This is a genomic window from Streptomyces sp. NPDC048523 (genome assembly GCF_043199815.1).
GTDB lineage: Bacteria > Actinomycetota > Actinomycetes > Streptomycetales > Streptomycetaceae > Streptomyces.
Genome location: NZ_JBICWQ010000018.1, coordinates 1 through 57671, shown reverse-complemented (window position 1 = coordinate 57671; position 57671 = coordinate 1). Strand labels below are relative to the sequence as shown.

Below are 57671 nucleotides of genomic sequence, written 5' to 3'. Positions count from 1 at the left end.
GCGCCCGGCACCGCGCCCGGCCCCGCGTTCCTGCTCGGGTCGGCGACCGACGTCGCCGACGAACTGGAGGAGTGGTTCACCCAGGGCGCCGCCGACGGCTTCGTGTTCCTGGCGGGCCATCTGCCCGCGGGGCTGGCCGCGCTGGCCGACCTCGTGGTCCCCGAGCTGCGCCGCCGCGGCCTGGCCCGGACCCGCTACGACGGCTACACCCTGCGCGACCACCTGGGGCTGGCGCGCCCCAAGGCGGTGGCCCGGAGCGGTTCTGGGCCCCTTCTCAAGCGCCTCTCCAAGCACCTTTGAGCGGCTCCTGTGACCGTGGGCGGGTCCGACACTACGTATCGGAAAAAAGAGGAGGACGGTCCATGCCGCTGCACACGACCAGGTCCTCGGTGACGGGGGAGACGTGGACGCCTGGTCGATAACCGCCTCATTTTTGCGGGCCGTCGGCCGGTCGCTGGCCGCGGCCGGTGCCATCTGGGTCTACATCCCCGTCCCGGACGAACCGGCCCGGGAGCGGACCCTGCTCACGCCCCCGCCGGGGCACCCCGAGCGGCTTCGCCCCGACGTCCCGCTCAGTGCGGTCGAACGGCACCTGGCACGCTCGCTGTCGCACCCGGAGGACACCGCATGACCATCGCTAACGAGGCCGTGGTACGGGACCGCCTGACCGAACTCGCCGAGCTCAAGGCGCTGGCGGTCGACGGCCCTGAGGGCCCTGACGGCAAAGCCACCGCACGCCAGCACGCCAAAGGCAAGCTGACCGCCCGCGAGCGCATCGCCCTGCTGCTGGACGAGGGATCGTTCCAGGAGATCGAGGCCCTGCGCCGGCACCGCGCGACCGGCTTCGGACTGGAGGACAAACGACCCCACACCGACGGTGTGGTCACCGGATGGGGAACCGTTCACGGCCGTACCGTCTTCGTCTACGCACACGACTTCCGCATCTTCGGCGGCGCACTCGGCGAGGCCCACGCAGCGAAGATCCACAAGGTGATGGACCTGGCGCTGGCCGCCGGCGCCCCGCTGGTCTCGCTCAACGACGGCGCCGGCGCCCGCATCCAGGAGGGCGTCACCGCGCTCGCCGGCTACGGCGGCATCTTCCAGCGCAACACCAAGGCCTCCGGTGTCATCCCGCAGATCAGCGTCATGCTGGGCCCGTGCGCCGGGGGAGCGGCGTACTCGCCGGCCCTGACCGACTTCGTGTTCATGGTGCGCGAGACCTCGCAGATGTTCATCACCGGACCGGACGTCGTCAAGGCCGTCACCGGCGAGGAGATCACCCAGAACGGGCTCGGCGGGGCCGACGTCCACGCGACCGTGTCCGGCGTGGCGGCCTTCGCCCACGACGACGAGGGCGCCTGTCTGGAGGACGTACGGTTCCTGCTGTCGCTGCTGCCGTCCAACAACCGCGAGACGGCACCGCGCCGGCCGTCCGGCGACCCGGCCGGCCGGCTCACCGAGGCGCTGCGTGAGATCGTCCCGGCCAACGCCCAGCAGGCCTACGACATCCGCGCGGTCATCGAGGAGATCGTCGACGACGCGGAGTACTTCGAGATCCAGCCCCACTGGGCGGCCAACGTGGTCTGCGCGCTGGTCCGCCTCGACGGCCACGTCACCGGCATCGTCGCCAACCAGCCCGCCGCCTTCGCCGGCGTCCTGGACATCCACGCCAGCGAAAAGGCGGCGCGGTTCGTGCAGTTCTGCGACTCCTTCTCCATCCCGCTGGTGACGCTGGTCGACGTGCCGGGCTTCCTGCCGGGCGTGGACCAGGAGCACGGCGGCATCATCCGGCACGGCGCCAAGCTGCTGTACGCCTACTGCAACGCGACCGTCCCGCGGGTACAGCTGATCCTGCGCAAGGCCTACGGCGGCGCCTACATCGTCATGGACTCGCGCTCCATCGGCGCGGACGTCTCCCTGGCGTGGCCCACCAACGAAATCGCCGTCATGGGCGCCGAGGGCGCCGCGAACGTCATCTTCCGCCGGGAGATCGCGGCCGCCGACGACCCCGACGCCCTGCGGGCCCAGAAGATCAAGGAGTACCAGTCGGAGCTGATGCACCCCTACTACGCCGCCGAACGCGGCCTGGTGGACGACGTCATCGACCCCGCCGACACCCGTTGCGCACTGATCGGCGCGCTGGCCATGCTGCGGTCGAAGCACACCGAGCTGCCGTCCCGCAAGCACGGCAACCCGCCGCTGTGAGGGGCGGGGAGGACACCGTGCCCCTGTGGCGGATCACGGGCGGCACCCCCACGGCGCAGGAGACGGCCGCCCTCACCGCGGTGCTCACCGTGCTGCTGTCCCGGCACGCCGCCGCGGGCCGGGACACGGGGGCGGGCCAGGAGACGGCGGCCACCGTCTGGCACCGCCCGCACCACAACCCGCACCCGGCCGCCGGGACGTGGCAGTCCGGTTGAGCTGCCCGCACGCCCCCGCTGCAGAGCCGTTCAAGCACCGCTCCAGGCGGGGGCGGGAGCGTAGCGGCGGACATCCACACGTAACGAACCCTGTCAGGAGAGATGCGCCATGACCGATGCGCGGCTGGTCGGAACCTGGACCACGGAGCTCGAGGACGACGGCAAGTCCGTGTTCGGACTGGCGTCCTTCACCGGTGACGGCGGCGTCACCTGCTACCAGGTGAACGCCAAGAACATCGGACTGGGCAACTGGGAGTCCACCGGCAAGGACTCCTTCCACTACAACTTCCACATCCTCGCCGTCAGCCCCGAGGGCCTGCACGTCGGTGAGGCGCACGTCTTCGTCGAGGGCGAGTTCGTCTCCGACGGCTGCTGGGAGGGCACCGGCGGCGCCAACTTCTACTCGCCCACCGGTGAACTGCTGCGCGGCCACGAGGGCTCCAAGGTCGTCGCCCGCAAGTTCGGCATCGACAAGTAGTCCGCCCGGCACGCCGGCCCAATGCACCGCCGTCGTCACCCCCGCCGGCACGTCACGCAGGAAGGACCCGCCATGCTGCGCGATCGCCTCGAAGGTGAGCTCGTTCTCCCGTCGGATCCGGGGTACGGGCTTGCCACGCAGCTGCAGAACACCGAGTACGACAGCGTCACCCCCGCTGCCGTCGCCTACTGCCACACGGCCAAGGACGTGCTGGCCTGCGTCCGGCACGCCCAAGACGCCGGCGTCCGCGTCCATGTGCGCAGCGGCGGCCACAGCTTCAACGGCTGGTCCACCGGTGAGGGCCTGGTGATCGACCTGTCGCGGATGAACCAGGTCGCCGTCGACGCCGGCACCGTGCGCCTCGGCGCCGGCGTCCAGTCCCTGGACGCCCTGGACCGGCTCAGGCCGCTGGGCCGCCAGATCATCACCGGCACCTTCCCGACGGTCGGCCAGGGCGGCTTCCTCACCGGCGGTGGACTGGGCTGGCAGACCCGCCGGTTCGGGGTGGGAAGCGACCGGATCGTCTCCGCCCGCGTCGTGCTGGCCGACGGCAGCATCGTGCGTGTCTCGGCCGGGCAGCACCCGGACCTGTACTGGGCGCTGCGCGGGGGAGGCGGCGGTACGTTCGGCATCGTCACCGACTTCGAACTGCTGCCCGTCGACGCGCCCCGGCTGACCTCCTTCGAGACGCTGTGGTCGTACGAGGACGCCGCCGACGTGCTGGCGGCCTGGCAGGCATGGGCGGCGCAGGGCAGCGACGACCTCGGCACCTCCCTGGTCGTGCTGCCCGGCATGTTCGGGCCCGGGGGGCGGCCGGTGGTGAAGGCGTGGGGCGTGCACCTGGGCGCACCCGAGGACCTCGAGCGGGCCCTGGACGAGCTCACCGAGCGCACCGGCACCAAGCCCGTGCACCGCGAGAGCGGCGCCCAAGGCCCGTACGCCGACGTCATGCACGAGGCGCTGTGCGGGTCGAAGACCGTGCAGCAGTGCCACCGCACCGGCACCCATCCCGAGGCGGTCGGCCACCGCCACCCCTACACCCGGCAGGCCTACCGGCTCACCGGCCGGGCCGTCACCCGCGCCGAGGCGCAGACCCTGCTCAAGGCATGGGACCCGGACCTGGACGGCGAGCACTATCTGCTGTGCATCGCCCTGGGCGGGGCCGCCAACCGGGTCGGCCGCACCGAGACGGCGTACGTGCACCGCGACGCGGCGTTCCTGATGGGCTATCAGATAGCCACGCGTGACGCGGAGGAAGCCGCACGCGGGCCCGCCGCCCTGCAGGAATGGGCCGACCGGTGCGATGCCGCGCTCGCCCCGCTGGCCACCGGCTCCTACATCAATTTCCCCGCCTCCCGCATCGGCGACGACTGGGAGAGCGACCACTTCGCCGAGAACGCCCCCCGGCTGCGCGCGGTCAAGCACCACTACGACCCCGACGACTTCTTCCGGCACGCGCAGAGCATCCGCCCTGAGCCCGGCCGGACAGCGGAGCCAGGACGATGACGACGGAATTTCGGCCGGGCGGGCAAAGCCCTGCTCTCCGTCGGTGGCCGGGTGCGGCGGTGCGGCGCCGTACCCGGGCTGCCTGCCTTGCGTCGCCCGCGCTCCGGTAGCCCCCGCACCCCCTGAAGCCCACAGAAGGAAGCCATGGACATCCGTAACCTCGACGGCGACGACCCGGCGACGATCTCGCTGCTCCTGCCCGGGTTCCAGGAGACGATGAGCCTGGAACTGCCCGGCGATCCGCCGGTCACGGCCGCCCTGCTGGCCCGGTTGTTCCAGCGCCGGCACGGCGCCGACCGGATCGTCCTGGCCGCCTTCGACGGCGGCCGGCCGGCCGGGTGCGTCAAGCTGGGCCTTGACGAGGGCGAGCCCGGCGGCTCGGGCCACGGGTCGCTGTGGGTCTTCCCCTCCTTCCGGCGCCGCGGTGTGGGCGCGGCCCTGGTGGATGCCGCCCGCGCCGAGCTCCGCCGCCGCGGCCGCGGCCGGCTCCTGATCGACGCCCCGCACACGCCGGCCGCCGAGGCGTTCGCCGCCGCCCACGGGGCCGAGCACTGCGGCACCCATCTGCGCAACCGTCTCCTGGTGCGCGGCCCGGCCCGGGCCGGCCTGACCGACCTGGCCGACCGGGCGGTCACCGGCTACCGCATGGTGCACTGGCGGGATGGCTGCCCGCAGGAGCTGGTCGACTCCTACGCCCGCGCCTGGCAGACCCTGGACGCACCCGTCAACGGCCGGGCGGGGGTGCGCCGGGCCACCGCCGAGGACGTGCGCTCCCGCGAGGCCGAGGCCGCCCGGGCCGGTCACCGGCAGTACGTGAGCGCCGCCGTCGCCGAGGACAGCGGCGAGGTCTGCGGGTACGCCACGCTTCTGGTGCGGGACAGCCCGATGGCGGACACGGGGGAGACGCTCGTCCTCGCCGGCCGGCGCCGCCGCGGCCTCGGCACCTGGCTCAAGGCCGACGTGCTGTCCCGGGCCGCCCGCGAAAACGAGCACCTGGCGCTGGTGCAGGCCTTCAACGACGTGCACAACACCCCGATCGTCGCCCTCAACCGCCGCCTCGGTTTTCGCGCGGACAGTTCCTGGTCGACGTATTGCGTCCCCTGCTGACAGCGCGAGTCCCGTTCGAGCCGGGATCCAGTGGCCGCTGCCACGATCCGGCACAGACCGGCATCCGCGAGAGGGGTTCCTTGTGAGTACCAGCAGCACACGTGTACTGATCGCCGGCGGGAGTCTCGTCGGCCTGTCGACGGCGCTGTTCCTCGCGCATCACAACGTGCCCTGCGTCATGGTCGAACGCCACCCCGCCACCTCCGTCCACCCGCGCGCCGTCGGCTACTACCCGCGCACCGCCGAGCTGCTGCGCACGGTGGGTGTGGAGGAGGCGGCCAAGAGCGCCGCGTCCGGTTTCGAGAAGCACAAGACGCGCGCCGGGGTGGTCTCGCTGGCCGGTGAGGTGCTCTTCAGCAAGGAGGAACTCCAGGGCGGCGACGACCTCGCCGACCTGACCCCCTCCAGGCTGCTGCTGCTTCCGCAGGACCGGCTGGAGCCCCTGCTGCGGGCGCGGGCCGAAAAACTGGGCGCCGACCTGCGGTTCGGCACCGAGCTGGTCTCCTTCACGCAGGACGACGACGGCGTCAGTGCCGTCCTGAAGGGCCCCAACGGCGACCAGAGCACGGTGCGCGCCGACTACCTGGTGGCCGCGGACGGCCCGCGCAGCACGGTGCGCGAGGCGCTCGGCATCCCGCGCCAGGGCCGCGGGGTGCTCTCACGGCACGTCAGCATCGCCTTCGGCGCGGACTTCGCAGCGGTCCTGGGCGAGCGCCGCTACAGCGTCGTCCACGTCAAGAACGACACGGTCACCGGCATCCTGGTGCACGACGACACCCTCACCGAGGGCACGCTGATCGTCGGCTACGACCCGGACCGGGGCGAGAGCCTTCAGGACTTCACCGACGCCCGGTGCGCCGAACTCGTCCGCGCGGCCATCGGCTGGGACACGGTCGAGGTCACCGTGCGCTCCCGTTTCCCGTGGGACATGGCCGAGCTGGTGGCCGAGCGCTTCGCCGAGGGCCGGGTGCTGCTCGCGGGCGACGCCGCGCACCAGATCCCGCCCACCGGCGGCTACGGGGCCAACACCGGCATCGCCGACGCCTTCAACCTGGCCTGGAAGCTGGCCCTGGTACTCGAGGGAACCGCGGGCGCCGGCCTGCTGAACACCTATCAGGAAGAGCGCCGGCCGGTCGGCCTGTACACCGCTCAGCAGGGCTCGCTGCAGCTGGCCGTGCGCTCGGGCACCGCGACCGAGGAACAGCGGGCCGCCACCGACGACGCGATGACCGTGACCATGGGCCAGGCCTACCGCTCCGGCGCGTTCGTCCCCGAGACGGGGGCGGCGCGGCTGCCGCTGACCTCCGACCCGCGCACCCTGCGGGGCGAGCCCGGCACCCGCGCCCCGTACGTGGTGCTGCAGCGGGGCGGTGCCCCGCTGCCCACACTCGACCTGTTCGGTACCGGTTTCGTGCTGATGGCCGGTCAGGACGGCGGTTCCTGGGCCCGGGCGGCCGAGGCGGCGGCCGCCGAGGTCGGCGCGGACCTCACCTTCCACCGCATCGCCGCGACCGTCCGGGACGGCGGGGCACTGGCCGATCCGGAGGGCCGCTGGAACGCCGCCTACGGCGTACCCGCCGACGGGGCCGTCCTGGTGCGCCCGGACGGGATCGTCGCCTGGCGCTGCCCGGGCGGTGTGCCGGCCGGCGAGCAGGGCGCGGCGCTCATCGCGGCGCTGCGCCGGATTCTGGCGCGCTGAGGGATGAGGGGCGGGCGCTCACCCGCCGGCCGGCGCGTCGCGCGCTGCGGCCACCGAGTCGACGTACTTGATCAGCAGCCGGGCGAACTGCAGGCGTTCGTCCTTGGGCCAGTCCCGGGTGATGAACTCGAACGCCGCCCGCTGGTGACGCCGGAAGGCCGCCAGCATCTGCAGCCCCTCGCCGGTCAGCTGCAGGATCGTGCGCCGGCCGTCCTGCTGGGACGCGGCGCGGATCAGATAGCCCGCGGAGATGCAGTCGGTGACCATGCGGCTGGCCACGGAAGGGTCCACGGCCAGCCGCTCTGCGACGACTCCGACGGTGATCTCCTGGCCGTCCTGCTCCGGTCCCTCTTCCACGATGTTGAGCACCAGGGTCCGGCTCATGTCCTTGCGGGACACCGGTTTCGCCACGTTCAGCGCAGCGGCGCGGCGCAGCCGGGAGAACGCCGGGCCCACCGCATCCAGCGGATCGGCGGCGGCGAGCGGACCGTGCGCAGCCGAGCGCTGCCCGCCCCTGCGCCTGGTGGTCGAAGGTTCCATGGCAGACATCCTAGGCGCGGCAATCGTAGACATCCGGCATGTGCGCGCCAGCATTTTATTGCATGATGACACGCACATAATTACCCGTCGATCCACTCTCATCCCCTGGAAGGACTGCAATGCCGAACACCAAGGACTTCGATTTCGACGTCCTCATCGTCGGCGGAGGCCCGGTGGGCATGCTGCTCGCCTCCGAACTGCGCATCTCCCGCGCCGAGCCGGTCGTCCTGGAGCGCCTCGCCGAGCGGACCCCCCACTCCAAGGCCTTCGGTCTGCACGCCCGTTCGCTGGAGTCGCTCGACCGCCGCGGCCTGGTGGAGCGCTTCCGTGACGGCGCCCGCTCGTGGAACAACGGCCACTTCGCCGGACTCGACGTCTGGGTCGACTTCTCCCTGCTCGACAGCGCCCACAACTACGCGCTGCTGTCCGAGCAGACCCGCACCGAGCGCCTGCTCGAGGAGCGGGCGCAGGAACTCGGTGTTCCGGTCCGCCGCGGCCACGAGGTGAGCGCCGTCCGCCAGGATGCGGACGGCGCCGAGGTCGACGTCACCGGCCCCGAGGGCTCCTACACGCTGCGCGGCCGCTATGTCGTCGGCACCGACGGCGGCCGCAGCCTGGTCCGCAGGTCCGCGGGCATCGGCTTCCCCGGCACCGGCGGCCGCGTCACCGCGCGCCTGGCCGATGTCGTCCTCGCCGACCGCGAGAAGGCGCCGATGGGCATGGAGCGCACCGAGCGCGGCCTGCTCTTCTGCGTCCCGCTCGACGATAAGTACCACCGCGTCGCCACCTTCGACTTCCAGAAGGGCAAGGAGGCGGGCACCGAGCTGACGCTGGAGGAGTTCACCGACAGCCTGCGTGAGATCTGGGGCGACGACCTCGGCGCCGGCGAGCCGCGCTGGCTGTCGTGGTTCACCGACTCCGCCTGCCAGGCCGAGCGCTATCGCGAGGGGCGCATCTTCCTGGCCGGTGACGCCGCGCACACGCACTTCCCCGTCGGCGGCCAGGGTGTCAACCTCGGCCTGCAGGACGTCCTCAACCTCGGCTGGAAGCTGGCTGCGGAGATCAACGGCTGGGCGCCGCAGGGCCTGCTCGACACGTACGACACGGAGCGCCAGGCGCCGGCCCGCAACGTGCTGGCCAACACCCGCGCGCAGATCGCGCTGATGAACCCCGACCCGTACGTCACGCAGCTGCGCGAACTCTTCCAGGAGCTGATGACCAAGGATCAGGTCAACCGCCACATCGCCGAGATGCTCAGCGGTGTCGGGGTCCGCTACGACCTGCAGGGCCCCGGGCACCGGCTGCTCGGCGACTTCGCCCGCGACCTGACGCTGGAGACCGCGGACGCCACCCTCACCCTGCCCAAGCTCCTGCACCGCGCCACCTTCGCCCTGCTGGACCTGGGCGGCCGCCCGGAGATCTCCGAGGTCTACGAGGAGTGGGGAGCGGGGCAGGCCTGGGCCGGCCGCGTGCGGCACGTCGTGGCCGAGTGCGCGCAGGAGCCCGAGCTCGCCGGTGTGCTCGTCCGCCCCGACGGCTATGTCGCCTGGGCCGCCGACAAGGACGCCTCGCCCGCCGAGGTCGCAAAGGGCCTGCGTTCGGCCCTGGCCGCCTGGGCCGGCACCGGGGACCCCGCCCGGCCCGTCCTCACGTAACGGGCGAAGGGGCGGCGGCCCCTATTAGGTGTGGCCGTACACCCAATTGCTTGATAACATGCATGTAATTGGGGAGAGGGCGTGGCGTCCTGCCGAAATCCCGGGCATCACCGCCCGGTCCGGCACGCTCGCCCTGTGCGGCCCGGCCACCCGCCCGGCCGGGTCCGGCCGCACCTTCCCCCACAGACCACACGTGACCATCCCCTAAGCCCCTTTCGGGGCCCGGTAGCCAAGACAGCACCGCCCGCCACCCAGGCGGCCGGTGCAAAGGGGGGATCCCGACCGACCCCGAAAGGCGGTCCCGCCTTGTCCGCTCCCGCTGCCCAGGTGACCCCAGGATCCGGCCCCTGCGGCACCAGAACCACACCGGTCCTCTTCGCGTGCATGCTCTCCGCGTTCCTGGCCGTCCTGGACACACAGATCGTCACCACCGCCCTGCCCCGCATCGCGGGCGACCTCCACGGCATCGGGCTCTTCGCGTGGGTGACCATCGCCTACGTCCTCGCCAGCAGTGCGACCACGCCGATCTACGGCAAGCTCGGCGACCTCTTCGGCCGCAAGGCCACCCTCCTGTCCGCGCTGACCCTGTTCCTGGCCGGCTCCGCCCTCTCGGCCGCGGCCGGCTCAATGGAGCAGCTGATCGTCTTCCGCGCCCTGCAGGGCGCGGGCGCCGGAGGCATCTTCGTCTCCGTCCTGGCCACCATCGGCGAACTGCTCACCCCGCGTGAAGCCGCCACCTACTACGGCATGTTCGGCATGGTCTTCGCCGGTGCCTCGCTGGCCGGCCCCGCCGTCGGCGGCGTCCTCACCGACGTGCTCAGCTGGCACTGGGTCTTCCTGGTCAACCTGCCCCTCGGCACGGCCGCGGTCACCCTGTTCACCAAGTACCTGCACCTGCCGCGCAAGATCCGCGCCTCCCGGCTCGACTACGCCGGCATCATCACCCTCTGCGCCGGCATCGTCGCGCTGACGCTCCTCACCTCATGGGGCGGCGTCGAGTACTCCTGGGCCTCCCCGCAGATCCTCGGCCTCGGCCTCGCCACGCTGCTGTGCCTGGGCCTGTTCGTCAGGGCCGAGACCACCGCCGCCGAACCGATCGTGCCCCTGCGCCTGTTCAAGGACTCCACCTTCACCCTCTCGCTGCTCGCCGCCATCGTCTGCGGCGCCGTCTTCACCGGCTCCGTCAACTTCCTGGCCCTGTACGTCCAGGTCGTCACCGGAGCCGACCCCACCACCTCCGGTTTCGTCCTGGTGCCGATGATGCTCGGCCTCGTGCTCGCCTCCGCCGTCGCCGGCAAGGTCATCGCCAGGACCGGCACGTACAAGACCTTCCCCGTCCTGAGCATGGCCCTCGGCATCGTCGGCGCCCTGCTGCTGTCCACCCTGGACGCCGACACCCCGCGCACCGTGGCCGTCCTCTACATGGTGGTCTTCGGCCTCGCCTCGGGCCTGTCCGCCCAGGTCTTCACGCAGGCCGCCCAGAACACCGCGCCTGCCCGGGACCTGGGCGCCGCTTCCGCCACCGTGACCTTCGGACGCTCCTTCGGCACCTCGATCGGCATCTCGCTCTTCGCCGCGGTCTTCTCCCACCGGCTCACCGGCGAGCTCGCCGCGCGCGTCCCCGCCGGCGCCCTCACGGGCGTCGACCACGACTCGCTCTCCTCGCAGCCGGTCCTGAACTCCCTCGCCCAACCGGTGCGCAGCGCCGTCGAGGAGTCCTACGCCGCCGCGCTCACCCCCGTCTTCCGCACGGCGGTGCCCCTCCTCGTGCTCGGCCTCCTCCTCACCCTGTCCATGAAGAACCTCAAGCTCCGCTCCCGCCGCCACCACGACGACGGCACGCAGACCGATCCCGTCGCCGACATCGCCCCGGCCGGCGAGTAGCCCCCGAGCGGCCTGATCGCACGAATCCCCCGCGTGTGATCCATGGCCGAAGGGCTGCCCTCCCACCCCGTGTTCCCCGGCGGGAGGGCAGCCCTCCCCGTGTCCGTGGCGCCGTCAGATCCGCTTCAGGCCGGTTCGAGCGGGACTCCATGCCCCCGGGCCATTGTCGGGGCGGGACCGTAGCGGTCCCCATGGCTTGCTAGGAGGCTCGCGTGACAACGACCGATGACCGTACGACGGCCGCGGCGGTCGACCCCGGTCCGCTGATCAAGCTGACCATCGCGGACTGCGCGGCCAAGGTGCTGCACAGCGCGGTGACGCTCGGGGTGTTCGGCGCACTCGCCGAAGGGCCGCAGGGAGCGGACCACATCGTTGCCGCGACCGGCCTGCACCCGCGCATGGCCCCCGACTTCCTCGACGCGCTCGCGGGCCTCGGGCTGCTGGAGCGCAGCGGGGACCAGTACGCCAACGCGCCGCTGGCCCGGGCCTACCTCGTGCCCGGCACCCCCACCTACCTCGGCGGTTTCGTCGAACTGACCAACGAGACCCTGTACAGCACCTGGGGACGGCTCACCGAGGCACTGACCACCGGTACCCCCCAGCACCTCGACCCCGACAAGGGCGGCTTCGTGGGCGACAAGCACCAGGACCCGCAGAAGATGAAGCGCTTCTTCGCCGGCCTTGACGCCTACAGCGACCGGATGGGCATCGAGATCGCCGGCCGGATCGACTGGAGCCGCCACTCCTCCTTCGTCGACCTCGGCGGCGCCCGCGGCAATCTCGCGTCGGTCCTGGTCAAGGAGCACCCGCACCTGAAGGCCGGGGTGTTCGACCTCGAACGCACCCGCCCCCTGTTCACCGAGCACACCGCCCGTCTCGGCCTGGACGGCCGCATCGAGTTCACCGGCGGCGACTTCTTCACGGACGACATCCCCAACGCCGACGTCATCGTGCTCGGCCACATCCTGCACGGCTTCGACACCGACCGGCGCCAGGAACTGCTGCGCCGCGTCCACGCGTCCCTCAACCCCGGCGGGCAGATCCTCGTCTACGACCGGATGATCGACGACGAGCGCCGCAACGCCGAGCGCCTGCTGTCCAGCCTCCACATGCGCCTGGTCAGCCCCGACGGCTCCGAATACCGGACCGGCGACGTCAGCGCCTGGCTGCGCCGGGCCGCATTCACCGCCATCACCACAGAGCCGCTGCTCGGCACGCACACGCTGGTGACCGCGACCCGATGACCGGCCACACGGAGCCGCCCGTCCCGACCACCCAAGGAATCACCATGAGCCAGGAGAAGGTGCCCGTTCTCATCGTCGGCGGCGGCCTCACGGGCCTGTCCGCCGCCGTGTTCCTCGCCCACCACGGGGTGAAGGCGACGCTGGTGGAGCGCCACCCCGCCACCTCCACCCACCCCAAGGCCCGCGCCATCAACCCGCGCACGATGGAGCTCTACCGCGCCGTCGGCATGGAGGAACGCGTCCGGGCCGGACGTTCGCCGATCTCCGGCAACACCGACCTCGTGCACGTGGAGACCCTCGCCGGCGACGAGCGGGTCCGCATGCCCAACGCCTCCATCGAGGACATCAGCCGGATCAGCCCCGCGCAGTGGACCCTCATCGACCAGAACCAGCTCGAGCCCATTCTGCGCAAGCGGGCCGAGGAGGCCGGCGTCGACCTGCGCTTCCACACCCGCCTCGACGCCGTCACCGAGGACGCCGACGGCGTGAGGGCCACCCTCACCAACGCCGGCACCGGCGAGAGCTCCCAGCTGCGCGCCGAGTACGTGATCGGCGCCGACGGCAGCCGCAGCCCGCTCCGCGAGCTGCTGGGCATCGGCGCCCACGGCCGCGGCACCATCACCAACCTGGTCAGCTTCTTCTTCGACGCGGACCTGACCGAGCCGCTGCGCGGCCGCAAGATCATCGCCGCCTACGTCAACAACCCCGACGTGCGCGGCACGATCATCCCGATCGACAACGACCGCAAGTGGGTCATCAACGTCTCCTTCTTCCCGGACAAGGGGCAGAGCGCCGAGGACTTCACCCCCGAGCGCTGCGTCGAACTGGTCCGCGCCGCGGTCGGCGTCCCCGACCTGCCGCTGACGATCGAGTCGGTCGACATGCCGGCCTGGGACATCTCTGCGCGCGTCGCCGACACGTTCGTCCGCGGCCGCTTCCTCGTCGCCGGCGACGCCGCGCACGTCATGCCGCCCACCGGAGCCTTCGGCGCCAGTACCGGTATCCAGGACGCCTACAACCTGGCCTGGAAGCTCGCCCTGGTGCTGAGCGGCAAGGCCGGGCAGGACCTGCTGGCCACGTACGACTGTGAGCGCCGCCCGGTTGCCGAGGAGACGGTGCGTCAGGCGATGCTGCGCTTCGCCGTCCGCGAGGGCAAGCAGTTCCAGGACGTCGCCAAGGACCTGGTCGACGAGACCACGATGACCTTCGGATACGCCTACCCGGCGGGCGCGTTCGCCGGGGAGGACCCGCAGCTGTGGACCGTCACCGAGAACCCGGACAAGCCCAGCGGCCGGCCCGGCTCGCGCGCCCCGCACGTCGTCGTCACCGGTGACCACGGCCCGTTCTCCACTGTCGACCTCTTCCCGGTCGGCTTCACCCTGCTGACCGCCGGACCCGCCGCGCGCTGGGCCGCCGCCACCCAGGCCGGCCGCGACCTCGACCTGGTGGTGACCGTCCGCGGCATCGGCGAGGGCGGCGACTACGCCGACACCGAGGACACCTTCAAGGAGCGCTACGGCATCGGCGAGGGCGGCGCGGTCCTCGTCCGCCCCGACGGCTTCGTCGCCTGGCGTTGCCGCACCGGCCCCCAGGGGGACGTCGCCCAGACCGTGACCGGCCTGCTGCGCGGGATCCTCGCCCTGGACTGACCGGCTCAAAGGCTCACCACGACTCGGCGCGCCCTACCCGACCGGGTAGGGCGCGCCGAGTCGTGGTGGCGGCGCTCTCAGAGCGTGCGCGACAGCAACCGGTGCACCACCGCCGACAGCTCGACCGCCGGATCCGCGGGCTGCTCGGCGGCGCGCCACGCCAGGAACCCGTCCGGGCGGACCAGCGCGGCGCCCGAGGCGGTGATCCCGTACTTCTTGAGGAACTCCTCGACCACCCCGGCCGGCTCTTCACCGCCGACCCGGTGGAAGGCGATGTCCAGGCCGGTGAGCCGGGACACGCCGCCCACGGCCCGCTCCCACAGGCCGCTGTCCGGTCCGGCCAGCAACCGCCAGCCGCCCGTCAGCAGGTCGTGCAGCGGGCTGTTGGTGCCGCCGGAGCACAGCTCGACGTGCGGGGCCCGGGTGCCCGGACGGCCCGAGGGCTGCGTAGGGTCCTCCACCGGGGCGCCGTCGTCCCCACCCGGCTCCGACAGCACCGCGCCCGAACGGTAGACGTGGCCGAACAGCACGGTGGTCTCCGGCCGGTGCCGGGCCGCGACCTCCTCGTCCAGGCCGCTGCGCTGCAGGTAGCGGATCACCCCCTGCTCGACGGTGAACTCGGCGACCGGGACCCGCTCCTCCTCGTAGGTGTCCAGCAGGCGGGAACCGGCCTGCCCGCGCAGCACCAGCGCCAGCTTCCACGCCAGGTTGTGCGCGTCCTGCACACCCATGTTGCCGCCGAAACCGCCGGTGGGCGGCATGACATGGGCTGCGTCACCGGCCAGCAGCACCCGGCCCGAGCGGAAGCGGTCGGCGATCCGCGCCGCGATCTCCCAGCTGCTGCTCGACTCCACCGCCACGTCCAGGTCCGGCACGCCGACCGCGGCCCGCACCATCTCGATGCAGTCCTCCTCGCCGTACTCGGCGTGGGTCTCCTGGGGCGGCAGGCTCGGCGCCAGCACCCAGCGGTCCGCGTCGTCGAGGCGCCCCAGCACACCCTTGACCTTGTCGTTGCTGACGAAGCAGAGGAAGAACTCGCGGTCGGCGACGTATTCGTCGAGCGCCGCATGGAAGATGACGTTCATCTGGCGTCCGAAGACGCCCTGGCCGTGCGTGCCGATGCCCAGCCCCTCACGGACCGGGCTGCGGAACCCGTCCGCCGCGACGAGGTACTTCGCGCGGACCGTGGTCTCGGTGCCGTGCCGCAGGTCCCGCAGCACCGCGGTGACCCCCTCGGCGTCCTGCTCGTAGCCCACCAGCTCGGTGGCGAAACGGATGTCCGCGCCCAGTTCCTCGGCCCTCGCGCGCAGGACCGGCTCGAAGCGGTCCTGGCCGATCAGGGTCCAGCCGGTGGTGCTGACCTCGTTCGGGTCGTGCCGGAAGGGCCCGTCGAAGCGGCCCAGTTCGGCCCCCGTGAGCGATTCCACCTGCAGGATGTCGCCGTACTGCGCGTGCGGATTCTCCTGCCTGCGCACCTTCTGCTCCAGGCCCAGCGCACGCATCAGCTCCATGGTGCGGGGGCTGGCTGCCTGGGCTCGCGGGTGCGCAGAGATGTGCGCGTGCCGCTCGACGAGCACCGGCCGGATGCCCTGCTGGGCGAGGAACAGCGCCTGGGCCAGGCCCACCATGCTGCCGCCCACGATCAGTACGTCGGTTTGCTCCGCCACCGGATGTGCTCCCTTGTCTCGATGCCGTTTTCCGTCCCGATGCGGTTCCGGACACTCCCGGCCAGCGAACAGGGCCCGGCTAGAGGGCCGCTCGGGCTGCGCACGCGCCCCCCGCCGCGGCGGCCCGGACGTGCCCCGCCAAGACCGTTCGAGCGGGACGCGAGGCCTCACTGGCACCGTCGCCGTACCGCTGTTGACGATCCGTGTGGAACGGGAGGCCTCGGGCCGTGGTGCAAACCCTGAGTGTGCTGGTGCTGCTGGGCACCGGACTGGTGGCGGGAGTGCTGTTCGCCGTGGCGATCAGCGTCATGCCCGCCCTGATCGCGATGACCCCCGACCGCTATGTCGACACGCACAAGCTGCTCGGCAAACGCTACGACCGGATCATGCCGTTCATCGTGTCCGGCTCCGTCGTCGTCGACGCGGCGTTCGCCGTGCGCGCCGCCGAGACCGCGCCGCGCGTGCTGTTCATCGCCGCGGCGCTCGCCATGACCGGCGTCGCCATCGTCTCCCAGACCCGCAACGTCCCCATCAACAACCGGGTCAAGAAGACACAGCCGCAGGACATCGGCCCCGACTGGGACGACCCGCGGACCCAGTGGCGCGACTGGCACCTGCTGCGCACCTGCTTCGCCGTCGCCGGCTGCGTCCTGACCGCCGCGGCGGTGGTGCTGTCATGACCGCCATCGGGCAGATGACGGCGCCCGGTGCACGCATCACCCGCACGCTGCCCGGCGAGGAGGACCGCGCCGCCGCCAACGCCCGCATGATCGCGATCCTCTCCAGGCCCGACCCCGGCCCGGTCGCGGCCCACCTCGCCCTGCTGCATTTCACCGGCCGCCGCACCGGCCGCGCCTACACCGTGCCCGCGGGCGTCCACCGCCTCGGCGGCGCCCTCCACCTCGCCACCGGCAGCTCCTGGCGCCACAACTTCCAGGCACCGGCCGACGGCGAGCTCACCTGGAACGGAAAGCGCACCGCAGCCCGCTTCGAACTGGTCACCGATTCCGAGACGACCGCCCGCGGATACCTGGAGCTGTACGAGCACTACGGCGCCGAAGCCGCCCAGCGCCGCCTCGGCATCGTCGTGGCCGACGGGCCCACGCCCACCTTGGACGACTTCCGCGCCGCCGTCACCGGCATCCCGCTCGCCCTCGTCGCCGTCACGCACGCCACCGCCACCGACACCGGCGACACCACCGAACTCGCCGTGAATGAGAGGACCTCCCGATGAGCGCAATCGCCGGCTGGGTCGACTTCGAGCGGGACCTGTCCCCGCAGGCCAGCGTCGTCGAGGCCATGGCGGCCACCCTCGCCCACCGCGGCCCGGACGGCCAGGGAACCTGGGCCGAGGGCCACGCCGCTCTCGCCCACCGGCGCCTGGCCCTCCTGGACGTGACGGAGTCCGGCAAACAGCCTGTCGCCCACACCACCGAAGGCGGCACCACCGTCGCGGTCCTCACCCTCGACGGGGCCATCACCAACCACACCGAACTGCGCACCGAACTGGCCGCCAGGGGCCACCGGTTCACCGGCGGCGGCGACGGCGAGACCGCCCTGCACGCCTACCTGGAGTGGGGCACCGACTTCCTCACCCACCTGGAGGGCCTCTTCGCGATCGCCCTGTGGGACGTGCGCGGCCAGGAACTCCTGCTGGCCCGCGACCGTCTCGGCGTCAAGCCGCTCAGCTACTACCCGACCCCCACCGGCGTCATCTTCGGCTCCGAGGCCAAGGCGATCCTCGCCCACCCCGACGTGGAACCGGTCGTGGACGCCGACGGCCTGCGCGAGCTGTTCGCGCACAGCCGCAAGCCCGGCACGGCCGTCTACCGCGGCATGCGCGAGGTCATCCCCGGCCACGTCCTGGTCGTACGCCGCCCGGGCAGCCACGACAGGCGCTACTGGTCGCTGCCCGCGCGGCAGCACACCGACAGCCTCGAAGACACCGTCACCACCGTCCGAGGCCTGCTCGCCGACGCGGTCGCCTCCCACCTGCACGCCGACGTGCCGGTGGGCGCGATGCTCTCCGGCGGCATCGACTCCAGCGCCCTGACGGCGCTCGCCCACCGGACGCTCGCGGCCGACCGCGCCGGCCCGCTGCGCAGCTTCTCGGTGAACTTCACCGGCTACACCGAGAACTTCCAGCCGCACCCCACGATGCGCTCCACGCCGGACGCACCCTTCGCGGCGCTCGCCTCGCAGCACATCGGCTCACGGCACACCGAGATCCTCCTCGACACGGCCGCGCTCACGGACCCCCAGGTGCACGCCGCCTCCCTGCGCGTGCAGGACGCCCCGTCCCCGCTCGGCGACATGGACGTCTCCCTCATCCAGTTCTTCGCCGCCCTGCGCGCGCAGGGCATGGCGGCCGTACTCTCCGGCGAGACCGCCGACGAGGTCTTCAACGGCTACTTCTGGGCCTACGACCCGCAGCACAGCAACTCGCAGACGTTCCCGTGGGTCTCCTTCGAGCGCGGCCACGACGCCGCCGCGGGCGGCCTGGGCACCTCCATGGTCGACCGCGGGCTGCGCAAGGAGCTCGACTTCATCGGCTACGCCGACCAGCACTACCGCGACGCCCTCACCGAGGTCCCGCACATCGACGGCGACACCCCCGCCGAGCGCCGGGCCCGCGAGGTCACCTACCTCGCCCTCACCCGCTGGGCACCCACCCACCTCGACCGCGCGGACCGCATGAGCATGGCCCACGGCGTGCAGCTGCGGCCGCCGTTCTGCGACCGGGCGCTGGTCGAGTACGTCTACAACGTGCCGGCCGCCCTGAAGCGCGTCGACGGCGTCGAGAAGAGCCTGCTGCGCTCCGCGGTCGCCGACCTGCTCCCCGATGCCGTGCTGCAGCGCAAGAAGAGCGCGTACCCCACCACCCAGGAAGCGGCCTACGGGGACTTCGTGCGGTGCCGGTTCACCGAACTGGCCACCGACCGCAACGCCGCCGTCGCTGCGCTGCTCGACACCTCGGCGACGGCCGAGGCACTGACCGCCGGCAGCTCCCCGCAGGGCGCCTTCGCCTGGGTCGAGCGGGCCAGCATGGAGATGGTGCTGCAGCTCGAGACCTGGCTGACCGAGTACCGGATCGACCTGCGGCTGTGACCGCGCAGGCCGCCGGTCCAGAGCGCTTCAAGACAGCTTCGAGAGCCCCCCGCCAGGGTGGGGTCACGACCGAAGAAGCCAGGAGGGCAACGTGCACCGCACACTGATCGTGGCGCGGATGAACCTCGCCGACGCCGAGGGCGTCGCCAAGGTCTTCGCGGACTCGGACAGCACCGACCTGCCGCACATGGTGGGCGTCTCCAGGCGGACCCTGTTCGCCTTCCACGACCTGTACTTCCACCTCGTCGAGGCCGAACAGGACATCGGCCCCAACCTGTACAAGGCGCGCAGCCACCCGCTGTACAACGACATCAACACCCGCCTGCAGGAGTTCATCTCCCCCTACGACCCGAACTGGCGTGAGCCGCGCGACGCGATGGCCGTGCCGTTCTACACCTATACCCCCCAGGACGGTCCCGTCACCACCCGGCCGTCCGGTCCGACCCTGGGCGGTACCCGATGACCACAGCGGCGAACACCACCAAGGTCAACCTCGAGGACGTCGCCTCCAACCGCAAACGCGGCGGCGACATCCGCATCACCCTCAGCCCGCGCACCGTCGGCTGCACGTCCGGCTTCGGCGGGACGCTGCGCCTGTCACCGGGGGAGTACGTCACCGAGCACCTGCACCCCTACTCCGAGGAGTTCCTGCACGTCGTTTCCGGCGATCTGGAGATCAGCCTCGACGGGGAGCCGGTACGCATCGGTCCGGGCGACTCCCTGCTCGTCCCGATCGGCGTCCGCCACCGCCTGGCCAACGCCGGCCAGGAACCGGCACAGGTGGTGTTCCACCTGTCCCCGCTGGCGCCGCGCCCCGAGCTCGGCCACGTCGACACCGAGACCCCGCTCGTCGAGGGCGGCGCCAACCCGGACGTAGGAGGGGCCCGATGAGCCGTCGTGCCGTCATCACCGGGGTCGGCGCAGTCGCCCCCGGCGGCATCGGCCGGGACGCCTACTGGGACCTGCTGTCCAACGGCCGCACGGCCACCCGGGAGATCACCCTGTTCGACGCGTCCACCTTCCGCTCCCGGGTCGCCGCCGAGTGCGACTTCGACCCGGTGGCCGCGGGCCTGAGCAACCAGGAAATCCGGCGGATGGACCGGGCCGCCCAGTTCGCGGTCGTCGCCGCCCGCGAGGCCATCGAGGACAGCGGCATCGACCTCGCAGCCGGGGACCCGGGCCGCATCGGCGTCAGCATCGGCAGCGCCGTCGGCTGCACCACCGGTCTGGAGGACGAGTACGCGGTCCTGTCGGACGGCGGCAAGAACTGGCTCGTCGACCACAGCTACGGCGTCCCGCACCTGTACGGCTACATGGTCCCCAGCACCCTGGCGGCCGAGGTCGCCTGGCAGGCAGGGGCGCAGGGCCCGGTCGCACTGATCTCCACCGGCTGCACGTCCGGCCTGGACGCGGTCGCCCACGGCGTCCAGCTCATCGAGGAAGGCACCGCCGACAGCGTCATCGCGGGCGCCACCGACGCCCCGCTGTCGCCGATCACCGCCGCCTGCTTCGACGCCATCAAGGCGACGACGCCCCACACCCACGGCGACCCCGCCGCGGCTTCCCGGCCCTTCGACGGCCGCCGCGACGGCTTCGTCCTCGGCGAGGGCGCCGCGGTCATGGTGATCGAGGACGCCGAGTCGGCCCGCCGCCGGGGCGCCACCGTCTACGCAGAGGTGGTCGGCTTCGCCAACCGCTCCAACGCGTTCCACATGACGGGACTCAAGCCCGAGGGCCGCGAGATGGCCGAAGCCATCCGCGTCGCCCTGAACCGCGCACACCTCGACCCGCAGGACATCGACTACATCAACGCGCACGGCTCGGGCACCAAGCAGAACGACCGGCACGAGACGGCCGCGTTCAAGCGGAGCCTGGGACAACGCGCCTACGACGTTCCGGTCAGCTCCATCAAGTCGATGATCGGCCACTCGCTGGGTGCGATCGGCTCGCTGGAGGTGGCCGCGTGCGCCTTGGCACTGCGTCACCAGGTGGTGCCGCCGACGGCGAACCTGTCGGTCCCCGACCCCCAGTGCGACCTCGACTACGTGCCGGTGACCGCCCGGGAGCACCGCATGGACCACGTGCTCAGCGTCGGCAGCGGGTTCGGCGGCTTCCAGAGCGCCATGATTCTCGGCCGCCCCGGCGCCGGGACCGCAAGGGAGGCGGCATGAGCGCGCTCGGCATACCCGAGGGGCGACGGCGCCCCGCGGTCGTCACCGGCCTCGGCGTGGTCGCCCCCACCGGCATCGGAGTCCGCCGGCACTGGGAGTCCGTGCTGGCCGGCAAGAGCGGCCTGGGCCGCATCACCCGCTTCGACCCGACCTCGTACCCGGTCAAGGTGGCGGGGGAGGTGCCGGGCTTCGACGCCGCTGACCACGTTCCCAGCCGCCTCATCATGCAGACCGACCGCTACACGCACGTCGCTCTCGCAGCCGCGGAGGCCGCGCTCGCCGACGCGGGCGCCGACCCGGCACAGCTGCCCGAGTACGAGATGGCCGTCGTCACCGCGAGCTCGTCCGGCGGCACCGAGTTCGGCCAGCACGAGATGGAGAGCCTGTACCAGCGGGGACCGGCCTGGGTCGGCGCCTACCAGTCGATCGCCTGGTTCTACGCGGCGACCACCGGCCAGGTCTCCATCCGTCACGGCATGCGCGGCCCCTGCGGGGTCATCTGCACCGAGCAGGCCGGCGCTCTGGACGCGCTGGGCCAGTCCCGGCGGCTGCTGGACACCGGCTCCCGGCTGGTCCTGTCCGGTGGTTCGGACGCCTCGCTGTGCCCGTACGGCCTGACCGCCCAGCTGTCCACCGGCGCGCTGTCCACCGAGGACGACCCGACCCGCGCCTACCTGCCCTTCGACGAGGCCGCCCGCGGCTACGTACCCGGCGAAGGCGGCGCCATCCTGGTCGTGGAGACGGAAGAGGGTGCCCGCCGGCGAGGCGCTTCGCCCTACGGCCGGATCCTCGGCTACGCCGCCGGGTTCGACCCACCCGCCGGTTCCCAGCGGCCGCCCGTGCTCGCCGCGGTGACCCGGCGGGCCCTCGCGGACGCCGGGATCACGGCCGACGCCGTGGACGTCGTCTTCGCCGACGCCGCCGGCGTCGCGGACCTCGACCGCGCCGAAGCCGCCGCGATCAACGAGGTGTTCGGTGCCGGCCGGGTACCGGTGACCGCACCCAAGACCCTCACCGGCCGGCTGTACGCGGGCGGTGCTGCCCTGGACGTGGCGACCGCCCTGCTCAGCCTGAGCGCCGGTGTCATCCCGCACACCGCCGGCGCCGGCCGGCCCGCCGCGGAGCTGGGCATCGACCTGGTCGTCGACCGCCCCCGGCACACCGCGCCCCGGACCGCCGTCGTTCTGGCCCGCGGGCACGGCGGCTTCGCCTCCGCTCTGATCGTGGGGGCCGGGGACCGCACCGACCACACCAAGTGAGCCCCGTACAAGCGAAAGGCACCACGTCATGAGCGAATTCACCCCCGCACGAGCAAAGGTCCGTGTCTGATGGCCGGTCACACCCAGAACTCCGTGGTCATCGACGCCCCCATGGACCTGGTCTGGGAGCGCACCAACGACGTCGCGTCGTGGACCGAGTTGTTCAGCGAGTACGCCCTCGCCGAGATCCTGGAGCAGGACGGCCCCACCGTCACCTTCCGCCTCGCCCTGCACCCCGACGAGAACGGCAAGGTGTGGAGCTGGGTCTCCCAGCGCACCACCGACCTGGCAACCCGCACCGTCCGCGCCCACCGCGTGGAGACCGGCCCGTTCGAGTACATGAACATCCACTGGGAGTACACCCAGACGGACGACGGCGTCCGGATGCAGTGGACCCAGGACTTCCACATGAAGGACGGCGCCCCGCTCGACGACGCGGGCATGACGGACCGCATCAACGGCAACACCGCGGTCCAGATGAACCTGATCAAGGAAAAGCTCGAGGCCGCCGCACACGCCGCCCACGCGAGCTGACGTTCGCTGACGCACCACAGGAGGGGAAACACCGTGGAACTCGCACTGCACGGCAAGAAGCTGCTCGTCACCGGAGGCACCCGGGGCATCGGCCGGGGCATCGTCCTGGCCGCCGCACGCGCAGGCGCCGATGTGCTCACCTGCTACCGCCAGGAGAGCGAATACGTCCAGAGCCTGCGCCGAGAGCTCAAGGAGACCGGCGGCGACCACCACGTCGTCCGCGCCGATGTCGGCGAGATCGCCGAGGTGGACGGGCTCGTCGAGGAGGCCAAGAACCGCTACGGGCGGCTCGACGGCATCGTCAACAACGCCGGCACGATCACCCACATACCGTTCGCCGAGCTGCCGGCCGAGGAGTGGTCACGTGTCATCGACACCAACCTGACCGCCGCCTACCGGGTCATCCAGCAGGCCCTGCCGCTGCTCGGCGCCGGCAGCTCGATCGTCAACATCGGCTCCCGCGGCGCCGCTGCCGGTATCCCGCTGCGCGCCCACTACACCGCCGCGAAGGCCGCGATGATCGGCCTGACCCGCTCGCTGGCCAAGGAACTCGGCGGCAAGGGCGTCCGCGTCAACGTCGTCGCGCCCGGCGTCATCGAGACGGAGGCTTTCGAGACCATGCCGGCCGAGCGCGCCGAGGGTCTGCGCGCCACCTACTCCCAAAAGACGGCGCTCGCCCGCCTGGGTACGGTCCAGGAGCTGGCCGCGCCGGTCCTCTTCCTGCTCAGCGGCCTTTCCGCGTACGTCACCGGCGAGACCATCAACGTCGACGGAGGCATCTGACGTGTCCGACGCGACGTTCCGGGTCATGCTCCGCATGCAGATCAAGCCCGGTATGGAAGCCGAGTTCGAACGCGTGTGGAAGGAAGTGGGCAGCTCGGTGACCGGCCACCCCGCCAACCGCGGCCAGTGGCTGTCCAAGAGCACGACGGACAGCGAGGACGGCATCTACTACATCGTCAGCGACTGGGTCGACGAGCCTTGTTTCCGCGAGTTCGAGACCAGCGACACCCACCTTCAGCACCGCACCAAGCTGCACCCGTACCGCAGCGGCGGCTCGATGACGACGATGGACATCGTCGCGAACCTCTCCGGGGCGCCCGCATGACAGCCACCCCCGCCGTGGAGGTCGTGCTCTACCACCTCTCCGACCGGGGCGAGGACGTCCTCGCGGCCTACCACGAGGCCAGCCGCCGCATGGCCGGCACCCCGGGCCTGCTGGGCAACCAGCTCATGAACGAGCTGGGCCGTCCCGACAGCTACGTCGTGGTGAGCCACTGGGACAGCTGGACGTCCTTCGAGACGTGGGAGCGCGGCGCGGAGCACAAGGACCAGACGGCGCCCCTGCGTGAGTTCCGTGACACGAAGCGGCACCGCCCGTTCGAGATCTACAAGGTTCTCGCGAGTTACTGACCCCCCACGGGAATGCGGGCTGCCGCCGTTGCCTCCACGGGATCCGGAAAACGGAATTCCCATGAAGGGAAACCGGGATTGGAATTCCACTCGAAGCCGGCTCGAAGCGGCCTGGACCGGGGTGGGAACTCCCCCTTCCCTGTGGCTGAATGAGCTCCGAGGAAAAGCCATGGCTCGCCAACCGAACGCATAAATCTGCCGCCATACGAGGGAGCGCCACGTGGCCAGCGCAGCGACGACGAGCAACGTGCTCGAGCTGTTCGACTCCGGTTTCATACGCAATCCGCACCCCACGCTCGCCCCGTTGCGCGAGCAGTCGCCCGCGCACCTCGTGGCCACTCCCAACGGCCTCAAGACGTGGCTGGTGACCCGCTACGAGGACGCCAAGGCGCTGCTGACCGACCCGCGGGTGAGCAAGGACATGCGCGTCGGCTACGGCCTGGTCCCGCAGAACTTCGTGGATCCCGGGAAACAGGCGCACTTCCAGGCGCAGCGGGGAACCCGCAAGCAGTTCGCGACCGAGCTGAGCACCACCATGCTGGACAGCGACCCGCCGGACCACACGCGCCTGCGCAAGCTCGTCGCCAAAGCGTTCACCATGCGTCAGGTCGAGGCGCTGCGCCCGCGGATCACCGAACTGGTCACCGAGCTCCTGGACGCCATCGAGGGCCAGGACGAGGCGGACCTGATGGACGCCCTCAGCTTCCCGGTCCCCTTCACCGTGATCTGCTGGCTGCTCGGCGTGCCGCCCCAGGACCGCGACCGGTTCCGCCGCTGGTCCAACCTGCTCACCTCCGGCCAGGGCACCGAGGCAGCCCTCGACGCCAGCCAGGACATGGTCGCCTACCTGCGCGCCCTCATCGCCGACAAGCGCGAGAACCCGGCCGACGACATGCTGAGCGCGCTCATCGAGGCGACCGACGAGGGCGAGAAGCTCGACGAGGTGGAACTCATCTCGATGGCCTTCCTCCTGCTCGTCGCCGGCCACGAGACCACGGTCAACCTGCTCAACACCGGCACCCTGGCCCTGCTCACCAATCCCGACCAGCGTGCCCTGCTGGAGGCCGACCCCGGCCTCTGGGACAGCGCGATCGACGAGTTCCTGCGCATCGACGCGCCGCTGGCCAATGCCACCTGGCGTTTCACCCTGGAGCCCATCCAGCTGGGCGACGTGCTGATCCCCAAGGGCGAGTTCATCACGATCTCGCTGAGCGCCGCCGGCCGTGACCCCAAGCGCTACGCCGACCCCGACCGCGTCGACGTCACACGCAAGAACTCCGGGCACCTGGCGTTCGGCCACGGCATCCACCACTGCATCGGCGCGCCCCTGGCCCGGCTCGAGGGCCGCATCGTGCTCGGCGAGCTGTTCCGCCGCTTCCCCGGGCTGAGCCTTGCCCAGCCCGAGGGCGAGCTGTCCTGGCGGCCCAGCTTCAACCTGCGCGGGCTCGCCTCCCTGCCGGTGCGCCTGCGCTGACCGCCCGATCCGCCCGCTTGCGCTCTTCGAGCCAGCTTCCACAAGGAGACAACCGTGACCCGTCCCTCCTGGGCACCGCCCGAGGTCGACATCGACAAGCCGAGCATCGCCCGCGTCTACGACTACTGGGTCGGCGGCTCCCACAACTTCCCGGCCGACGTCGCGGTCGCCAAGTCCATCGCGGACAAGAACCCCCTGCTGCCACGCACCCTGCGCTCCAACCGGGCCTTCCTGCGCCGCGCCGTCAAGGAACTGACCGCCCTGGGCATCGACCAGTTCCTCGACATCGGCTCCGGCATCCCCACCGAGGGCAACGTGCACGAGGTCGCCCTCGAGAACAACGGCGACAGCCGCGTGCTGTACGTGGACATCGACCCGGTCGCCGTGGCCCACGGAAAGGCCATCCTCGCGGGCCACCCGCAGGCCGCGTCGCTGCTGGGCGACCTGCGCAAGCCCGGCGACATCTTCGCGTCGAAGGAGATCGAACTGATCGACTTCTCCCGCCCCGTCGCCCTGATCTTCGCCGCCGTCCTCCACTTCGTCAGCGACGCCGACGACCCGAAGGGCATGCTGCGCGAGTTCACCGCGAAGCTCGCCCCCGGCAGCTACGTCGTCATCTCGCACGCAGGCATGAACAACAAGCCGGCGCCGCAGGAGGTCCCCGCCTCCGCCCAGGAGACCTACGTGCGCAACGTCAGCGAGGTCTACTGGCGCGACACCGCGGAGGTCACGGACCTGTTCGAGGGACTGGAGCTGATCGAGCCCGGCGTGGTCCCGGTTCCGCTGTGGCGCATCGGCCCGCAGGGCGACCCCGAGGGCTTCGGCGCCGAGGCCCACGCCCTGGCCGGCGTGGCGAAGAAGGCCTGAACCCCCGGGCCTGCACGGCGAACGACCCCACGATCTGGCTGAATTGGAGTGACTGATGGAGACCGATCTCCGTAACAAGGTCGTGCTGGTGACCGGGGCTTCCTCGGGCATCGGCCGGGCGACCGCCGTCGCCTACGGCAAGGACGGCGCCCGCGTCGCGATCACGTACAACAGCAACAAGGAAGGCGCGCAGGAGACCGCCCGGCTCGCCCGCGAGGCCGGCGCCGCCGACACCCTGACGGTCCGTTACGACCTCACCGACGAGGCCGTCATACGGGACGCGGTCAAGACCGTCGCCGACACCTGGGGCGGCATCGACGTCCTGGTCAGCAACGCCGTCGTGTGGTCCGAGGGCATCCCGCGCCCCGGCCGGGTGATGCCGGCCTTCGAGGACGCCGACCCGAAGCTGTGGCAGGAAGTCCTGCGCACCAGCGTCGACGCGACCTTCCACACGGTCGCCGCGGCGCTGCCGTTCCTGCGCGGCCGCGAGTGGGGCCGCATCGTCATGGTCTCCTCGGGCCTGGCCGACTACGGCATGGTCGGCGGCGCCGCCTACGGCGCGGCCAAGGCCGGCCTGCTGGGCATCGCGCGGAGCCTGACCTGGGAGCTCGCCCCGGAGAACATCCTGGTCAACGTGGTCGCCCCTGGCCAGACCCTGACCGAGAACGTGCGCCGGATCGCCCCGGCCGCCGCACTGGAGGCCAAGGCGAAGACCCTCCCCTCGGGCCACCTGTCGGTGCCCGAGGACGTGGCGAACACGATCGTGTTCCTCGGCTCGCGCGCCAACGGCAACATCAACGGCCAGACCATCCGGGTCACCGGCGGAGCGTGACACCGCCGGCAGGCCCACCGCCGCCACGTCCGCTCGAGCGGACGTGGCGGCCCGGCAGTACCTCCCATTCCCCCCACACCTCCGCCGGTGACCTGGATCTCGCCGCGCTCTGTGCCGCCGATCGGGACGAGGAGCGCTTCCCCGGCGCCGGCCGGCTCGACACCCGCCCGAACTCGAACGGATGCCCGGGCGGTTGCTCAGCGGCTTCCGCACCGTCCCGGTCACCTGGTGACCGCCCACCCAGAAACCCCTGGAGGAACCATGCGTGTCGTCCGCTACCACGAGCACGGCGACCCGAGCGTCCTGCGCGTCGAGGACGCCCCCGAGCCGGAGGCCGGCCCCGGCGAGGTACTGATCCGCGCCGAGGCGATCGGCGTCAACTACGCCGACGTCCAAAAGCGCCAGGGCCTGCCCATCGGCGGCCCGGTCACCCTGCCCGCCGCGCCCGCCGGTGATGTCGCCGGCGTCGTCGAGGCGGTCGGCGCGGGCGTCACAGGAGTGGCGGTGGGCGACCGCGTCGTCGCCCCGGTCCGCTACGGCGCCTACGCCGAGTACGCGACGGCGTACGCGGCCACGGTCTTCCCGATCCCGGCCGCCATCGACGCCGCCCAGGCCACCGCGCTGCCCAGCCCCGGCGAGACCGCCTACCACGTGCTCACCACCGTCGGCCGGCTGGAGCCCGGCGAGACCGTGCTGATCAACGCGGCGTCCGGCGGCATCGGCCACCTCCTTGTCCAGCTCGCCCGCGCCAAGGGCGCCGGCCGCATCATCGGCACCGCCGGCTCCCCGGCCAAGCTCGACTTCGTCCGCTCCGTCGGCGCGGACGTCGCCGTCTGCTACGGACAGGAGAACTGGGTGGACGAGGTGCGCGCGGCCACCGGCGACAAGGGCGTCGACCTGGTGCTCGAGACGGTCGGCAACGAGGTCCTGGCGCACAGCATCCGGCTGGCCGGCCGCTTCGGCCGCATCGTCTGCTACGGCGGCGCATCCGGCGAGCGCCCGCCGGCCATCTCGCCCTGGGACTTCATCGACATGAAGTCGCTGCACGGCTTCAACCTGTACGCCTTGTTCCAGGACCGGCCCGAGGTGATCGCCGCAGGCCGCAAGGAGCTGTTGGAGTACGTGGAGTCCGGCCAGGTCACGCCCGTTGTGTACAGCCGGATCCCCCTGCAGGAAGCGGCCAGGGCGCACGAGCTGATGGAGGCTCGCAAGCACACCGGCAAGGTGGTGCTGATTCCCTGACCACCAGGGCCAGTTGTCCGGCTCTCGCAGCCTCTGCTATGGTCTTGAAAGTCCGTAATCGCATTCAGAGGGAGTAGCGAGAGCCAAGACGAACACCGAAGGACCTCGATCGGCAGTCTGCTGATCGAAGGTTGAGAGGGCCCAGTGAGGCCGGAGTCGGACAGGATCCGACCACCCATCTCCGCTGCCGAAGACACAGGCAGCGTTCTTCATGGATTTCGTTCTGCGCACTCCCGTATCGAGCGATGCTCTGCATCGGCGTCGCTCCCCGATTACTAGGACCCTTCGTGGCTTCCGCATCATCCGATCCTGCCATCCCGCTCACCGCCGTGCCGTCCTCCAGGACCAACGTGGTGGTCCTCGCTCTCATGGCGGCGGCCTTCCTCGCCCTGCTCGACACCCAGGTCGTCGCCACGGCACTGCCCGCCATGGTCAGTGACCTGGGCGGACTCGACCAGTTCGCCTGGGTCACCACCAGCTACATCATCGGCGGCTGCGCCGCCCTGCCCGTCTTCGGAAAGCTTGGGGACCTGTTCGGACGCAAGCGTGTCTTCATGGCCTCCATCATCGTCTTCCTCGCCGGATCCGTCGTGTGCGGCCTGGCCCAGACGATGAGTCAGCTCGTCGCCTTCCGCGTCCTCCAGGGCATCGGCAGCGGAGGCCTGTTCATCGGCGTCCTCGCCCTCATCGGCGAGATGTTCTCCCCGCGTGAAGGCGCCCGCTACTACGGCTGGTTCTCCATCACCTTCGGCGCCGCCTCACTCCTCGGCCCCACCCTCGGCGGCATCCTGACCGACCTCGCCAGCTGGCGCTGGGTGTTCTTCGTGAACCTGCCCCTCGGCCTCGTCGTCCTCGCCGTCGTCTCCGCACTGCTGCACCTGCCCGCCCACGTCCCGAAGAAGGCGCACATCGACTACGCCGGCGTCGTCCTGCTCGTCGCCGCGATCGTCGCCCTCAACCTCCTCACCAGCTGGGCCGGCGTCAAGTACGCCTGGTCCTCACCCGTCATCCTCGCCCTGGCCGCCGGATCCGCCCTCGCCGTGGCACTCTTCATCCTCGCCCAGCGCCGCGCCGTCGACCCGGTCATCCCGCTCAGGCTCTTCGCCGACAAGACCTTCACCGTCGTCGTCATCCTCAGCTTCGTCGCCGGCATCATCGGACTGGGCATCCTCAACTACCTGGTCCTGTGGCTGCAGACCGTCCTCGGCCTCGACGTGGAACAGGCCGGCTACGCCATCAGCGCCCTCATGCTCGGCGTCGTCGTGACCTCCTGGCTCAGCACCAAGGTCATCGGGCACAGCGGCTCCTACCGCTGGTTCCCGGTGTCCAGCATGGCGGTGTTCATCCTCGCCGGCGCCCTGTTCACCACCGCCGGCCCCGACACCGGCGTCCCCCTCACGATCGTGTACATCCTGCTCTTCGGCATCGGCGCCGGCCTCAACATGCAGGCCCTGAACCTCGCCGCCCGCAACACCGCCAGCATGCAGGACATCGGCGCCGTACAGGGCACCACCAACCTCATGCGGCAGCTCGGCACCGGCCTCGGTGTCTCGTTCTTCGCCGCCCTGATGACCTCCCGGCTCGACACCGGCCTGCACGAGCGGCTCGGCGGCGAAGCCGGTGCCCGCCTCGACAAGGACGGCTCGCTCTCGCCCGAGGTCCTCGGCCGCCTCTCCAGCTCCGTGCGCGCCGAAGTCGTCGACGTCTACGCAGACTCGCTGCGCGCCACCTTCTACGCGGTGATCCCGATCGCCCTGGTCGGCCTGGTGGCCGCGCTCTTCCTCAAGGACGTCAAGCTCGCCGGCGGCCACGGCCACGGCGGCGCCGAGTCCGAGCAGCCGAGCGGCGACACCGCGGCCTCCCGCGGCGAATCCTGACTCTCCCACTCCACGAGTGGTCCCCTCGCACGGACTTCCGCCGTGCAGCACATCCCAAGGAGATACACGCATGATTCTCGTAACCGGTGCCACCGGCAACGTCGGCTCCGAACTCGTCGCCCAGCTCGCCGCCGACGGCGTGCCCGTGCGGGCCATGACCCGCAACCCCGGCAAGGCCGACTTCCCCGCCGGCGTCGAGGTGGTCGCCGGCGACTTCGACAAGCCCGAAACCCTCCCCGCCGCCCTGGCCGGCACCGACCGCGTCTTCGTCTGCCCGCCCGGCTACGGGCCCGAGGGCCCGGTCCAGGAGCGCACCCTCGTCGCCGCCGCCCGCGAGGCCGGCGTCAAGCACCTGGTCAAACTCTCCACCAGCGGCGTCGGCTACGGCGCCACCGACCCGCTGACCTCCGGCCACCGCGCCGGCGAGCAGGTCATCCAGGACTCCGGCCTGCAGTGGACCATCCTGCGCCCCGGCACCTTCATGATCTACCTCTACAGCTACGCCGACACCATCCGAAAGCAGCGGACCCTGTACGCCACCGAGGGCGACCCGGTCTCCGCCATGATCCACCCCCGCGACATCGCCGCCGTGGCCGCCACAATCCTCACCACCTCCGGCCACGAGGGCCAGGCCTACACCCTCACCGGCGGCGAGGCCCTCAGCCCGCAGCGCCAGGGCGAGATCGTCGGCGAGGCCCTCGGCCAGGAGATCAAGATCGTCGAGCGCACCCAGGCCGAGGCCCAGGCCGAGTTCGACCGCCTGGGCTGGGGCGGCCCCCGCCTTCAGGCCCTGCTCGAGCTCAAGCGCCAGTCCGCCGCCTGGGACTGGAAGATCTCCGACTCCGTCGAGAAGATCACCGGCAAGGCTCCGCTGACCCTGCGCACCTGGGTCGACGAGAACATCCACATCTTCGGCTGACCCGAACCGCACACAGCGTGGGGCCGGCAGGCCCGGGAGACTCCCCGGCCTGCCGGCCCCACGCCGTTTCCACCCTCCAGCGGCGGCCCAGCCGGACACCAGGGCCGTTCGAGACGGGCTCTCCATCCTGGGACACGAAAGCGCAAGGGGCCCGCCGACCCAATGGGGGAGTACGACAGATGGCACACGGCCCGCTCCGCCGGACACCCGGCTCGGCCGCACAGGGCCACGCCGCCGCGCACAGCATCACCTTTCCCGACACCGCCACGCAGCGAGGCCTCGCTGCGCAGGCTCGGCACCGACCGGATCGACCTGTGGCAGATCCCCACCCGGACCTGCCGCCGGCCGGGAGGAGATCCGGCAGGCCATGGAGTCCTCGTGGCCCAGGGCAAGGTCCGCTGCACCGGCACCTGCGACTTCTGCGGCGGGGACACCGCTTGCGCGCAGGAGACCACCAACAACGCCACTGCCTCGGACGCGCCTCGAGCAGTGCGTGTACAGGCTCGTGACCCGCCACGCGGAACCGAAGTGATCCCGGCCGCACAGGCGTACGGCCCAAGCCCACCCGCTTCGTGCCGCACAACGGTCCGGCCGTCGTCCCCGGCTGGGTCCACGAGAGGCCCGAACGCCCGCGGGCATGCCGCACGTTGGGACTCGCCGGCCAAGAACACGACTCACCACCTGCCCCAGGGCCGCAAGGCGGCACTGTACGGCGACGGCCTCGACATCCGCGACCGGCTGCACACCGCCGACCATGTGCACGGCATCGAACCCGTGCGCACCGTCGGGCCGGCAGGCGAGACCAACCACATCGGTGGCGGCACGGAACGGTCGAACCGGGAGCTGACACAGCGCCTCCTCGATGCCTGCGGCGCCGGCCGGGACATGCCCGACTTCGTGCCCGACCGCAAAGGGCCACGACCGGCGCTGCACCGACGACGTCACGAAGACACGCACCGGGCTCGGACACCAGCCGTCGAAGGACTTCGACACGGTTCTGGCAGAGACAGCCGCCGGTAGCCACGACCACTGCGCCCGGCGGGAGCCGCCGCGCGCACGACCTGGCCGTCGTCCTGATCCGAACCGCACAGAAGGAGACCACCGTGAACAGTCCGAGCCGGACACGCGGCCACAGCGATGCCCGGGGACGTCATGGGGACGCCGGGGACGAGCAGAGCCGGCCCGATGGTGCTGCGCTCCCCGGGGCCCGCCGGGGCTTTCTCACCCTGCTCGGCGTCGACCTGTGGGAGCGCTTCAGCTTCTTCGGCATGGCGGCGATCCTCGTCCTCTACCTCACCGCCGCCCCCGCCGACGGCGGCCTGGGCATGTCCCAGCAGACGGCCACCGCCCTGTTCGCCACCTACATGTCCCTGAACTTCCTGGCCGGACTGCCCGGCGGCTGGCTCGCCGACCGGGTCCTGGGCGCCCGCCGCGCCGTCCTGGCGGGCGGCGCGCTCATCGCCTGCGGTCACGCCGTCCTCGCCCTCGCCGCCGCTCCCGCCCTCTACACCGGTCTGGCGCTGGTCGTCGCCGGCACCGGCCTGGTCAAACCGTCCCTGGCCGCCATGGTGTCCGCCGTCAGCGGCACGGCCAGACGGGAAGAGGCCTTCTCCCGCTTCTACATGTGCATCCAGGTCTCCGCCCTGCTCGCCCCGGTCCTCACCGGCTTCCTCGCCGAAAAGGTCACCTGGCACCTGGGATTCGCCGCAGCCGCCTTCGGCATGGCAGCGGGCCTCGCCCAGTTCCGTCTCGGCCTGCGCGTCCTCGACGGCACCGGCAGCGCCCCCACCCGTCCCCTGACCCGCGCACAGGCCCGCACGGCCGCCCGGCGCACCGCCGTGGTCCTCGCGCTCGGCGCCGTGGCCACGACCGCCGTCGCCCTCGGCGCGCTGCCCCTGCTCGCGCTGCTGGCCCTGCTGGGCGTGGCGACGGTGTGCCTGCCGTTCGTGTACCTGCGCTCCCTGGGCCGGCGCAGCACCGTGGAACGCGCCCGGCTGACCGCCTTCACCACAGTCATGGCGGCTTCGGCGGCCTTCTGGATGATCTTCGCCCAGAGCGGTTCCGTCCTGTCGCTGTTCGCCGCGCACCACACCGACCGCGACATCCTCGGCTTCACGGTTCCCGCCAGCTGGCTGCAGTCGGTGCACCCGCTGTTCATCCTGCTGCTGGCCCCCCTGGCAGGCCGGCTGCGTACGACGACCACCGCCAAGTTCGCCGGTGCCCTGGCCGCGGCCGGCCTGAGCTTTTTCGTCATGGCCGCAGCCGCCCTGCTGGCCCGCACCGGCGACGTCTCCGTGACCTGGCTGATCGCCGTCTACCTGCTGTACTCACTGGGCGAGGTGGTGCTCGCCCCGGCCGGCCTCGCCCTGGCCGCTGCCGTCGCTCCACCCGGCTACCTCAACCGGTTCCTTGCCCTCAACGGCATGTTCGCAGCCGTCGGCGTCGTCCTGGGCGGCCAGCTGTACCGCCTGACGGCAATCCTGCCCCTGCCCGCCTACTTCCTCCTCATGGGCGGCACCGCCCTGGCCACCGGCGCATTCGTGGCCGCCCGCTCCTCTCACCTGCAGCCCCACCTGCCGGGTTGACGCACGACGAAACCGCCACCTCCTACGAGGCAGAGGGACCCTAGTAGTCGAGATCGAGATAGTCGATGTCGTTGAGGGTGACGTCGGAGAGTCCTGTGGCGCGGCTGCCGCCGTCCTGGAAGTAGATCTCTTTGAATCCTTCGGCGATGATCTGGCGCATCTGCCGGTCGCCGGCTCCGGTGGTGCGGGCGTCGAAGAGACGCTGCGCGTACGCCGGGGGGAGATGCACGGTCAGGCGCCTAAAGCGTCCGTCGTCGGTCGTGCCGACGGGTGCGCTGTAGCCGAACCGGGCGCGGGTCTCCACCGTGATCCCGGTCGTAGTGGCGGCCCGCTTCTGCCGGCGCTTGCGCACCTGCGGCTGCCATCGCTGCCGTACGGCGTCATCGATCTTCGCGGCGATGTCGGGGCGGGCGTGTCTGCGGGCGCCGCGCCGGTAGCGGTTGACGGAGTCGGCGGTGACCCCGATCTCGCGTGCGACGGCCTTCGCGCTGCCCAACTGCCGGATCAGGTAGCCGATCTGAGCCTTGAGTGTCTTGGGCGGCCGGCGGGTGAACGCTTCCCGGTCAGCCCGCTCGATGGCCTCGTCGATCTCTCCGGCCACGGCCTACTCTCCTTCGTCGAGGACGGCGTCGCCGCCCTTGATGTGGCGGGCGGGGTTGTACCCCTGCTCCATGAGATCGACGGCCCACAGCATCGACTGGACTCCCTCCAGCTTCGCCAGGCCCGGCGTCGGCCCGAGACGGAACCCGCCCGGCTGCGGCTTGCCGGACGCGGCGTACGGCAGGAAGTCCAGGGGCGAGGGGCCGGGGGAGGGGTAGACGACGCAGTCGGAGAGTACGGCGAGCGGGTACAGGCCCGTCATGGCGGCCATGTTGCGCAGTTTGCGGTGCATGTTGATGCGGGCCTTGGAGATGACGGCGGCGCGGATGTCGGGGCGCCAGGTCGGCCGCTGGAGGGCCGGCCACCGCTCGCCCTCCCGGTACTTCCTGCCCTGCGGGCGTTCACGCAGCTTGCCGATACCGCCCTTGACGGTCGCCTTGATGGCGGCGAGCACGGCCGCCATCGCCGGGTCGGCGTCCTTGTGCCGCTCCATCGCAGCAAGGAACTCCGCGTCGCTCAGGTCCTTGGTGACGCCGAGGTCTGCGAGGGTGTCGACGTAGGCGGACTTGAGCCGGTCGTGCCATGGATCGAGGTAGGCGCCGGTCTCGCGGCGCAGATACGCCTCGATCGGGGCGACGTTGTAGCCGAGTTCCTGGGCGTAGGCGACGGTGTGCGTCTGGTACCAGGCCGGACCGGTCGGCCGGGTGCCGTCCGGCGTGAACGGCGACGGCAGGCGCGGATCCACCTCGACGTGGGAGAGGTCGACCAGCCAGGAGCCGGGGATCTTCGGGTTGAACGTCGGGGCACGGAAGTGGTCCGGGGCGGACAGGCCGACGACCAGGCGGGCCGCGGCGGCGAGGAAGGCGGTGTTCAGATCCAGGCCGACCGCGAAGGGCAGCGTGCACTCCTCATCGCTCAGCAGGCTGACGTCGCGCACCCACTGGTAGGCCTCCTCATTGAGGAACCCGCCGCTCCAGCCGCTGTCGACGACGACGGGGTGTTCGGCGGTGGCCTCTGGCGGGGCCGGGTCCATCGGCTCCGTTCCGAGCGAGCCGGGGTTGTGGCCGGGCACCCAGTTCCCCGTCTGCGGGTCCTGCACCGCGCGGGTGGGCGGCCGCAGCGCCGTCATCAGCTCCAGCCCGGACACGGCCGTCGACCCGCGCGGCGTGATGACCCGCTGGGCATACACCCCCAGGACGCGCGCGACGTCGGCCGGTTCCATCGCGCTCACGCCGGGCCAGGACCGCTCATCGAGGGCATCCCACGTGTGAAGAGCCGTTGCGGCGCCATCAAGGAGATGTCATTACTGAGCCAGTGTCAGTTCCCGCATTCGGGTGCTCTGGCCTGCAAGGGAGGAGAAGCCCGAGGTGGCGGCTGGTGACTTCAGTGGATGACATCACATGGCATTGCAGCTGGACAGGTTGATGGCACTTCCTATAGGCGTCTATCCAGCCACGCGATCGAGAGGGGGCATCCGATCTGGCGGAGCCTCCACGTCCGGGACGTTCCAGCCGGGAGAGCCTTGTGCTGGTTGTCAGTCGTTCCCTCTTCCGGTGATAGGCCGAGAGATGCTGCAGATCCTTGGCTGATCAGGAGGTGTGGGACGCGGGCCCCCGTGCTGTTGGCTCGGCTCACTGGGTAAGGTCCGGGGATGTTCTATCCCGGATCTGAGCCGGAGCTTGTCGCCGGCATGAGCGAGGCCGGTCTGGCTGGCCATCAAAGATTGCTGATACAGGCGACGCTGAGGGCGATGCATCCCGGTGCGTATGCCACTCAGCACGCGGCGGCCGGGGGAGCAGCCGTGCTCTCCCTCAGCCGCGCCGAAGCTGTGCTCCGATCTCGAGCCGGCGCGAGCGACAGCAAAGATGCCCAGCCGAACGAGAAGTTGACGTACACGGTCATTGAGCGAACCCTGAAGTCAGTGCTAGCGCTGGAGGCTGTTGTAATCCCGGCCAGGCAGCCGCTCGCGGATACACACGACCTGCTGGCAGACATGGTGCGCCGCGGCAAGAACGATCTCAAAGAGCCGTTCCGCTGCGGCATTCTGGCTAATCAGCTGGCAGCGTTCGTACCCAAGATCGAGCGCATCGTTCTGGAGCTCTTTCAGCAGGCATGGGACACAGCGATGCCTGCGACGGTGGCCGAACGCGCGATCGCCGAGGTCGCGAGTCTCGCCGTGTGGCGTGGACGAGACTATGAATGCCTGATTGCCGATCTGCAGCGCTTCCTTCGGAAGGCGCCTTGCGGGCAGGGTCTCCTCTCGGTGCTGCGGCCGGCGCATCGCCAGATCCGGGTGGCTGCCGTCGTGGAGGGTGCCCGCACCTTGGCCGGGCTTGGCCAGCTGTTCGACGCTGACACCGATGTCCGGCAGTTTCCGATCGGCAAGAAGGTACCTGACGGGTGGGGGCAGGGGACCGCGAAGTTGAGGAAGTTCGCAGCCCTACACGGCCGTCGCCCTGGCGAGGACCCTCGGGAAGGGGAACGCGCTGCTGCTGCCGTTTTGTTGACCCTGCGCGTCATGGCACCTGACCGGGGCGTGGCCGTGCACCTGGCCAGGCGACGGATTGAAGAGGCGCTCGATACTTATGTCGCGGGTCACCGGCTTGCCGAACTGCGCCTGGCGCCCGAGACGTTGGTCTTCGAGCAGTCAGACGACCGCTCGCGTCGTTACACCTCTCGGGGCCCCACCGTGGACACTGCGTGGCCACTGACCAGGCACTGGCCTGCGGAAATCCGCGAATGCCTCCGCATGGCCCACATCGCACGTTCCACCTCCTCACCACTTACCAGCGCAGCCCTGTCCTGGGCCGCCATCGAAGCGGCCGGAATCTCTCACGGCTACAACGACAGTGCTGCTCACGTGGACCTCGCCCGCGCTCTCAGCCTTCAGGCAATGCGCCAGCAGCTGCTCAGTTCCCATCAGTGCGTGCGTCGCGTCGCCAGCGCGATCCATGACGAGGTGACGGAGCGTGCGGCGGCAATCGGCCGTGCTGTGGAGGGCTTGGAGCGGCACCTCGCCAAGAAGGGCGCTCAGCTGGCCCTGGAACGGCAACTGCGAGAGGCACGTGGCCGAGCGGCCACCGCCGAACTGGAGGCGGCAGACGCCGATAACCTGTATCTCCAGCCGCTGAACGAAATCGACCGAGCAGCTCCGGTCAACGGCCATGGCCTGCTGAGCGACCTCAATCGGTGGGCCGACTTGCTGGCCGAGCTACCCGGAGCCGCTCAGGAAGTGAAGATCGGCTCAGCAGCCCTGTCACGCTTGAGGAGCGTCCTGCCCGGCCTACCCGCCCACGACATAGTCGTCTGGCAAGCCCGCATGAGCAGCCCGAAGCAGTGCGCAGCATGGCTCAAGGACGCCGAAGAACGCTGCCGAGCTCAGCTCAGCTGGATGTACGTGCTGCGCAACACAGCACTGCACCAAGGGGTTTTCGCGTCGGTCGCGGACAGTCATGACGCTCATGGGGCCCGCGGAACGCTCGATCTCACACTGGAAGTGCTGGGCAACTGGTATGCGGTGGCCACTTCGGCTCAACTTCCTGAAGCCGCCTGGACGGCGCACCGAGTGATCGGCGAACTGGCAAAGCGGCAGAAGGACTTGATTAGCCATCTCGAGGCAGACACCGCCGTGGCGGACCTGAACTTCACACACCTGACCGGCCCCACATCGAACGGACACGACCGACCGTGATGCGAAAGACGGACAGAAGAAGAAGGAAAGGAAGGGAGTGTCTTTGCCTATTGGACGACCCGCAGAGCGGACAGGGACTCGAACCCTGGTCTCTCCCAGGTGGACCGGAGTGATTGCGAGTCACTACACCCGAAGTGACCGGCCCTGGAAAGAGCTTAGCGGATGCCGGTGTGCAACTGATGATCACTGACAACATCCCGCCACCGACAACCGCGGGCGAGAGCCGGCATGGCCGAGTCAGGACTCCGGTGCGGTGAGCGCGCCTTCGTAACTAGATACCTGGTGTGCACGGGGGAGAGCCGTCAGCCGCTGGTGCGCGCAATGAAGGCGGCGCGCCCCTCGCCCGCCCGGTTGCCCCGCAGTGCCTCGAAGATCCGGCAGCGCAGCGAAAGGTCGGCGAGGCTCTCGATGAAGTAGCGGTCAGCCAGGATAGTGCCGGCTGGGTGCACCTCGCGTGCGCTCATCCATTCCATCAGCGTGCCAGCGGCACCCCGGGCCTGCCACGGTTGGTTCATCGAAGCACGCGTCTGCCGCCCCCCGGTTGCCCGGGCCCAGATCTGGTCCGTGCTCTCAAGTACTTCTGCCCGTAGGGCCTGCAGATCCTCGAGCCCGATCCGTGCCAGCTTGTCGATCCGCTCCTCGGGCGAGGTCTCCTCCTGGCGGGCCATCTGCGAGGCGTGACACGCGGCCGCGTAGTCCCAGACCGCGAGGCAGTCCTCCAAGACGTCGCAGTCGAGATGCAGCGCCGCAGTGAGGTCGGCCATGAAAGCCCCGTCAGTTTCCGGGAGTTGCCACATCTGCAAGCCCACCAGCACACCCAGCAGGCGGCCGTCCACCTCCTCGCGTGTGGCCCGGGCGAGGTCGGGCCGACGGCGGAGGTTGCTGCGCATCTGCCGTACGGCCCTGCCGTTCTCGCTCAGCGAGATCTTCGCCTCAGCCTCGGCCCTTTCGTATTCGCCGTCCATCTCGGCAGCCCATAGCGGCGGGACCTGCGCCTGCACCTGTTCCACGTGATCCTCGTGCTGCACGCGGTGCCTGAAGTAGACACGCGCCAGCGCGGCCTTGAGCGCGGGCTCCGGGACCTGCGCTCCGCCGAAGAAGGCGAGCAGCGCCAGGTCGTCGTAGGAGCGCCCGGGGCCGGCGTGCCGGGCCAGGGCGCAGACCAGGTCACCTGTGCCGTCCGGATAGACCGCTTGGGTCCCGGCGGCTCCCAAGCGACGGATCTCGGGGCTGGGGATCAGGCCGTTGCGGCGCCAGCGTTCCAACTGGCCCACGCTGACTGTGAGTCCGGCTGCCGCTGCTTGGGCTATGAGTGTGTGATCAGCTCGGCTGGGTGCTGTTCGTGGCATGCAGGGGACGCTATCCAGAAGGCTGGCATGACTGTGGCTCGAGACCGCGGGGGTCGGCCGTGACCAGCCAATACACGTCCGGAGGGGATCGCAGCGGACCTCGGCGCGATGTCCCGGCGGTTGTGGCGCCAGCGTCGTGGCTTTCGACGACCAGGTCCGTCATCTGGCTGGCACCGCCCGCAGCACGCCCAGCGTGCACGTTCCCTTCGGGAAGATGAACGACTCCGACCGCCCGGCGCCCGACGAAGCGCCCCAGTGAGGCGTCGGGCAGAGCCGTGGCACACTCACGCCGATCCGGCCCTGCCCGGCTCTCCTGCGGCGGCGTAACGTCCGTTGCGGCAGGGGCGGTTGGCTACGTCAGAGCCTGCTGTCCCGACGGATGGCCGCCGCCGGATCTACGGGCTGCAGTAGACGGTGAAGGTGCCTTTGGTCAGTGCCCGGACGTAGGAGTGGGCGCCGGCGAGGAGGCGCTGCTGCTCGCTGCTGCAGGCGGCGGCGGACAGGCCGGGCTGGGCGATGACGGTATTGATGTGCGGGCGCAGGAGGGGCGCGCGTTCACGGATGCGGTACAGCTCGTCGATGCTGCCGATCAGGTACGGGGTCTTGCCGGGGTTGCGGGCGGCGTATTTGCCGGCCCGGCGGTCCAGGGTTCGCAGCAGGGCGTCGATGCCGTACTCGCGCCATTTCGCGCCGCGGGCCGCCTGCCCGCACACGTCGTACAGATCGTCGACGCGGGCTCCGGGGAAGGGCTCGCAGGAGTACTTGCAGTGCACGAGCGTGATGGTGATATCGGTGTCGTCTGCGGTGATGCCGACGAGGTCGGCGACTTCGCCGGAACCGTCGTCGTCGACCAGGATGTCGAAGTGCTGCTCGCCGCTGAGGTGGAGGGACATGTAGTGCTGTACGGAGTGGGGCAACCGCTCGGGCCCCATGGACTCGATCTTGATGTCGACGCCGTTCCAGCCCAAGGGTTTCAGCAAGGACAGGTCGAAGGGCGGCAGGTCGGTGCGGGGTGTGTGCAGCCGGTCGTCGGGGGTCAGCAGGCGGTCGTCCGCGAAGTACAGGTAGGGCTTGTGCTTGTTGATCCACTCGGCGGCCGGCACCGTGGTGTGCTGGTGGCGGACCAGGGCATCGTCGGCGACGGGCGAGTAGACCAGCCCCTGGTCGGTGAAGTCGGCGCTGTAGGCGACCTGCCAGGTGGGGGAGACGAGGGAGAAGCGCAGCGGTCCCTGGTCGGTGAAGTCGTCCACGCGGAAGCCGATGTCGGTCACCGGATGGGACCGGCCGTCGACGGTGAACGGCGGGCCTTCCCCCAGGCCGGCACGCCACTGCCACGGCCACTCCAGGCCGAGCAGCGGGAAGGAGGGACGTTCGGTCTGCTCGACGGGGATGATGAAGCCCGCCATCACGTGCTCGAGATCCACACGGGAGTCGAGGATCTTGGTGCCCTGCGCGTCGCACCACTGCATCCAGGCCAGCAGATTGGGAGCGGTGCGCGGCGACCAGAAGCGGCCCGACAGGGCCGCGCAGACAGAGACTCTGGTGCCGTCGTCGAGGCCCGAGGCGATGATGTGGGTCTGGCTGCGGTTCTTGCGGGCCTCGGCGTTGAGCGCTTCGAAGACGTCACTGCCGACCAGGAGCGAGAACCGGTTGAAGTGGTCACGCGAGTCCAGCAGACCGATGTTGGTGGCCACGACCCGCTCCAGACCGGCGAAGACCCGGAAGGTGTCGAGCCCCTTGATCGGCTGGCTGTCGCCTCCCAGGACCCGTTTGGCCAGCTCCTTGTAGTCGCCCTTTTTGTGAGAGCCGTAGATGTACAGCAACCGCCGCACATCGTCGAAGTACATGACGATCAGCTCGTACTGGGTCTGCTCGAGGAACTGCGGGGCGCCCCAGTCGACCAGGGTGCGGTGCTCGACGACGAACCAGGCGATGCGGCCGTCGGCGCCGGTGGCCACGGTCTGCCCGAGCACGCGGTCCTCGCCGTAGCAGCTGATTGCGGCCTGCGGATCCCACGCGCCGCTCGGAGCCCGGTGCGCCACGGCGCTCATCTTCGGTTCCAGCACACTAACCGCCATGTCGGCCGGCACATGGGTGAAGGAGGCGTCGAAATCGCTGAGTTCCTCACCTCGCGCAGCGCTCCGCTCGGTGATGTCATGCAGCAGGAGGTCCCAGTCCGCGTCCTCCTTCAGCAGGTCGCGCAGCGGTGAGAGGGCGGCCGCCGGATCCCGTGCCACAAACACCGAGGCAGTCCCGATCGGCTTCGGGGCGACGGTGGAAGCGCGGGTGAAGCGGCCGATGAACTGGATCATCGGGCTGAGGCTCTTCCTGACGTCGTGCACCGCCGCCACCTTCAGCTGGGGCATGTCGAAGCCCTCGCCGAGCATGTTCACGCACACCACGATGCGGCAGCTGCGGTCGTGCATCGAGGCCAGCGCCGCCTTGCGGTCAGCCGCGGACAGCCCGTCATACAGCGCCACCGCACCCAGATCATCCGCCAACTCCTGGTACAGCGCGCAGATCTCCCGGGCCCGTCTGACGGTGTTTACCCGCGCCATCAGCAGGTGGTCGTAGCCTGCTTCCAGGTCGGCACGCAGGCGCTGCACGGCCAGCTCGGCGATCTTCTGGTCGTTGCCCTCCAGGCTCAGGACCGCCCGGTAGTCGATGGTCGTGAAGTAGTTCTCGGCCTGCGCCTGGCGCAGCGGATAGCGAAAGACGGTCCGGCCGGGAATCTTCCGGCCGTCCTCCCTGAACGGGGTTGCGGTGAACAGCAGTACCCGCCTGTCCTCGAACTGGCGGATCACATTCGTCCAGGTCGAGGCCGGAGCGTGGTGCGCCTCGTCGACGATCAGGTGGCTGAACTCGGCCAGCAAGGCCTCACGCGCCTCCGGGACGCAGTAGTGCAGCACGCTGGGGGTGGCCACGACGACGTTGCACGCGGAGGCGAACGCCTTCGCCTCCGCCGCGTCGGTGAAGCGGCGCGTCACACGGCCCACGCACGGGCGAAGCGCGGCCGGGGAGACGATCTCCTGCTGCTGCAGGATGCCCAGTGACTCGAACTTGGCCGCGATCTGGTCGCGCAGCGCGACGCTCGGCACCAGCACCAGAAGCCGCTCGGGGCGGCACGCGACCAGCACAGTGAGCATGGTCTCCGTCTTTCCGGTGCCGGTCGGCATGACCACCAGGCCCGGCTCGGGCAGCTGCGAGTACCAGTACCCGATGACCGCGTGCAGAGCACCGGCCTGCGGGGGCCTCAGCCCGCCCTCCCGCACGAGATCATGCAGCTGGATCGCATTCGAGTAGGAGTCGAGCACCGCCTGCGGGGTGGAGAGCTGCTGCGGCCCGATCCAGTCCACCGCGCCGTCCACGCCGTCGGGCACCAGCGCGGCCAGAGCGTCCTCCGTGCTGGCCGTGGCAGGCCAGCGCCCGAAAGAGTTGTGGACGAACCGGGATCCGGATTCCTCGGCCAGCGTCAAAGGGCCGGCAGGAACGAGCAGTTGGCTGACCGTGTTGCCCTGCCACTTTCGGGGCGCCGCCCACACCTGCTCGGTGCGCAAACCCGTCATGTCCGCCCGCTCCTGCCTGCACCCGACTTTCGGCATGCCGCGTGAGGCCGGGCGCAGGCCAGCGCGGCAGTGTCGCCCCTGTTCGGGCTGCCGGGCCAAGAAGGGCGGAACCGTACACGTGCAGGAGCTGATCCATGATCCGCACAAGACAACAAGGATGCAGATCAAATACTCGAACTGATCGAAATATGTCGCTAACTGATCTGAAATGTGCGCGAGTTGCCGGTGGATCGGCGAAATCCGTCTCAGGATGAACCCGCTGAGTGGCGGCTGGACCCAAAGCGGTGCTACGGGCACGGTGCCGCCCGCAGACGATGCGCTTGCCGGCTCGGCGGCAGGACACCCGGTCGGGTGGTGCCGTGGCATCGGGGGAACTCGCCCCGAAGACGGCGACGTCGTGTGGGGCATGAAGCCGATCAGGGATGTGCATGTGGCCGAGCCGGGTCTGCTTGTGGTGCCGATGACGACACGGCGTTCGCCATGCAGAACGCGATTGCCCGGAGGTGGGTCACTGCGGCTGCCGAGCAGACCACACGCCAGCCTGGTGAGCCGGGTGTGCGGCTGCGCTGTTATGTGGATCTGCGCCAAGAACTCGCAGGTCCTGAAAGTGCTGCAGGGCAATGACCGGACAGCTGGCAGCCATGTCGGCCCACGGGGGAGCCGCTGGCCTGCGGAGTCGTCCGGGCCATGCGCCCGGCCGGGACCAAGGACGGATGGTGCCAGGACCCGGCACCGGACTCGGTCCGGCTGTCGGCGCACGCGAGAGCCCGCTGCCCCTGTGTGACGGTGCGTGCTGCGTCGGTTGATGCGGCAACTAGGCTGTTGTGCCTGCCAGTGGGGCGTGTGGGGCGGGGCTGTGTGCGGGGGAGGGGAGAGCGGTGCGCCTTTCAAAGGTCAGGATCGTGAATTTTCGGAATTTCCGGGATCTGGTGATTGATCCCTTCCCGACTCCTGCGGTGATCGTGGGGGAGAACGGGGTCGGTAAGAGCAATCTGCTGTACGCGCTGCGCCTGGTCCTCGACCCGGACCTGTCCAACCGGTGGCGCAGGCTCCAGGCCGACGACATCCATGACGGTGCGTCGGCGCTGCATCAGGGAGTTGAGGTCAGGGTCGAAGTCGAGCTGACCGACTTCGACGATGATGATGACGCCATCGCGACTCTCGACGGCGCGATCATCACCGAGGAGGGGCAGCCTCGCATCGCCCGCCTGACATATCTGTTCCGGCCCAGGCTGGCAGTGGGTGCAGTCTTTGGCGCCCAGCCCAGCGAGCCGCTGACTGCTGACGACTACTCCTGGACCATCTACGGCGGCGATGATGAGAGCGCCGATATGCGCCACGCCAAGGACTACGTCCCGCTGTCTGTGCTGCCCGCCCTGCGCGACGCCGAGGGCGACTTCTCCCGCGCCGAGCGCAGCCCCCTGGTCCGGCTGCTGCGAGAGCGGCCTCCGGCCCCCGACATCGTCGCCTCCACCCTGGACGCCCTGAAACAGGCCCGCAACCAGCTGGCCCAGGATGCCTCCATGCAGCAGGCGGTGAACGAACTCGCCTCCCGCCTGGCCGCCATGACCGGTCCCCAACTGCCGCTGACCCCTTCGCTGGACTTCGCCGGCCGGGAAGACGACCTGATCCGCAGCGTCCAGCTCCTCATAGACCCGAGCGGCAGCCGCGGCATCCAGCACAGCTCCACCGGCACCGCCAACGTCGTCTACCTGGCCCTGCTGCTCGAACGGCTGAAACTGCGCCGCCAGGCCAGCGACGGCGAGGACACCCTCCTGGCAGTGGAAGAACCCGAGGCCCACCTCCACCCCAGCCTGCAGCGCAAGGTGTTCGCCCACCTGCTCCACGAACCCAACCGGCTCCTGCTGACCACCCACAGCCCGCACATCGCCGCCGTCACCCCCCTGTCCAGCATCGTGCTGACTAGCACCCACGGCGACCACACCGTCGGCGCCGTCGTGCCGCCCGGCGTGCTCACCGACGCTGAGACGGCCGACCTCGAGCGCTATATCAACGTCACCCGCGCCGAGATCCTCTTCGCCCGGGGCACCGTTCTGGTCGAGGGCGCAGCCGACGCCTACCTGCTGCCCGCCCTCGCCGAGGCAGCCGGCTTCCACCTGGACGATCACGGCATCATCGTCTCCAGCGTCGAAGGCACCGACTTCGCCCCCTACGCCACCCTGCTGGGCCCCCAAGCGCTGCGGCGCCCACACTGGATCCTCACCGACGGCGATTCCGCCGAAGGCGAGCACCGCCACCAGAAGGAACCCGGCCTGTGGAGGGCCCGGAACCTGGCGCGGATCGCACACGAGGACGTCCTGTACCAGGCACTCGACCAAGGCATCGAAGCGATCACAGCCCAGGAACTGCCCAAGAGCGGCGTGCGCCCGGGCCGGCGGAGTGTGGTGACCGCCGCAACCGGGGTAGGCGTCTATGTCGGCGACCACACGCTGGAGCCCGACATCGCTCCTTTGCTGCACTCCGAAATGGTCGCGGCCTACTGCGCGTTCCGGCAGCGCGAGAGTAGCCGGTCCGCCTTCCGCGACGCCCTGGCCCCCTTTGAGGACGGCACCGCAACCGGCCAGCAGCGCGACACCCTGGTGGACAAGATCGAAGCCATCGGCAAGGGACGCTACGCCCAGCGGCTGGCCGCGCACGTCGCCAGCATGACCGGCCTGCACGATCGCGTCCTGGAACTGCTCGGCCGCCCGCACGGCCCCATCACCCGGGACGACCTGCTGACCATCGAAGGACCAGGAGCCATCCTCGCCCTGCTGGACGATCTCAGCTGCACCTTCCGAAGCCGGCCCCTGTTCCCAGCGACCTCCGCCCACCCCCAGGCCACCTCCCCGGACCGCAGCTGATGACCGCCGCCAGCCAGCAGACGCCTGCGGTTGCGCCGACCCTGCTGCCGCCCGCCCTGGCCACCGAACTGGGCGCGCTGCACCCCGATCAACGCGCCGTCGCCACCCACTCCGGAAACATCGCCGTGCTCGCTGGACCTGGCGCCGGCAAGACCCGAGCCCTTGTCGCCCGCGTCGGATACCTGCTGGCCACCACCAGCCGCCACCGCGGCGTCGCTGCCCTGACCTACACCGAAACAGCCGCCCACGAGACCACCGTGCGCCTGCACCGCCTCGGACTGCATCCGGGACGGCGCCTGTCCAGTACCACCGTGCACGCCTTCTGCCTGCACCACATCCTGCGCCCCTACGGCCGCCTGATCGGCGACCCGCTTCCCGACGACCTCACCATCCCCGACACGTCCGCCTGCAGATCGCTGTGGGACACCGCCGCCTACGCATCCGGCCTGGACGTCAACCCGAACAACCGGACCACACTGGAGCGCCTGCGCCGTCTGATCGCGGCCGGGGAGCCGATCGCCGACTACCCGCCTCAATACCCGCGCACCGTCCGCCGCTACGAGCAGTTGCTCCGCGACAACGACAGCCTCGACTTCGAGGCCATGACCATCCGCGCCCTCGATCTGCTGCGCGAAAGCCGCACCGCCCGCGAGCAACTCGTGGCCCGCTTCCCGCATTTCGTTGTCGACGAATACCAAGACCTCGGACCCGTCCTGCACGCTCTGGTGATCACCTTGCTGGAGGCCGGCGCGGGCGTCACCGCCGTCGGCGACCCCGATCAGGTGCTCTACGCCTACCAGGGCGCCAGCCCGCACTACCTCACACAGCTCAGCGACCGGCCCGACTTCCAACGACTGCACCTGCGGGTCAACTACCGCAGCGGCAGCGCCCTCGTAACCGCCGGCCACGCCATCCTCGGCGAAGACCGCGGCTACCACGCCGCACCCGGCCGCGACGACGACGGCACCGTCACCATCCTCCACGCCGACGGCGACGAAGAGGCCCACGCGGCCCGCACCGTCGAAGTCCTCACCAACCGCCTGGCAACCGGCACACCACCAGAAGACATCGCCGTCCTCTACCGCTCCAAAGGCCCCCTGCTCGACGCCCTGACCGCCGCAATCCAGGCCGCCCAGATCCCCCTCGACAGCGAAAAGCAGCGCCGCCGTCCCAGCGGCCCCCTCGCCGACCTGATCGCCGCCTGCACCACCCGACGGCTCACGGGGCCCCTGCCCGGCCCCACCACCACCGACCTCGCAGCCCCGCGCCGCAGAACAGCCGGCATCACCCCCGCACGGACCCTTCGCGAGCTGGCCGCAATCTGGCACCACCAACTCCAACTCGCCCACCACAACGACCCGGCCGACACCCGGCGCACACTGTCACGGCGCCTGGCTTCCCTCCTGGACGCCCCCGACCGCGAAACCCCATCCCACCCGGCGAGGATCTTCCTCGCCGCACTGTGGGACACCCTGGAAATCACCCACCTCGCCGACCACAGCCCCGACCAACGCGACCGGGACACCGCCCAGGCCCTGACCGACCCCGGCGACCTGACCATGGCCGAACTCGCCGGAGGACAAATCCCCGGCCACATCGCCCTGACCACCTACCACAGTGCCAAGGGACGCGAGTTCCGCATCGTCATCCTGCCCGGCCTCGTCGACGGACTGCTCCCGCATCACTACCCCGGCAGACCCCCCGACCCCAAACAGGTCGCCGACGCCCGCAGAGCCTTCTACGTCGCCCTGACCCGCGCCAAGGACGAAGCCGTCCTCATTGGGGGCACCCGCTACACCATGCCCGCCAACAAGTGGTACCCCGCACGCTCACGGGACACCAGGCGCTCCAGATTCGTCGACGAAGTCGAAGCCCAACTGCCGGACCCACCCCGCTGACTCACCCCGCACACCCCTGCGAGGTTCGGCTCCACGCCAGCGAAGTCGGACGGCTGGCATGGCGCTGACCGAAGCGCCTCAACAAGATCGTGTGACGAGCTCTCAGGAAGCCGGTGTGCTGAGCAGAACCGAACGCGCAAAGGCCTCGACTTCGCTACGGTCAGTGGCTACGAGCTTGGGCGGGAATACGCCTACACCTGCGACGCCGCGGTCTTCAGGCCGGCGGCCGACTGGTAGATCCGGCGATGTGGCAAATCGATGCTCTGATGCGGGAGTCACCAGCCGCGGACAGGGGTGATCTACGGTGCCCAGTCCCAGGTGGCAGCGCGGGGCTGGGCGCCGATTTCGGACATGAACGAGTCGGTCCCGTCCGTCGGAACCGGGTTCTGCTTCGAGGCCAGCTCGGGTGCGCACACCTGCCAGTGCAGGGTCCGGGTTCCGTAGGGGGCTATGCCTGCGTCCTGCGTGAGCGTCTTGAGCGGGCCGTCCACGGCGTCGGGGTACTCGCCGTCGGCGTGCCTGGGCGTGTACGAGGTCTGGAACTTCTGGGTGATGGAGATGGCCGCGGTGTCGGAGCGGTTCTCATAGACGGTCATGACGTTCACGCACGTGTTCGTCGCGTCGCCGTCGTGCCATTCGGTCAGGGCGAGAGATCCCCGCGGGGCGCGGGCCGGTGTTGGTTCCGGCACCGAGGAGGCGGCCGGTGCGGAGGCGGCCGAAGTACGCCTGGCTGCAGGCGTGGATGCTGCGGGGAGGGCCGGCGTTATGGTCTGGGTGACCGTCACGGTAGGGACTGCTGCAGCGGGCTGCGGGGTGTGGCTACAGCCAGCGCTAAGGAGCGCGGCCCCCCAGGCGGCCAGGACGGGAAAAAACCGGCGCGTCATGTCTGCCTTTCACGTTCAGTGAGAAGACCGCGGCAGGCTGTTGCTCGGCCGGTTCCTGTGGGGACGAAAGCGGGTGTTGCCGCCTGACGTTCGTACGACGGGATCATAGCGGCGGGTATGGCTGCTTTCGCGGCCCTACCTCACTGCTGGTGTTGCTGTGTGCGGAGAGTGACTCCGGCGGCGCGGGCCTGTACTGGGATCTCCGGCAGCCTGATGGCATCAAGGGTCCCCGACGGATGGTGACCTACCCGTGCCGGTGCCACGGTGCTCGGCACATTTGGACACCGGGCCAACACCTCGGCAAGAGCGGCTAGTTCGGTGGTGCCGATACTGAGGGCCCCAGTGTCTTGTCGGCGTCCAGTCCGTGGTTGCTGGCGCGGACACGGCGTTGGGGTGAATCCGATCGCGTCTGAAACCTGTACTTACGGCTGGCGCGGCGTGACCTGCTAAGCCGACCTGGCGCAACCTCAGTCATGGTGACGACAGAGGCGAGAATGGGCCAACTCCACGAATGCCAGCTGGCGTTGAGACGCTGGATCGCGGCCTGATTGTCAGACCCCGCCGCTACAGTGCCCGCCGGTGACTGCGGATCATCTTCCGGCACCTCCCGCTCATGTTGTGTGCATGACTGGAAACTGCCTGGAAAACGTAAGGGTGAAACGTAAGGCCCCCTGCACCTGGGCAAGTGCAGAATCCTGCCCTGGGCTGCACGTTCCTGCCCCAGTCGGCAGCATGTTCAAGACGGGTACATGGCCAGCCCCTTATCCGCTTGCCGTAAAACGTAAGGCAGCCCGGGCTGTCGGGCGCGGTTCTGCACAGTCCGTGCCGCCGCGGCGAAGTGTGCCGCCGACGCCCGATGTCGGGTATGTCCCGCCACCCCGGTAAAGACCTGAACCGGACGTGTCGCATGCCCGTTCGCCTTAAGTTGCCGTGCACCGGAGCCCATCGGCGTCCGGGACTTTCTGCCTTACACCCAACTGTCTGACCTGCGCGGGTGGTTAAAGGCATGAGTCGAAGTGCGACCCGCACGTATACGACTCCCGGCCGGATCGCAGTCCTGCCCGGCCTGTCGCGGCACGGAGCAACACCCTGGCTGTTCCTGCCCGGCCGACAACGCGTTGGACTCACACCTCCAGGAGAAGACCGCACATGGGATTCGGACAGCTCGGAGCCCACGGCGTACCCGGGGCGGTAGCCCTCACCACCACCCTCGATGACATCGCCCACGTCACAGACCCCTACAAGACACCGGACGAACGCCTCAGGCACAACCTGCTGTACCTGACCCGCTCCCGCACCGGCTACGCCTACATGCAGGACTGCGGGATCCGCCTGGAGCACCGCAAGATCACCGCATGGCTGGCTGAGGACCGTGTTCCCAGCGCCGAACAGCAGCGGCGCCTGGAGAACGCCTTCCGGCTGCTGCGCCGTCGCAACATGGGCCCCAGCCTCACCCGCCGGCTCAACGCAGATGGCGGGACACGGGTGGAAATCTATCCCGTCGACCAGAGCGAGGTGGCCCCCGAGCACCAGCGCGAGGCCCGCTGGCGGCACAAGAACATCTACCGCTGGGACGACATCGTCCAGGCATGGGCGCGCAGCGACCTGCTCGACCTCAGCCACCGATGGCAGTACGTCATCAGCGACCTGGATTCCGACTGGCGCCGGTACGAGTACGTCACCCATCTCGGCTTCTGGGCCTGACCCCGCGCCCGCCGTTGTACCGACCCCCTGCGCCAAAGGAACGCCTCCATGGAGTCTCCGGACCTCGACGATCTCACCGACGAAGACCTGGCCCGCCAGCAGCAAGCACGCCGCGAACTCATGGGCCCAGCCGTACGTGCACTACTGGAGTTGTCGCAGCGTGGCGAGCTGACCACCAGTCACGTCGAACTGTCCGCCCACACCCTCCGCGTCCACGTCAGAACAGTGTGGCGCAACCTGGCTCGCGCCCGACTTAGTGAACCCCTGCGACGTGGCCGGGACCGTTTCGAAATCACCGAGGACATCCGCACGCTGCTGGCGTACCACCGTGGCAACGTCAAAGCCGTCCACAAAGAACTTGCCCAGACCGCCATGAAGACCGGCGCCACTCCGGTGAGCCTGTCCACACTGCACCGGGCGGTCAAACGCGACCTGACCCCCGGTGACCGGGCCGGCCTGAAGAGCGGAATCCCGGCTGCCCGCGGCCATGACCCGCACCTGCGCCGCCCGCCCACCGTCCGCAACGAGGAGTGGGAAGGAGACCATAAGCAGGCCCCCGTCTGGGTATGGGCCGACGGGCGGCTGGTCAAACCGTGGGTGACCTGGTTCTGCGACTGCCACACCGGCATGATCATGGGCTGGGCCGTCACCCCCCACTTCCCGCACCGCGGCTCCGTCCTGGCCGCCCTGAGATCCTGCATCCTGCGCGAGGGCCCCTACGGCCCGGCAGGAGGCCTGCCCACCCGGATCCGGATCGACCGCGGCAGGGACTTCCTGTCCCACGCCGTCCAGGACGCCCTGGGCGCCTTCGCCGTCCAGGTCGACGTCCTGCCCGCCTACACCCCGCACCTCAAAGGCAGCATCGAGAACCTCAACCGCGCCGCCACCAGCATGTTCTTCTCCGCCCTGCCCCGCTACGTCCATGCTCAGAAACTTGATGCACGCCGCAGGGCGGGGGAGAAGGACCCGGCGCTGACGTTCGAGGGCTTCGTCGAACTGTTCGCGCAGTGGGCCTGCATCCGCAACGCCGAACACAAGATGGCCGGTTACGGCGACTTGACCCCGCTGCAATGGTGGAACAGCGATGCCACCCCGATCCGCGACGTACCCGCCGAAGACCTGCACGCCTTCCTCCTGGAAGGCGACCGCTCGACCCGGATCATCCACGGCCACGGCATCCGCTTCAAGGGCCGCGACTACATGGCCGGCTGGATGACCGGCCGCTCCGGCACCCGCGTCCACATCCGCTTCCAACCCCACCACGCCCAGCAGATCGAGGTCTTCGACGCCGACAACCGCCGGCACCTAGGAACCGCATACCTCGCCGACGAGGCCAGCGAAGAGCAGATCGAAGAGGTCTACCAGGCGCGCGCCGACCGCGCCCGCCAACTACGCCGCGACCTGCGCAACGCCGAAGCCCTGCGCCGACGCCGCTTCAAGGCCGTCACCGCCGCCGGCCCCGCCGTGGCGGAGGGAGCCATGACCCGCAAACAAGCCGCCAAGGAACTGCGCAGCCTGCGCTCCCGCCGCCGCACCGATGACCTGCCCGCAAACTACATGCCCCGCCGGATCGCCCCCTCCGCCGAGTGGGCCGTCCCCCAGCCTGCGGCCTCCCCGTCTCCGGAGCATGCATGACCACCCCGACCACAACCCCCGACCCGCCCCCCGGCCGTGCCGGCCGGATTCTCCACGGCCACGGCATCCGCTTGAACGGCCGCACTTACACGGCCGCCTGGATGGCGGCTCACACCGAGCGCACCGTGCACATCCACACTCGCGGCCCCGACACCATCGAAGTGTCCGATGCCGCAACCGGCCACCTCCTGGGAACCGCCCGCTCCCAGCACCCCGCCCGCCTCGACCCTGCTCGCCCCGATTCCCGGCTGACAGCGAAGGACACCGACATGACCGAAATCACCCAGCCGACGCCACCCCGCCCGGACAAGGACGAAGTCGTCGGCGAACCCGACTTCTACCTCAACCTCGCCGACGCCCGCATCGTCGCCACCGAAGCCCTCCTGGAGGCCAGCGAGAACATCGCCGACACCATCGAAGCCCGCGCGATGTCCTGCATCTACGGAGACGCCGGCCTCGGCAAGACCTTCTCCGTCCTGGCTGCCTTGAAGGAAGTCTCCGCGGAACGCGTCCTGCTGCTGCAGTTCCGCTCCCGCCCCACCCCCCGCGACATCCGCCAGGAACTGTTCAACGAACTCCACCTCGAAGGCGAACCCCCCTCGCACCCCAGCGAGTTCGACCGCCTCCTCAAGCGAACCTTGGCCCGCAAGCCCTACGTACTGGTCTGCGACGAAGCCCAGCAGTTCAGCCGTGAATGCTTCGAGTTCGTCCGCCACCTCTGGGACACCGGCAAAGGAACCAACCGCCCCGCCGTCCTCTTCGTTGGCGGCGAAGAGGCCTACAAGACCCTCTACAGCGAACCCGCCCTCGCGTCCCGTATCTACATCTGGCAGGAGTTCGCGCCGATGGAGGCCGACGAGGTCCAGCGCAACATCCCCCTCTTCCACCCTGTGTGGGCGGACGCCTCACCCGAACTCATCGACTACGCCTACGAAGAGGGCGCGGGCGGCACCTTCCGCGTCTGGTCCAAAATCACCTATCACATCCTCGAAGGCATGAAGCGCCGCGACCTCAAAAAGGTCGACGAAACCATTGTCCGCTGGGCCATCCGACGCGCCGTGCCCCACCGCCGCAAGAGCCGCCGCCCTCAGCAGGACGCCGGGTGACCGACCCCGTCGCCCCCTCCGGCGCGCCCCACTACCTCAACCTGCCCGGCGCCCGCACCGTCACCACCCAGACGGTGCGGGCCGCCGCCCGCACCCTGGACGAGGCCCTGCACGAACAGAGCATGATCTGCATGACCGCCGATGCCGGCGTCGGCAAGACCTTCACCCTGCACCTGCTGTGCGAGACACGGCCCGACCTGCCCGTGCTGCGGCTGCTACCGCGGCCCCAAGCCCGCCCCGACGACCTGCGCGCCAGCCTCCACCGCGCCCTCAACCTGCCCGGCCCCCCGCCGCAAGACCCAGGCATCTGCGACGACTACCTCCGTCACGCCCTGCGCCAGCCACGCCGCCTCATCGCGGTCGACGAAGCCCACCAGCTGTCCTCCTCCTGCATCGAATACCTGCGCTACCTCCACGACGACCCCGCCCCGCAGGTCACCCTCCTGCTCCTCGCCGCCTGGCCCCGCCTCAAAGCCCTGCGCTCCCAGCCGACCCTGATCAGCCGGGTCACCACCTGGCACCGCCTGGAACCGCTCCAGACGGACGAACTCCTCACCGTTCTGCCCGCCTTCCACCCGCTGTGGCAGGACGTCCCCACCCCCCTCATCGCGCGCCTGGACGCCCTGTGGGCCCACGGCAACTTCCGCCGCTGGGCTGCCCTGACCCACCAAATGCACACCAGCCTGCGCCGCCACCCCCACCAACAGCCCGACCCGGCCACTCTCCTGCACCGCCTCAATCCCAGGACCCACCCCGCATGACCTCACCGGACGACACCCTCCGCAAGTGGACCCCCCAGTGGTCACCCGAGGGCACCGACCCCGCACTGCCGCCGATCACCCTCATCACCGACCCACACGACCAGCCCGCCCACACCACCACCGCCCTCGCCGCCCACCAGCCCGCACTCGGCCGTATCGCAGTCCACCCCACCCCCCTGGCCACCGCGCCCGCCTACCTCGCCCACGACCTCATCCGCGCCCTGGGCAAGCACCTGCCGCCCCCCGACACCGACCCGCCCTGGTGGACCAGCAACGCCGACGAGTCCTGGCGCATCGCCGTGGCATGGACCGGGGCCCTCGGCATCAGCCACTACGTCGTCTGCCGCGCCCACCGCATCACCAGCCGCCATCTCGAACACCTCATGGCCCTGCGCGAACGCACCCGCATACGCCTCACCCTCATCGCCAGCGGCCCACCGCCAGCCGCCCTGACCGACATCCTCAACGCCGTCGCGCATCGACAACTCGACACCCTCGAAGCCGCCCATCACCACCTGAACACCGACCCCGACGCCACCCCGCCGCCCGCCGACCGCTACCCCTGGTGGCAGTCCGCTCCCTTCCCCTGCCCCGACGACGAGCCGTGGTACCAGATGCCCCCGCGCCCGCGTCACCCGGCCGGGCAGCCCGGCGACACCACCGCCCCCACCCGCCGCGCGCCCACCCGCCGTCCCTCACAGGACAGCCCGCCGCCCACCACAGCCCTCACCCCCGCAGACCACGACGTCGTGGCACGGCGCATCCACACCCGCATCGCCCACCCCATCCACGCCGCCGCCGTCGCCGTCCGCGCCCTGATGGGCTACGGCATCGACCAACTGCCCCAGATCACCGTCCCCACCACGCACCGCCCGCGTGCCGATCTGCCGGCCGATCTGCCCGGATGGGCCCGCCTCCTGCAAGACGCAGCCCGCCTTCACACCGACTTGCAGCGCTTCCCCTCTCCCGACCTGCCCGCCCACCTCTCCGGCGACGACAGGGCCCTGCGGCTGCCGGCCTGGGAGATGAACGAGGTCGCCCAGGCCACCGCAACCTGCCGCCTGCTCGCCGCCCCCACCCGCCGCCCTCACCCGCCTACCAGGAAACGACGATGAGTAGCTATCCCGCCATCGATGCCCTTCTAGCCGCCCGCTCCCAGCACCCCGCCCGCCGAACGCGGACTGCTGCGCCGCCGCCTCGGCCTCACCGCCCCCGACGTCGCCCAGGCGATCGGCGTCGACACCGCGACCCTGCATGCGTGGGAAGAAGGACTGAGCGAACCGCAAGGACACCTTTACGCCGCCTACGCCTACCTCCTCACCCGCGCCCGCACCGCCGCAGCCGACCGCTCCCAGGCCCTCGCCCAGGAATCCGCCACCGACGTCGAAACACTGACCCAGCCCGCGCCCTGCGTCCTGTGCGGCCGGCCGGCCACCCAAGAAGTCCTCGGCTACCCCCAGCATCTCGACCCTGCCGAATGCGCCTCCGCGCCCCACCCCGCCTCGCAGCCGACGCCGGCCACCACCGTCCGCCAACACACAACCCGCCCCGCCCAACGCCAGCCCACGCCCCAGGCGGACAAGGACCCGATAACCGCGGCGGTCACCGCGGCTCTCCGTGCCCACGCCGACAATCAGGAGGCGGCCGTCCAGGCCCTCATCGGCCAGGCGATCCCGGATGCCATGCGACTGTTCAACGCCTGCAGGGTCGGCGGGCGTTACGACGTGGTGAGCCACCCCGCGCTGCCGGACATCCTGCGCAAGCCATCGCCCAGGGCCCCCGAGCCTCATCTGGGAAGCCCGTCCCAACTGGCAGCGCCCGCACCCCCTCGCCAGCAGCGAGCCGATCACAGCCCTGGACATCAACGGCGCCTACCACTCCGCCCTCAAGACACACCTGCCCATAGGCCACCTCCAGCCCACGCCCCCCACCCCTCACGACCGGCGCCGCGCCGGAGTCCACCTCATCACCCCACCCGTGTGGGAGCACGACAACCTGCCCGACCCGCTGGGCACACGACAGGAACCCGGGCCCGTATGGATCACTGAACCCACCCTGCGCCTGCTGCTGCGCCTGTCTAGCCCCCGGAACGCCCTGTGCGAGCCGCCGCTCGTCCACGAGTCCTACACCTCGGGGGCCACGGAGAACCTCCTGGAGAAGTTCCGGACCGTACTACGGGACGCCCGTACCCGCGCCCTCGAACAAGACGACACAGTGACCCTGGAGTACGTCAAAGCCATGTACTCCAAGTTCGTCTCCACCATGGGCGAGTCGTCCTACAACAAAGAACTGCGCAGGCCCGATTGGATGCACCTCATCCGCTCACAAGCCTTCACCAATCTCTGGTCCAAGGCCTACAAAGCGCACACCGAGGGAATGACGGTGGTCCGCATCTGCGGAACCGATCAGCTGCACCTCCAAGGCGACTGGCGCCATGTCTTCCGCGAAGGCAGAGATCTCAGCGAGGTCAAGGTCAAGGACTCCTATGCGGCAGACACGTTCCTCGCGCCACCCTCGACGAGTGTCAGATGACCACAGACAGTCCGGCGGGAAACGAGCTCCGGCACCCTGGAGCCGTGTCTTACGACAACTGCCCAGGAGCGGCGGCAGCCGCTTCTAGCTGCCGCAGGAGGCGATGGATGCTCTACAGCGCGTGGACGGGGGTGCAGCAGCTCGCCCGGCACCGGACGGGATCGCCGATGGGAGCGCCGGTTGGTGCTGACGAAGCCGTTGGGCGCCGGGGAAGTAGGGGCTGGTCCGTAACTGTGAACTGGCTGTCTGAAAAAGCGAATTGGTCCACAATGTGATCGTGGCCACCGCACTGCAGTCAGAGTTCGACGACGGCACGCCCGTCAGATTCCTGCTCTCTCCTGTCCCGCCCAGTGGTGCCGCGGGACGGGACGAGGATCTCCCTGCGGGGATGGGGACGTCGACCCCCGTGGCCGCCGGACGGCGGGGCGTCGCCGACTTCGCGACCGGTGCCCTGCGCAGTGCCCTGGCACCGCTCGGCGTGCTGCTCCAGGAGCCTCCGCCAACCTGAAGGTGCAGGTCAGGAGGCTGGTGTGACCGCTTCTCGGGGTACTCACGCTGGTCGCTGGCGGCAGTCCGCGCCGTAGATCGTTCGTCAGCGGTTGACTTCGAGGCTCGTCAGGACGAGCAGGGCGCGCAGGAGACGCGTCGCGCGAGCGGGATCGGTGCGGAGTTTGGTGAGGATCCGCCAGTTCTTTAGGTGGGCGAAGCCGTGCTCGACCGGGGCGCGTCCGACGGCAAGGACCCGGTTGGCGGTCTTCTGGCCGGGCGTGAGCTTGTGGGTGCGGCTGGCGTGGAAGCCGGTGACGATCACGGGGTCGAGGACGTCGTTGTCCAGGCCGCGGAAGCCGAGGTCCGCCAGCGCGCAGGTGGGCCAGGACGTGGTCGTGGCGGGCGGCGGAGTTGTCGTGGGTGCGGCCGGGCCGGGCGGCGGATATCCAGATCAGGCGACCA

The 57671-nt window shown here is 70.3% G+C and carries 48 protein-coding genes and 2 pseudogenes (1 of these 50 running past the window's edge); 42 read left to right on the top strand and 8 right to left on the bottom strand.

Translation table 11 applies throughout. The annotated features are described in order from the left end of the window. From ACGFWE_RS42600 to ACGFWE_RS42565, 8 genes are all read left to right on the top strand, one after another. Positions 1-300, top strand: the final stretch of a protein-coding gene (locus ACGFWE_RS42600; protein ID WP_393605949.1) for an NtaA/DmoA family FMN-dependent monooxygenase. The gene continues 930 nt to the left of window position 1, outside the view; only the last 300 of its 1230 coding nucleotides appear in the window; its start codon lies beyond the left edge, outside the window; the stop codon is at positions 298-300. Between the two features lie 103 nt (positions 301-403). After that, positions 404-631: a DUF6059 family protein gene (locus ACGFWE_RS42595; RefSeq protein WP_393605947.1), complete on the top strand. Its 228-nt coding sequence runs from the start codon at positions 404-406 to the stop codon at positions 629-631. Continuing rightward, positions 628-2205, top strand: coding sequence for an acyl-CoA carboxylase subunit beta (locus ACGFWE_RS42590; protein WP_393605945.1), 1578 nt, complete (start codon positions 628-630; stop codon positions 2203-2205). The genes ACGFWE_RS42595 and ACGFWE_RS42590 overlap by 4 nt, the downstream gene beginning before the upstream one ends. 17 nt (positions 2206-2222) lie before the next feature. Beyond that, entirely contained in the window at positions 2223-2420 is a 198-nt protein-coding gene (locus ACGFWE_RS42585) for an acyl-CoA carboxylase subunit epsilon (RefSeq protein ID WP_393605943.1), read from the top strand. 109 nt (positions 2421-2529) lie between these two features. Beyond that, on the top strand, positions 2530-2898 hold the full coding sequence (locus tag ACGFWE_RS42580) for a hypothetical protein (protein ID WP_352392234.1): 369 nt from the start codon (positions 2530-2532) through the stop codon (positions 2896-2898). A 72-nt stretch (positions 2899-2970) separates the two neighbouring features. Continuing rightward, a complete protein-coding gene (locus ACGFWE_RS42575; RefSeq protein WP_393605941.1) occupies positions 2971-4404 on the top strand; it encodes an FAD-binding oxidoreductase in 1434 nt (477 codons plus the stop codon). A gap of 144 nt (positions 4405-4548) precedes the next feature. After that, entirely contained in the window at positions 4549-5511 is a 963-nt protein-coding gene (locus ACGFWE_RS42570) for a GNAT family N-acetyltransferase (protein WP_393605939.1), read from the top strand. An 82-nt stretch (positions 5512-5593) separates the two neighbouring features. Next, positions 5594-7210 carry an FAD-dependent oxidoreductase gene (locus tag ACGFWE_RS42565; protein ID WP_393605937.1) on the top strand — a complete coding sequence of 539 codons (1617 nt, stop codon included), beginning with the start codon at positions 5594-5596 and terminating at the stop codon, positions 7208-7210. Between the two features lie 18 nt (positions 7211-7228). On the opposite strand, the gene ACGFWE_RS42560 is transcribed toward ACGFWE_RS42565, so the two are convergent. Then, on the bottom strand, positions 7229-7750 hold the full coding sequence (locus tag ACGFWE_RS42560) for a MarR family winged helix-turn-helix transcriptional regulator (protein ID WP_393605935.1): 522 nt from the start codon (positions 7748-7750) through the stop codon (positions 7229-7231). A gap of 119 nt (positions 7751-7869) precedes the next feature. Here ACGFWE_RS42560 and ACGFWE_RS42555 point away from each other — a divergent pair, with 119 nt between their 5' ends. From ACGFWE_RS42555 to ACGFWE_RS42540, 4 genes are all read left to right on the top strand, one after another. Beyond that, positions 7870-9405: an FAD-dependent monooxygenase gene (locus tag ACGFWE_RS42555; RefSeq protein WP_393605933.1), complete on the top strand. Its 1536-nt coding sequence runs from the start codon at positions 7870-7872 to the stop codon at positions 9403-9405. A gap of 327 nt (positions 9406-9732) precedes the next feature. Beyond that, the gene (locus tag ACGFWE_RS42550; protein WP_393605965.1) at positions 9733-11289 is read left to right on the top strand and encodes an MDR family MFS transporter; all 1557 of its coding nucleotides are present in this window, start codon (positions 9733-9735) and stop codon (positions 11287-11289) included. A 212-nt stretch (positions 11290-11501) separates the two neighbouring features. Then, positions 11502-12533 (top strand): methyltransferase, encoded by a 1032-nt coding sequence (locus ACGFWE_RS42545; RefSeq protein WP_352392227.1) that lies wholly within the window; start codon positions 11502-11504, stop codon positions 12531-12533. A gap of 44 nt (positions 12534-12577) precedes the next feature. Continuing rightward, the gene (locus ACGFWE_RS42540) at positions 12578-14182 is read left to right on the top strand and encodes an FAD-dependent oxidoreductase (RefSeq protein ID WP_393605931.1); all 1605 of its coding nucleotides are present in this window, start codon (positions 12578-12580) and stop codon (positions 14180-14182) included. Positions 14183-14259: 77 nt separating this feature from the next. On the opposite strand, the gene ACGFWE_RS42535 is transcribed toward ACGFWE_RS42540, so the two are convergent. Then, positions 14260-15849 carry an FAD-dependent monooxygenase gene (locus ACGFWE_RS42535; protein WP_352392290.1) on the bottom strand — a complete coding sequence of 530 codons (1590 nt, stop codon included), beginning with the start codon at positions 15847-15849 and terminating at the stop codon, positions 14260-14262. A 227-nt stretch (positions 15850-16076) separates the two neighbouring features. Here ACGFWE_RS42535 and ACGFWE_RS42530 point away from each other — a divergent pair, with 227 nt between their 5' ends. The 18 genes from ACGFWE_RS42530 to ACGFWE_RS42445 all read left to right on the top strand — a co-directional run bounded on the left by ACGFWE_RS42530 (position 16077) and on the right by ACGFWE_RS42445 (position 34130). Next, a complete protein-coding gene (locus tag ACGFWE_RS42530) occupies positions 16077-16529 on the top strand; it encodes a DUF1772 domain-containing protein (protein WP_352392291.1) in 453 nt (150 codons plus the stop codon). Beyond that, positions 16526-17083, top strand: coding sequence for a hypothetical protein (locus tag ACGFWE_RS42525; RefSeq protein WP_393605929.1), 558 nt, complete (start codon positions 16526-16528; stop codon positions 17081-17083). Before ACGFWE_RS42530 ends, ACGFWE_RS42525 begins: the two co-directional genes overlap by 4 nt. Continuing rightward, positions 17080-18957: an asparagine synthase (glutamine-hydrolyzing) gene (gene asnB / locus ACGFWE_RS42520; protein WP_393605927.1), complete on the top strand. Its 1878-nt coding sequence runs from the start codon at positions 17080-17082 to the stop codon at positions 18955-18957. The genes ACGFWE_RS42525 and asnB overlap by 4 nt, the downstream gene beginning before the upstream one ends. 91 nt (positions 18958-19048) lie before the next feature. After that, a complete protein-coding gene (locus ACGFWE_RS42515; protein ID WP_352392294.1) occupies positions 19049-19420 on the top strand; it encodes a TcmI family type II polyketide cyclase in 372 nt (123 codons plus the stop codon). Beyond that, on the top strand, positions 19417-19848 hold the full coding sequence (locus tag ACGFWE_RS42510) for a cupin domain-containing protein (RefSeq protein WP_352392295.1): 432 nt from the start codon (positions 19417-19419) through the stop codon (positions 19846-19848). Before ACGFWE_RS42515 ends, ACGFWE_RS42510 begins: the two co-directional genes overlap by 4 nt. Continuing rightward, on the top strand, positions 19845-21128 hold the full coding sequence (locus tag ACGFWE_RS42505) for a beta-ketoacyl-[acyl-carrier-protein] synthase family protein (protein ID WP_352392296.1): 1284 nt from the start codon (positions 19845-19847) through the stop codon (positions 21126-21128). The genes ACGFWE_RS42510 and ACGFWE_RS42505 overlap by 4 nt, the downstream gene beginning before the upstream one ends. Next, complete coding sequence (locus ACGFWE_RS42500) at positions 21125-22387, top strand: ketosynthase chain-length factor (RefSeq protein WP_393605924.1); 1263 nt, start codon at positions 21125-21127, stop codon at positions 22385-22387. The genes ACGFWE_RS42505 and ACGFWE_RS42500 overlap by 4 nt, the downstream gene beginning before the upstream one ends. Positions 22388-22456: 69 nt before the next feature. After that, a complete protein-coding gene (locus tag ACGFWE_RS42495) occupies positions 22457-22921 on the top strand; it encodes an SRPBCC family protein (RefSeq protein WP_352392298.1) in 465 nt (154 codons plus the stop codon). 33 nt (positions 22922-22954) lie between these two features. Beyond that, complete coding sequence (locus tag ACGFWE_RS42490) at positions 22955-23704, top strand: SDR family NAD(P)-dependent oxidoreductase (protein WP_352392299.1); 750 nt, start codon at positions 22955-22957, stop codon at positions 23702-23704. A 1-nt stretch (position 23705) separates the two neighbouring features. After that, entirely contained in the window at positions 23706-24029 is a 324-nt protein-coding gene (locus tag ACGFWE_RS42485) for an antibiotic biosynthesis monooxygenase family protein (RefSeq protein ID WP_393605921.1), read from the top strand. Beyond that, positions 24026-24334 (top strand): antibiotic biosynthesis monooxygenase, encoded by a 309-nt coding sequence (locus ACGFWE_RS42480; protein WP_352392300.1) that lies wholly within the window; start codon positions 24026-24028, stop codon positions 24332-24334. The genes ACGFWE_RS42485 and ACGFWE_RS42480 overlap by 4 nt, the downstream gene beginning before the upstream one ends. 220 nt (positions 24335-24554) lie before the next feature. Further along, positions 24555-25808, top strand: coding sequence for a cytochrome P450 (locus tag ACGFWE_RS42475; protein ID WP_393605919.1), 1254 nt, complete (start codon positions 24555-24557; stop codon positions 25806-25808). Positions 25809-25862: 54 nt separating this feature from the next. After that, positions 25863-26675 carry an SAM-dependent methyltransferase gene (locus ACGFWE_RS42470; RefSeq protein WP_352392302.1) on the top strand — a complete coding sequence of 271 codons (813 nt, stop codon included), beginning with the start codon at positions 25863-25865 and terminating at the stop codon, positions 26673-26675. 55 nt (positions 26676-26730) lie between these two features. Further along, entirely contained in the window at positions 26731-27507 is a 777-nt protein-coding gene (locus ACGFWE_RS42465) for an SDR family oxidoreductase (RefSeq protein WP_352392303.1), read from the top strand. A 261-nt stretch (positions 27508-27768) separates the two neighbouring features. Next, positions 27769-28749 carry a zinc-binding alcohol dehydrogenase family protein gene (locus ACGFWE_RS42460; RefSeq protein WP_393605916.1) on the top strand — a complete coding sequence of 327 codons (981 nt, stop codon included), beginning with the start codon at positions 27769-27771 and terminating at the stop codon, positions 28747-28749. Positions 28750-29036: 287 nt separating this feature from the next. Next, positions 29037-30626 (top strand): MDR family MFS transporter, encoded by a 1590-nt coding sequence (locus tag ACGFWE_RS42455; RefSeq protein WP_393605914.1) that lies wholly within the window; start codon positions 29037-29039, stop codon positions 30624-30626. Between the two features lie 70 nt (positions 30627-30696). Continuing rightward, positions 30697-31545 carry an SDR family oxidoreductase gene (locus ACGFWE_RS42450; protein ID WP_393605912.1) on the top strand — a complete coding sequence of 283 codons (849 nt, stop codon included), beginning with the start codon at positions 30697-30699 and terminating at the stop codon, positions 31543-31545. Positions 31546-32648: 1103 nt separating this feature from the next. Next, complete coding sequence (locus ACGFWE_RS42445; RefSeq protein WP_393605910.1) at positions 32649-34130, top strand: peptide MFS transporter; 1482 nt, start codon at positions 32649-32651, stop codon at positions 34128-34130. Positions 34131-34170: 40 nt separating this feature from the next. Here the strand turns inward: ACGFWE_RS42445 and tpg are convergent, their stop codons facing one another. Together tpg and tap are read right to left on the bottom strand one after the other, a co-directional pair. Then, positions 34171-34731 carry a telomere-protecting terminal protein Tpg gene (gene tpg / locus ACGFWE_RS42440; protein WP_352390980.1) on the bottom strand — a complete coding sequence of 187 codons (561 nt, stop codon included), beginning with the start codon at positions 34729-34731 and terminating at the stop codon, positions 34171-34173. Between the two features lie 3 nt (positions 34732-34734). Then, a pseudogene (gene tap, locus ACGFWE_RS42435) lies at positions 34735-36006 on the bottom strand (telomere-associated protein Tap); the annotation flags it as partial. 375 nt (positions 36007-36381) lie between these two features. Between tap and ACGFWE_RS42430 the strand changes: the two are divergent. Then, the gene (locus ACGFWE_RS42430; protein ID WP_393605908.1) at positions 36382-38421 is read left to right on the top strand and encodes a hypothetical protein; all 2040 of its coding nucleotides are present in this window, start codon (positions 36382-36384) and stop codon (positions 38419-38421) included. A 302-nt stretch (positions 38422-38723) separates the two neighbouring features. On the opposite strand, the gene ACGFWE_RS42425 is transcribed toward ACGFWE_RS42430, so the two are convergent. After that, entirely contained in the window at positions 38724-39695 is a 972-nt protein-coding gene (locus ACGFWE_RS42425; RefSeq protein ID WP_393605906.1) for a hypothetical protein, read from the bottom strand. 211 nt (positions 39696-39906) lie between these two features. On the opposite strand from ACGFWE_RS42425, the pseudogene ACGFWE_RS42420 reads away from it, so the two are divergent. Then, a pseudogene (locus ACGFWE_RS42420) lies at positions 39907-40029 on the top strand (5'-nucleotidase); the annotation flags it as partial. A 136-nt stretch (positions 40030-40165) separates the two neighbouring features. Here the strand turns inward: ACGFWE_RS42420 and ACGFWE_RS42415 are convergent. Beyond that, positions 40166-43336, bottom strand: a complete 3171-nt coding sequence (locus tag ACGFWE_RS42415) for a DEAD/DEAH box helicase (protein ID WP_393605905.1) — start codon at positions 43334-43336, stop codon at positions 40166-40168. A 480-nt stretch (positions 43337-43816) separates the two neighbouring features. Here ACGFWE_RS42415 and ACGFWE_RS42410 point away from each other — a divergent pair, with 480 nt between their 5' ends. From ACGFWE_RS42410 to ACGFWE_RS42400, 3 genes are all read left to right on the top strand, one after another. Next, on the top strand, positions 43817-43960 hold the full coding sequence (locus ACGFWE_RS42410; RefSeq protein ID WP_393605903.1) for a DUF6207 family protein: 144 nt from the start codon (positions 43817-43819) through the stop codon (positions 43958-43960). Positions 43961-44160: 200 nt separating this feature from the next. Continuing rightward, the gene (locus tag ACGFWE_RS42405) at positions 44161-46200 is read left to right on the top strand and encodes an ATP-dependent endonuclease (protein ID WP_393605901.1); all 2040 of its coding nucleotides are present in this window, start codon (positions 44161-44163) and stop codon (positions 46198-46200) included. Then, positions 46200-48098 carry an ATP-dependent helicase gene (locus ACGFWE_RS42400; RefSeq protein ID WP_393605899.1) on the top strand — a complete coding sequence of 633 codons (1899 nt, stop codon included), beginning with the start codon at positions 46200-46202 and terminating at the stop codon, positions 48096-48098. Before ACGFWE_RS42405 ends, ACGFWE_RS42400 begins: the two co-directional genes overlap by 1 nt. Positions 48099-48397: 299 nt before the next feature. On the opposite strand, the gene ACGFWE_RS42395 is transcribed toward ACGFWE_RS42400, so the two are convergent. Continuing rightward, complete coding sequence (locus ACGFWE_RS42395) at positions 48398-48694, bottom strand: hypothetical protein (RefSeq protein ID WP_393605897.1); 297 nt, start codon at positions 48692-48694, stop codon at positions 48398-48400. A gap of 1437 nt (positions 48695-50131) precedes the next feature. On the opposite strand from ACGFWE_RS42395, the gene ACGFWE_RS42390 reads away from it, so the two are divergent. The 7 genes from ACGFWE_RS42390 to ACGFWE_RS42360 all read left to right on the top strand — a co-directional run bounded on the left by ACGFWE_RS42390 (position 50132) and on the right by ACGFWE_RS42360 (position 57228). Then, positions 50132-50686: a transcriptional regulator gene (locus ACGFWE_RS42390; RefSeq protein ID WP_393605895.1), complete on the top strand. Its 555-nt coding sequence runs from the start codon at positions 50132-50134 to the stop codon at positions 50684-50686. A 48-nt stretch (positions 50687-50734) separates the two neighbouring features. Continuing rightward, positions 50735-52321 (top strand): Mu transposase C-terminal domain-containing protein, encoded by a 1587-nt coding sequence (locus ACGFWE_RS42385; protein ID WP_393605893.1) that lies wholly within the window; start codon positions 50735-50737, stop codon positions 52319-52321. Next, positions 52318-53427, top strand: a complete 1110-nt coding sequence (locus tag ACGFWE_RS42380) for an AAA family ATPase (RefSeq protein WP_393605891.1) — start codon at positions 52318-52320, stop codon at positions 53425-53427. Before ACGFWE_RS42385 ends, ACGFWE_RS42380 begins: the two co-directional genes overlap by 4 nt. Beyond that, a complete protein-coding gene (locus ACGFWE_RS42375) occupies positions 53424-54188 on the top strand; it encodes an AAA family ATPase (protein WP_393605889.1) in 765 nt (254 codons plus the stop codon). The genes ACGFWE_RS42380 and ACGFWE_RS42375 overlap by 4 nt, the downstream gene beginning before the upstream one ends. Further along, positions 54185-55303: a hypothetical protein gene (locus tag ACGFWE_RS42370; protein ID WP_393605887.1), complete on the top strand. Its 1119-nt coding sequence runs from the start codon at positions 54185-54187 to the stop codon at positions 55301-55303. Before ACGFWE_RS42375 ends, ACGFWE_RS42370 begins: the two co-directional genes overlap by 4 nt. Before the next feature lie 862 nt (positions 55304-56165). Continuing rightward, entirely contained in the window at positions 56166-56720 is a 555-nt protein-coding gene (locus ACGFWE_RS42365) for a hypothetical protein (RefSeq protein WP_393605885.1), read from the top strand. Between the two features lie 277 nt (positions 56721-56997). Then, positions 56998-57228 carry a hypothetical protein gene (locus tag ACGFWE_RS42360; RefSeq protein WP_352390991.1) on the top strand — a complete coding sequence of 77 codons (231 nt, stop codon included), beginning with the start codon at positions 56998-57000 and terminating at the stop codon, positions 57226-57228. An 84-nt stretch (positions 57229-57312) separates the two neighbouring features. On the opposite strand, the gene ACGFWE_RS42355 is transcribed toward ACGFWE_RS42360, so the two are convergent. Then, the gene (locus ACGFWE_RS42355; protein WP_393605882.1) at positions 57313-57531 is read right to left on the bottom strand and encodes a transposase family protein; all 219 of its coding nucleotides are present in this window, start codon (positions 57529-57531) and stop codon (positions 57313-57315) included. Positions 57532-57671 lie beyond the last annotated feature (140 nt).

Coding starts and splice junctions, on each gene's coding strand:
- ACGFWE_RS42590 (WP_393605945.1), top strand. CDS start 628: ATGACCATCGCTAACGAGGCCGTGGTACGGGACCGCCTGACCGAACTC.
- ACGFWE_RS42580 (WP_352392234.1), top strand. CDS start 2,530: ATGACCGATGCGCGGCTGGTCGGAACCTGGACCACGGAGCTCGAGGAC.
- ACGFWE_RS42575 (WP_393605941.1), top strand. CDS start 2,971: ATGCTGCGCGATCGCCTCGAAGGTGAGCTCGTTCTCCCGTCGGATCCG.
- ACGFWE_RS42570 (WP_393605939.1), top strand. CDS start 4,549: ATGGACATCCGTAACCTCGACGGCGACGACCCGGCGACGATCTCGCTG.
- ACGFWE_RS42560 (WP_393605935.1), bottom strand. CDS start 7,750: ATGGAACCTTCGACCACCAGGCGCAGGGGCGGGCAGCGCTCGGCTGCG.
- ACGFWE_RS42555 (WP_393605933.1), top strand. CDS start 7,870: ATGCCGAACACCAAGGACTTCGATTTCGACGTCCTCATCGTCGGCGGA.
- ACGFWE_RS42540 (WP_393605931.1), top strand. CDS start 12,578: ATGAGCCAGGAGAAGGTGCCCGTTCTCATCGTCGGCGGCGGCCTCACG.
- ACGFWE_RS42525 (WP_393605929.1), top strand. CDS start 16,526: ATGACCGCCATCGGGCAGATGACGGCGCCCGGTGCACGCATCACCCGC.
- asnB (WP_393605927.1), top strand. CDS start 17,080: ATGAGCGCAATCGCCGGCTGGGTCGACTTCGAGCGGGACCTGTCCCCG.
- ACGFWE_RS42510 (WP_352392295.1), top strand. CDS start 19,417: ATGACCACAGCGGCGAACACCACCAAGGTCAACCTCGAGGACGTCGCC.
- ACGFWE_RS42505 (WP_352392296.1), top strand. CDS start 19,845: ATGAGCCGTCGTGCCGTCATCACCGGGGTCGGCGCAGTCGCCCCCGGC.
- ACGFWE_RS42500 (WP_393605924.1), top strand. CDS start 21,125: ATGAGCGCGCTCGGCATACCCGAGGGGCGACGGCGCCCCGCGGTCGTC.
- ACGFWE_RS42495 (WP_352392298.1), top strand. CDS start 22,457: ATGGCCGGTCACACCCAGAACTCCGTGGTCATCGACGCCCCCATGGAC.
- ACGFWE_RS42480 (WP_352392300.1), top strand. CDS start 24,026: ATGACAGCCACCCCCGCCGTGGAGGTCGTGCTCTACCACCTCTCCGAC.
- ACGFWE_RS42465 (WP_352392303.1), top strand. CDS start 26,731: ATGGAGACCGATCTCCGTAACAAGGTCGTGCTGGTGACCGGGGCTTCC.
- ACGFWE_RS42460 (WP_393605916.1), top strand. CDS start 27,769: ATGCGTGTCGTCCGCTACCACGAGCACGGCGACCCGAGCGTCCTGCGC.
- ACGFWE_RS42450 (WP_393605912.1), top strand. CDS start 30,697: ATGATTCTCGTAACCGGTGCCACCGGCAACGTCGGCTCCGAACTCGTC.
- ACGFWE_RS42430 (WP_393605908.1), top strand. CDS start 36,382: ATGTTCTATCCCGGATCTGAGCCGGAGCTTGTCGCCGGCATGAGCGAG.
- ACGFWE_RS42415 (WP_393605905.1), bottom strand. CDS start 43,336: ATGACGGGTTTGCGCACCGAGCAGGTGTGGGCGGCGCCCCGAAAGTGG.
- ACGFWE_RS42410 (WP_393605903.1), top strand. CDS start 43,817: ATGCAGAACGCGATTGCCCGGAGGTGGGTCACTGCGGCTGCCGAGCAG.
- ACGFWE_RS42400 (WP_393605899.1), top strand. CDS start 46,200: ATGACCGCCGCCAGCCAGCAGACGCCTGCGGTTGCGCCGACCCTGCTG.
- ACGFWE_RS42395 (WP_393605897.1), bottom strand. CDS start 48,694: ATGACCGTCTATGAGAACCGCTCCGACACCGCGGCCATCTCCATCACC.
- ACGFWE_RS42390 (WP_393605895.1), top strand. CDS start 50,132: ATGGGATTCGGACAGCTCGGAGCCCACGGCGTACCCGGGGCGGTAGCC.
- ACGFWE_RS42385 (WP_393605893.1), top strand. CDS start 50,735: ATGGAGTCTCCGGACCTCGACGATCTCACCGACGAAGACCTGGCCCGC.
- ACGFWE_RS42380 (WP_393605891.1), top strand. CDS start 52,318: ATGACCACCCCGACCACAACCCCCGACCCGCCCCCCGGCCGTGCCGGC.
- ACGFWE_RS42370 (WP_393605887.1), top strand. CDS start 54,185: ATGACCTCACCGGACGACACCCTCCGCAAGTGGACCCCCCAGTGGTCA.